The organism is Rhizobium sp. BK399 (genome assembly GCF_014194695.1).
In the GTDB taxonomy this organism is placed as follows: domain Bacteria; phylum Pseudomonadota; class Alphaproteobacteria; order Rhizobiales; family Rhizobiaceae; genus Rhizobium.
The window spans coordinates 397924-453483 of record NZ_JACIAH010000002.1 but is presented as its reverse complement, the minus strand read 5'-3'; the positions used below and the strand labels follow the sequence as shown (position 1 = coordinate 453483).

The 55560-nt window shown below is 60.7% G+C and carries 57 protein-coding genes (2 of these 57 cut by a window edge); 31 read left to right on the top strand and 26 right to left on the bottom strand.

The features are described from left to right. Together araD1 and FHT97_RS08680 are read left to right on the top strand one after the other, a co-directional pair. A protein-coding gene (araD1, locus tag FHT97_RS08685) for an AraD1 family protein (protein ID WP_183861436.1) crosses the window boundary here: on the top strand, positions 1-520 show its 3' portion. 476 nt of this gene lie to the left of the window's left edge; 520 of the gene's 996 nt are visible here — the last part of the coding sequence; its start codon lies beyond the left edge, outside the window; its stop codon occupies positions 518-520. 74 nt (positions 521-594) lie between these two features. Further along, the gene (locus FHT97_RS08680) at positions 595-2028 is read left to right on the top strand and encodes an aldehyde dehydrogenase family protein (RefSeq protein ID WP_183753991.1); all 1434 of its coding nucleotides are present in this window, start codon (positions 595-597) and stop codon (positions 2026-2028) included. Positions 2029-2094: 66 nt separating this feature from the next. Here the strand turns inward: FHT97_RS08680 and FHT97_RS08675 are convergent, their stop codons facing one another. From FHT97_RS08675 to FHT97_RS08665, 3 genes are read right to left on the bottom strand one after another with little or no spacing between them, the layout of a single operon-like run. Then, positions 2095-2919 carry a transglutaminase family protein gene (locus tag FHT97_RS08675; RefSeq protein ID WP_183861346.1) on the bottom strand — a complete coding sequence of 275 codons (825 nt, stop codon included), beginning with the start codon at positions 2917-2919 and terminating at the stop codon, positions 2095-2097. Positions 2920-2930: 11 nt separating this feature from the next. Next, positions 2931-3872, bottom strand: coding sequence for an alpha-E domain-containing protein (locus tag FHT97_RS08670; protein ID WP_183753997.1), 942 nt, complete (start codon positions 3870-3872; stop codon positions 2931-2933). After that, positions 3872-5281, bottom strand: coding sequence for a circularly permuted type 2 ATP-grasp protein (locus tag FHT97_RS08665; protein WP_183754000.1), 1410 nt, complete (start codon positions 5279-5281; stop codon positions 3872-3874). Before FHT97_RS08665 ends, FHT97_RS08670 begins: the two co-directional genes overlap by 1 nt. Before the next feature lie 355 nt (positions 5282-5636). Between FHT97_RS08665 and FHT97_RS08660 the strand changes: the two genes are divergently transcribed. Further along, the gene (locus FHT97_RS08660) at positions 5637-6548 is read left to right on the top strand and encodes a DMT family transporter (protein ID WP_183861344.1); all 912 of its coding nucleotides are present in this window, start codon (positions 5637-5639) and stop codon (positions 6546-6548) included. Here the strand turns inward: FHT97_RS08660 and FHT97_RS08655 are convergent. The 3 genes from FHT97_RS08655 to FHT97_RS08645 form a co-directional block, all read right to left on the bottom strand. After that, a complete protein-coding gene (locus FHT97_RS08655; RefSeq protein ID WP_183861342.1) occupies positions 6545-7186 on the bottom strand; it encodes a VOC family protein in 642 nt (213 codons plus the stop codon). The two genes, FHT97_RS08660 and FHT97_RS08655, sit on opposite strands and share 4 nt — an antisense overlap. Before the next feature lie 193 nt (positions 7187-7379). Further along, positions 7380-9062 (bottom strand): DEAD/DEAH box helicase, encoded by a 1683-nt coding sequence (locus FHT97_RS08650; protein ID WP_183861340.1) that lies wholly within the window; start codon positions 9060-9062, stop codon positions 7380-7382. Positions 9063-9394: 332 nt separating this feature from the next. Continuing rightward, complete coding sequence (locus FHT97_RS08645) at positions 9395-9805, bottom strand: hypothetical protein (RefSeq protein WP_183861338.1); 411 nt, start codon at positions 9803-9805, stop codon at positions 9395-9397. A gap of 286 nt (positions 9806-10091) precedes the next feature. Between FHT97_RS08645 and FHT97_RS08640 the strand changes: the two genes are divergently transcribed. After that, positions 10092-12947 (top strand): response regulator, encoded by a 2856-nt coding sequence (locus tag FHT97_RS08640; protein WP_183861336.1) that lies wholly within the window; start codon positions 10092-10094, stop codon positions 12945-12947. Here the strand turns inward: FHT97_RS08640 and mnmD are convergent. Then, positions 12937-13653 carry a tRNA (5-methylaminomethyl-2-thiouridine)(34)-methyltransferase MnmD gene (gene mnmD, locus FHT97_RS08635; protein ID WP_183861334.1) on the bottom strand — a complete coding sequence of 239 codons (717 nt, stop codon included), beginning with the start codon at positions 13651-13653 and terminating at the stop codon, positions 12937-12939. The genes FHT97_RS08640 and mnmD overlap by 11 nt on opposite strands. Between mnmD and FHT97_RS08630 the strand changes: the two genes are divergently transcribed. The 8 genes from FHT97_RS08630 (at position 13652) to uraH (ending at position 18725) form a co-directional block, all read left to right on the top strand. Beyond that, positions 13652-14830, top strand: coding sequence for an FAD-binding oxidoreductase (locus FHT97_RS08630; protein WP_183861332.1), 1179 nt, complete (start codon positions 13652-13654; stop codon positions 14828-14830). The two genes, mnmD and FHT97_RS08630, sit on opposite strands and share 2 nt — an antisense overlap. A gap of 89 nt (positions 14831-14919) precedes the next feature. Further along, positions 14920-15642 (top strand): DUF1045 domain-containing protein, encoded by a 723-nt coding sequence (locus FHT97_RS08625; RefSeq protein ID WP_183861330.1) that lies wholly within the window; start codon positions 14920-14922, stop codon positions 15640-15642. Positions 15643-15741: 99 nt separating this feature from the next. Further along, positions 15742-16665, top strand: a complete 924-nt coding sequence (gene puuE, locus FHT97_RS08620) for an allantoinase PuuE (protein ID WP_183861328.1) — start codon at positions 15742-15744, stop codon at positions 16663-16665. Further along, positions 16665-17162 (top strand): 2-oxo-4-hydroxy-4-carboxy-5-ureidoimidazoline decarboxylase, encoded by a 498-nt coding sequence (gene uraD, locus FHT97_RS08615; protein WP_183861326.1) that lies wholly within the window; start codon positions 16665-16667, stop codon positions 17160-17162. Before puuE ends, uraD begins: the two co-directional genes overlap by 1 nt. A gap of 52 nt (positions 17163-17214) precedes the next feature. After that, entirely contained in the window at positions 17215-17508 is a 294-nt protein-coding gene (locus FHT97_RS08610; protein WP_183754020.1) for a nucleotidyltransferase family protein, read from the top strand. Further along, positions 17505-17867, top strand: a complete 363-nt coding sequence (locus tag FHT97_RS08605) for a HepT-like ribonuclease domain-containing protein (protein ID WP_183861324.1) — start codon at positions 17505-17507, stop codon at positions 17865-17867. The genes FHT97_RS08610 and FHT97_RS08605 overlap by 4 nt, the downstream gene beginning before the upstream one ends. A gap of 4 nt (positions 17868-17871) precedes the next feature. Beyond that, positions 17872-18372 (top strand): ureidoglycolate lyase, encoded by a 501-nt coding sequence (locus FHT97_RS08600; RefSeq protein WP_183861322.1) that lies wholly within the window; start codon positions 17872-17874, stop codon positions 18370-18372. Next, positions 18369-18725 carry a hydroxyisourate hydrolase gene (uraH, locus tag FHT97_RS08595; protein ID WP_183754028.1) on the top strand — a complete coding sequence of 119 codons (357 nt, stop codon included), beginning with the start codon at positions 18369-18371 and terminating at the stop codon, positions 18723-18725. Before FHT97_RS08600 ends, uraH begins: the two co-directional genes overlap by 4 nt. A gap of 117 nt (positions 18726-18842) precedes the next feature. Here the strand turns inward: uraH and FHT97_RS08590 are convergent, their stop codons facing one another. Then, on the bottom strand, positions 18843-19985 hold the full coding sequence (locus FHT97_RS08590; protein ID WP_183861320.1) for an alpha-hydroxy acid oxidase: 1143 nt from the start codon (positions 19983-19985) through the stop codon (positions 18843-18845). A 76-nt stretch (positions 19986-20061) separates the two neighbouring features. Continuing rightward, positions 20062-21030 carry a quinone oxidoreductase gene (locus FHT97_RS08585; protein WP_183861317.1) on the bottom strand — a complete coding sequence of 323 codons (969 nt, stop codon included), beginning with the start codon at positions 21028-21030 and terminating at the stop codon, positions 20062-20064. 94 nt (positions 21031-21124) lie between these two features. Here FHT97_RS08585 and FHT97_RS08580 point away from each other — a divergent pair, with 94 nt between their 5' ends. Continuing rightward, the gene (locus FHT97_RS08580) at positions 21125-21976 is read left to right on the top strand and encodes a LysR family transcriptional regulator (RefSeq protein ID WP_183861315.1); all 852 of its coding nucleotides are present in this window, start codon (positions 21125-21127) and stop codon (positions 21974-21976) included. Positions 21977-22045: 69 nt separating this feature from the next. Here FHT97_RS08580 and FHT97_RS08575 read toward each other — a convergent pair whose 3' ends face one another. Genes FHT97_RS08575 through FHT97_RS08565 form a run of 3 tightly spaced genes read right to left on the bottom strand, consistent with a single transcriptional unit; the run spans position 22046 to position 24213 of the window. Beyond that, positions 22046-22783 carry an SDR family oxidoreductase gene (locus tag FHT97_RS08575; RefSeq protein ID WP_183861312.1) on the bottom strand — a complete coding sequence of 246 codons (738 nt, stop codon included), beginning with the start codon at positions 22781-22783 and terminating at the stop codon, positions 22046-22048. 31 nt (positions 22784-22814) lie between these two features. Next, positions 22815-23804: an aldo/keto reductase gene (locus FHT97_RS08570; protein WP_183861310.1), complete on the bottom strand. Its 990-nt coding sequence runs from the start codon at positions 23802-23804 to the stop codon at positions 22815-22817. 19 nt (positions 23805-23823) lie between these two features. Next, entirely contained in the window at positions 23824-24213 is a 390-nt protein-coding gene (locus tag FHT97_RS08565; RefSeq protein ID WP_183861308.1) for a cupin domain-containing protein, read from the bottom strand. 123 nt (positions 24214-24336) lie between these two features. Here FHT97_RS08565 and FHT97_RS08560 point away from each other — a divergent pair, with 123 nt between their 5' ends. After that, positions 24337-25230 (top strand): LysR family transcriptional regulator, encoded by an 894-nt coding sequence (locus FHT97_RS08560; RefSeq protein ID WP_183861306.1) that lies wholly within the window; start codon positions 24337-24339, stop codon positions 25228-25230. Between the two features lie 57 nt (positions 25231-25287). Here the strand turns inward: FHT97_RS08560 and guaD are convergent, their stop codons facing one another. From guaD to puuD, 3 genes are read right to left on the bottom strand one after another with little or no spacing between them, the layout of a single operon-like run. Continuing rightward, entirely contained in the window at positions 25288-26595 is a 1308-nt protein-coding gene (gene guaD / locus FHT97_RS08555) for a guanine deaminase (RefSeq protein WP_183861304.1), read from the bottom strand. A gap of 22 nt (positions 26596-26617) precedes the next feature. Further along, positions 26618-27049: a hypothetical protein gene (locus FHT97_RS08550; protein WP_183861302.1), complete on the bottom strand. Its 432-nt coding sequence runs from the start codon at positions 27047-27049 to the stop codon at positions 26618-26620. After that, positions 27046-28284 (bottom strand): urate hydroxylase PuuD, encoded by a 1239-nt coding sequence (puuD, locus tag FHT97_RS08545; protein ID WP_183861300.1) that lies wholly within the window; start codon positions 28282-28284, stop codon positions 27046-27048. Before puuD ends, FHT97_RS08550 begins: the two co-directional genes overlap by 4 nt. Before the next feature lie 748 nt (positions 28285-29032). Between puuD and FHT97_RS08540 the strand changes: the two genes are divergently transcribed. Next, a complete protein-coding gene (locus tag FHT97_RS08540) occupies positions 29033-29365 on the top strand; it encodes a hypothetical protein (protein ID WP_016554797.1) in 333 nt (110 codons plus the stop codon). On the opposite strand, the gene FHT97_RS08535 is transcribed toward FHT97_RS08540, so the two are convergent. Beyond that, on the bottom strand, positions 29362-30267 hold the full coding sequence (locus FHT97_RS08535; protein WP_183861298.1) for a LysR substrate-binding domain-containing protein: 906 nt from the start codon (positions 30265-30267) through the stop codon (positions 29362-29364). The genes FHT97_RS08540 and FHT97_RS08535 overlap by 4 nt on opposite strands. A 101-nt stretch (positions 30268-30368) precedes the next feature. Between FHT97_RS08535 and FHT97_RS08530 the strand changes: the two genes are divergently transcribed. Continuing rightward, the gene (locus FHT97_RS08530) at positions 30369-30572 is read left to right on the top strand and encodes a hypothetical protein (RefSeq protein WP_183861296.1); all 204 of its coding nucleotides are present in this window, start codon (positions 30369-30371) and stop codon (positions 30570-30572) included. Between the two features lie 41 nt (positions 30573-30613). Here FHT97_RS08530 and xdhB read toward each other — a convergent pair whose 3' ends face one another. The 3 genes from xdhB to FHT97_RS08515 are packed head-to-tail and all read right to left on the bottom strand — an operon-like array spanning position 30614 to position 35230. Beyond that, the gene (gene xdhB, locus FHT97_RS08525; RefSeq protein WP_183861434.1) at positions 30614-32953 is read right to left on the bottom strand and encodes a xanthine dehydrogenase molybdopterin binding subunit; all 2340 of its coding nucleotides are present in this window, start codon (positions 32951-32953) and stop codon (positions 30614-30616) included. Then, positions 32953-34419, bottom strand: coding sequence for a xanthine dehydrogenase small subunit (gene xdhA / locus FHT97_RS08520; RefSeq protein ID WP_183861294.1), 1467 nt, complete (start codon positions 34417-34419; stop codon positions 32953-32955). Before xdhA ends, xdhB begins: the two co-directional genes overlap by 1 nt. Positions 34420-34453: 34 nt before the next feature. Next, positions 34454-35230, bottom strand: a complete 777-nt coding sequence (locus tag FHT97_RS08515; RefSeq protein ID WP_183861292.1) for a 3-hydroxybutyrate dehydrogenase — start codon at positions 35228-35230, stop codon at positions 34454-34456. Positions 35231-35408: 178 nt separating this feature from the next. Between FHT97_RS08515 and glpK the strand changes: the two genes are divergently transcribed. Next, the gene (gene glpK, locus FHT97_RS08510; protein WP_183861290.1) at positions 35409-36902 is read left to right on the top strand and encodes a glycerol kinase GlpK; all 1494 of its coding nucleotides are present in this window, start codon (positions 35409-35411) and stop codon (positions 36900-36902) included. Positions 36903-37063: 161 nt separating this feature from the next. Here glpK and FHT97_RS08505 read toward each other — a convergent pair whose 3' ends face one another. From FHT97_RS08505 to FHT97_RS08495, 3 genes are all read right to left on the bottom strand, one after another. Then, a complete protein-coding gene (locus FHT97_RS08505) occupies positions 37064-38020 on the bottom strand; it encodes a hypothetical protein (protein ID WP_246712580.1) in 957 nt (318 codons plus the stop codon). Between the two features lie 245 nt (positions 38021-38265). Beyond that, positions 38266-39288: an acyltransferase family protein gene (locus FHT97_RS08500; protein ID WP_183861288.1), complete on the bottom strand. Its 1023-nt coding sequence runs from the start codon at positions 39286-39288 to the stop codon at positions 38266-38268. 129 nt (positions 39289-39417) lie between these two features. Next, positions 39418-40332 carry a hypothetical protein gene (locus FHT97_RS08495; protein ID WP_183861286.1) on the bottom strand — a complete coding sequence of 305 codons (915 nt, stop codon included), beginning with the start codon at positions 40330-40332 and terminating at the stop codon, positions 39418-39420. A gap of 265 nt (positions 40333-40597) precedes the next feature. On the opposite strand from FHT97_RS08495, the gene FHT97_RS08490 reads away from it, so the two are divergent. From FHT97_RS08490 to map, 8 genes are all read left to right on the top strand, one after another. After that, entirely contained in the window at positions 40598-41368 is a 771-nt protein-coding gene (locus tag FHT97_RS08490) for a glucose 1-dehydrogenase (RefSeq protein WP_183861284.1), read from the top strand. 247 nt (positions 41369-41615) lie between these two features. After that, the gene (locus FHT97_RS08485; protein ID WP_183861282.1) at positions 41616-42545 is read left to right on the top strand and encodes an MYG1 family protein; all 930 of its coding nucleotides are present in this window, start codon (positions 41616-41618) and stop codon (positions 42543-42545) included. 199 nt (positions 42546-42744) lie between these two features. Further along, the gene (locus FHT97_RS08480) at positions 42745-43119 is read left to right on the top strand and encodes a YciI family protein (RefSeq protein ID WP_016554785.1); all 375 of its coding nucleotides are present in this window, start codon (positions 42745-42747) and stop codon (positions 43117-43119) included. Further along, complete coding sequence (locus FHT97_RS08475) at positions 43116-44375, top strand: RNA polymerase sigma factor (protein WP_183754064.1); 1260 nt, start codon at positions 43116-43118, stop codon at positions 44373-44375. The genes FHT97_RS08480 and FHT97_RS08475 overlap by 4 nt, the downstream gene beginning before the upstream one ends. 101 nt (positions 44376-44476) lie before the next feature. Beyond that, the gene (locus FHT97_RS08470) at positions 44477-44944 is read left to right on the top strand and encodes an SRPBCC family protein (protein ID WP_037132577.1); all 468 of its coding nucleotides are present in this window, start codon (positions 44477-44479) and stop codon (positions 44942-44944) included. A gap of 29 nt (positions 44945-44973) precedes the next feature. After that, a complete protein-coding gene (locus FHT97_RS08465) occupies positions 44974-45390 on the top strand; it encodes a DoxX family protein (protein ID WP_183861280.1) in 417 nt (138 codons plus the stop codon). Between the two features lie 151 nt (positions 45391-45541). After that, positions 45542-46603 (top strand): LLM class flavin-dependent oxidoreductase, encoded by a 1062-nt coding sequence (locus FHT97_RS08460; RefSeq protein WP_183861278.1) that lies wholly within the window; start codon positions 45542-45544, stop codon positions 46601-46603. A gap of 106 nt (positions 46604-46709) precedes the next feature. Continuing rightward, complete coding sequence (map, locus tag FHT97_RS08455) at positions 46710-47468, top strand: type I methionyl aminopeptidase (protein WP_183861276.1); 759 nt, start codon at positions 46710-46712, stop codon at positions 47466-47468. A 4-nt stretch (positions 47469-47472) separates the two neighbouring features. On the opposite strand, the gene FHT97_RS08450 is transcribed toward map, so the two are convergent. Beyond that, a complete protein-coding gene (locus tag FHT97_RS08450) occupies positions 47473-48042 on the bottom strand; it encodes a PadR family transcriptional regulator (protein WP_183861274.1) in 570 nt (189 codons plus the stop codon). 127 nt (positions 48043-48169) lie between these two features. On the opposite strand from FHT97_RS08450, the gene FHT97_RS08445 reads away from it, so the two are divergent. Together FHT97_RS08445 and sbmA are read left to right on the top strand one after the other, a co-directional pair. Further along, entirely contained in the window at positions 48170-49378 is a 1209-nt protein-coding gene (locus tag FHT97_RS08445) for a YbfB/YjiJ family MFS transporter (RefSeq protein WP_183861272.1), read from the top strand. A gap of 124 nt (positions 49379-49502) precedes the next feature. Continuing rightward, on the top strand, positions 49503-50768 hold the full coding sequence (sbmA, locus tag FHT97_RS08440) for a peptide antibiotic transporter SbmA (RefSeq protein ID WP_183754076.1): 1266 nt from the start codon (positions 49503-49505) through the stop codon (positions 50766-50768). A gap of 132 nt (positions 50769-50900) precedes the next feature. On the opposite strand, the gene FHT97_RS08435 is transcribed toward sbmA, so the two are convergent. Both FHT97_RS08435 and FHT97_RS08430 read right to left on the bottom strand, forming a co-directional pair. Continuing rightward, positions 50901-51167, bottom strand: coding sequence for a DUF2277 domain-containing protein (locus FHT97_RS08435; RefSeq protein WP_114713413.1), 267 nt, complete (start codon positions 51165-51167; stop codon positions 50901-50903). A gap of 230 nt (positions 51168-51397) precedes the next feature. Then, a complete protein-coding gene (locus tag FHT97_RS08430; protein WP_259129502.1) occupies positions 51398-52342 on the bottom strand; it encodes a polysaccharide deacetylase in 945 nt (314 codons plus the stop codon). Between FHT97_RS08430 and FHT97_RS31535 the strand changes: the two genes are divergently transcribed. From FHT97_RS31535 to der, 4 genes are all read left to right on the top strand, one after another. After that, the gene (locus FHT97_RS31535; RefSeq protein ID WP_259129503.1) at positions 52229-52486 is read left to right on the top strand and encodes a hypothetical protein; all 258 of its coding nucleotides are present in this window, start codon (positions 52229-52231) and stop codon (positions 52484-52486) included. The genes FHT97_RS08430 and FHT97_RS31535 overlap by 114 nt on opposite strands. Before the next feature lie 27 nt (positions 52487-52513). Beyond that, entirely contained in the window at positions 52514-53098 is a 585-nt protein-coding gene (locus tag FHT97_RS08425; RefSeq protein ID WP_183861268.1) for an NnrU family protein, read from the top strand. Positions 53099-53202: 104 nt separating this feature from the next. Continuing rightward, positions 53203-53886 carry a tetratricopeptide repeat protein gene (locus FHT97_RS08420; RefSeq protein ID WP_183861266.1) on the top strand — a complete coding sequence of 228 codons (684 nt, stop codon included), beginning with the start codon at positions 53203-53205 and terminating at the stop codon, positions 53884-53886. 15 nt (positions 53887-53901) lie between these two features. Then, complete coding sequence (gene der, locus FHT97_RS08415; protein WP_183861264.1) at positions 53902-55326, top strand: ribosome biogenesis GTPase Der; 1425 nt, start codon at positions 53902-53904, stop codon at positions 55324-55326. A 15-nt stretch (positions 55327-55341) separates the two neighbouring features. Here the strand turns inward: der and FHT97_RS08410 are convergent, their stop codons facing one another. Beyond that, a protein-coding gene (locus FHT97_RS08410; RefSeq protein WP_183754086.1) for a MarR family transcriptional regulator crosses the window boundary here: on the bottom strand, positions 55342-55560 show its final stretch. 219 nt of this gene lie beyond the right edge of the window; 219 of the gene's 438 nt are visible here — the last part of the coding sequence; its start codon lies off the right edge, out of view; the stop codon is at positions 55342-55344.

Here is a 55560-nt window from a genome sequence, read left to right as displayed (position 1 = left end):
CCCGTCCTTCGCGCTCGACGGTGGCGAAGAACCTGAGATGGCCGGCATTTATGTCATCGCTGAAGACGGCACGCCTTTCCGGATCGGTTTTGCGCTGTCGAACGAGTTCTCCGACCACGTCACCGAGCGGATCAACTATCTCTACCTCGCGCACTCCAAACTGCGCCCGGCAAGCTTCGGCCCGGAAATCCGCATCGGCGCCGCGCCGGACGACATCCGCGGCACCTCGCGCATCAAGCGCGGTGACAAGGTGATCTTCGAGAAGCCCTTCCTGTCGGGCGAGGCGAACATGTCGCACACCTTCGCGAACCTCGAATACCACCACTTCAAGTACGGCCTGTTCCGTGTGCCCGGCGACGTTCACGTCCACATGTTCGGCACCGCGACGCTGTCCTTCGCTGAAGGCATCAAGGCGGAAGAGGGCGATGTCTTCGAAATCGAAGTCGCCGAGTTCGGCCTGCCGCTGCGCAACCCTCTGAAGATTGCTGCCGAAGAAGAGATTGCTGTCAAGCAGCTCTGATTTCGCAAGGCCCGGCCGCCGCTTCGGCGGCCGGACCGTTTTTCAAAAAACGGTAAAGGAGGCCTCATCGGGCCATGACCATCTATCAAAATCTCATCGCCGGCGAATGGGTCGGCTCGGACGCGACCAAGAACATCAATCCGTCTGACACCAACGAGGTTGTTGGCCTCTATGCCGACGGCACGGCTGAAGACACCAGAAATGCCATCGCGGCCGCCAAGGCAGCCTTTCCTGCCTGGTCGCGTTCCGGCATCTGGGAACGCCACGTCATCCTGAAGAAGGCTGGCGACGAGATCATGGCTCGCAAGGACGAGCTTGGGGCGTTGCTTGCGCGCGAAGAGGGCAAGACGCTTCCGGAAGCGATCGGCGAGACCATCCGCGCCTCACAGATCTTTGAATTCTTTGCAGGCGAGGCGCTGCGGCTTGCAGGCGAGGTTATCCCGTCGGTTCGGCCAAACATCGGCGTCGAGATCACCCGTGATCCGCTCGGCGTCATCGGTATCATCACGCCCTGGAATTTCCCGATCGCGATCCCAGCCTGGAAGATCGCACCGGCGCTGTGCTACGGCAACACCATCGTCTTCAAGCCGGCCGAACTTGTTCCGGGCTGCTCCTGGGCGATCGTCGACATCCTGCATCGCGCCGGCCTGCCGAAGGGCGTCTTGAACCTCGTCATGGGCAAGGGCTCGGTGGTCGGCCAGGCGATGCTCGACAGCCCCGACGTCACCGGCATTACCTTTACAGGTTCCACCGGCACCGGCCGACGCGTCGCGAGCGCCTCGATCGAGCATAATCGCAAGTTCCAGCTGGAAATGGGCGGCAAGAACCCGATGGTGGTTCTCGATGACGCGGACCTCACCGTCGCCGTCGAAGCTGCCGCCAACTCGGGCTTCTTCTCCACCGGCCAGCGCTGCACGGCGTCCTCGCGCCTGATCGTCACCGAAGGCATCCACGACAAGTTCGTCGCGGCGCTGACGGAAAAGCTGAAGACGCTGGTCGTCGACAACGCAATGAAGACGGGCACGCATATCGGCCCTGTCGTCGATGAAAAGCAGCTGAAGACCGATACCGATTATATCGAGATCGGCAGGAAGGAAGGCGCCAAGCTTGCCTTCGGCGGCGAGCTCATCACCCGCGAGACGCCTGGCTTCTACCTGCAGCCGACGCTATTTACGGAAGCGACCAACCAGATGCGCATCAGCCGTGAGGAGATCTTCGGACCCGTCGTCTCGTTGATCCGCGTCAAGGACTACGAAGAGGCACTGGCAACGGCGAACGACACGCCGTTTGGCCTGTCAGCCGGTATCGCCACGACAAGCCTGAAGCATGCAACGCATTTCAAGCGCAATTCCGAAGCCGGCATGGTTATGGTCAACCTGCCGACGGCGGGTGTGGATTTCCACGTCCCGTTCGGCGGCCGCAAGGGATCGTCCTATGGCCCGCGCGAGCAGGGCAAGTACGCGGCCGAATTCTATACGTCGGTCAAGACCGCTTATACGCTGGCCTAGTGATTGCAAGGACGATGCGAGCCGCCATCGGCGGCTCGCATTCTTTACCCTGCCGATGTGAGCCGATCAGCTCTGGCTCTGGCTCTGCATCTGTCCCCGATCCTCTACCTTGACGACGACCGAGAGTTTCTCCCCCGGCGTGCCGATGCGCATGCCCGAAACGGGGGCGGCATCGCGGTAGCAGAGACCGGAGGCGACGCGCACATAGCGTGCATCGGGGCAGATGTTGTTGGCGGGATCGAAGCCTACCCAGCCGAGGCCGGCCACATGCGCCTCGCCCCATGCGTGGGTTGCAGCCTGCTCCACCTTCTCTTCCATCATCAGATAGCCGGAGACGTAGCGAGCCGGCACCCCAAGGCTCCGCGCGGCTGCGACGAAGATATGGGCGTGATCCTGGCAGACACCACTCTTTTTCTCCAGCGCTTGCTCCGCTGTCGTTTCGGTATCGCTGGTGCCGGGTCGGTATGCCACCATTTCGTGGATGCCGGACATCAGCGCGTGCATGCGTGCCAGCTCGTTGTCGCCGCTCACGCTCTTGGTCAGATCCTTGATGAGTTTCCCGGGCTTCGTCCTTGGCGTCTCGCGCAGGAAAAGCCACAGCGGGCAGAAGCCGCTGTGAGGGCCAAGGACACCGTTTCGATCTTCCGTTTCGACCTCGCCCTCGGCGACGATCCGTGTCGCCTGCTGCTCGCCTTCGAGCGAGACAAGGTTGATGTGGTTGCCGAACTGATCGTCATACTCGACCTCCGGCTTGGCACCCTCGACATGCAGCGACCAGTTGAGGATCGTTTGTCCTGTCACCGTCGGCGGTGTTAGCCGCAGCCGCTGCAGCGAGAAGACCGACGGTTCCTCATAATGGTATTCCGTGACGTGGCTGATCTTAAGCTTCATGTCGTGCCCGCCTATGCATAGAACCGGTAACCGTCGGAAATTTCCATGCCGAGCTGGTTGTTGCGTGTGACGAAATCTTCCAGAAACTCATGCAAGCCCTGATCCATGATCTCCTTGATGGCACGCGTCTGCAGCGTCGTGCGGATGGAATCGGCCGTGTCGTGCGCCGGCAGCCGTTCGCCGTAGTCCTTGGCGAGATAGCCGAGCTCGCTGACGATCTTTTCGTAGCAATAGGCGAGTGAGCGGGGCATCTGGCCGTTGAGGATCAGGAAGTCGGCAATGTTCATCGCGCGATATTCGCCGTCATAAGCCCAGCTGTAGGAGCGGTGGGCGGAGACCGAGCGCAGGATGGACTCCCACTGGATGTTGTCGATCGACGTGCCGACAGCGGAGACTGACGGCAGGAGTACGTAGTACTTCACGTCGAGAATGCGGCTGGTATTGTCGGCGCGCTCGATGAAGGTGCCGATACGGGCGAAATTGTAAAGCTCGTTTCTGAGCATGGAGCCATGGAAGGCGCCGCGGATTAACCCGGCGCGATGCTTGATGGCATCGATCGCTTCCGGCAGCTCCGCCGGCTTCAGCCGCTTCGAAAGGAGGGACTTGAGTTCGATCCAGAACTCGTTCGTCGCTTCCCAGGTTTCCCTGGTCAGTGCCGTGCGCACCATGCGGGCGTTGTTTCGCCCGTAGTCGACGCAGGACATGACGCTCGACGGATTGGTGCGGTCGCGCAGCAAGTAGTCGATGGCATCGGCGCTCGTCAGCTTGCTGTGGCCCTCGTCAAAGGTTTCCCGGACGCCAGCACTTTGCAGGACGCCGTCCCAGTCGTCGTCACCGGTTCCGCTTCTGGTCAGCGACATGCGCAGGCCGGCATCGATAAGGCGCGCGATGTTTTCGGCGCGCTCGATGTAACGGAACATCCAGTAGAGTCCGTTTGCAGTTCTTCCGAGCATCAGTCCTCCAATACCCAGGTATCTTTCGTGCCGCCGCCCTGGCTGGAATTGACAACCAGCGAACCCTCTTTCAGGGCCACGCGTGTCAATCCGCCGGGGATGATCTGCACTTTGTCGGAGACGAGAACATAGGGGCGCAGGTCCACGTGGCGCGGCGCAATTCCCTTGTTGACGAGAATGGGCACGGTCGAGAGCGAAAGCGTCGGCTGCGCGATATAGTTGGCGGGCTTGGCCTTCAGCTTCTCGGCAAAATCGGCGCGTTCCTTTTTGGTCGCCGTTGGGCCGACCAGCATGCCGTAGCCGCCGGAACCATGGACTTCCTTGACCACCAGTTCCTCGAGGTGCTCGAGCACGTACTTAAGGCTTTGCGGTTCGGAGCAGCGCCAGGTCGGGACGTTTTCGAGGATCGGCTTGCGTCCGGTATAGAACTCAACGATCTCCGGCATATAGGAGTAGATCGCCTTGTCGTCCGATATGCCGGTGCCCGGCGCATTGGCGATGGTGATGTTGCCGGAACGATAGACGTCCATGATGCCGGGAATGCCGAGCGCTGAATCCGGCCGGAAGGTGAGGGGGTCGAGGAAGTCGTCGTCGACCCGGCGGTAGAGCACGTCGATCGCCTCGTAGCCGCGCGTCGTGCGCATCTTGACCTTCCCGTCGATGACACGCAGATCCGAGCCTTCGACAAGCTCGACTCCCATTGTGTCAGCCAGGAACGAGTGCTCGTAATAGGCGGAGTTGTAGATGCCGGGCGTCAGGACAGCGACGCGCGGCTTGCCCTTGCAGCCAGGAGGCGCAAGCGATGCCAGGCTCTGGCGCAGCAGATAGGGATAGTCCTCGACCGGCCGGACCTTGTTGGCATGAAACAGGTCCGGAAACATCTGCATCATCGTTTCCCGGTTTTCCAGCATGTAGCTGACGCCGGACGGGGTGCGGGCATTGTCTTCCAGCACATAGAATTCATCCTCGCCGGTGCGCACGATATCGGTGCCGACGATGTGGGTGTAAACGCCGCCCGGCGGCCGGAAGCCGATCATCTCGGGCAGGAAGGCATCGTTCCTCTCGATCAGTCCGCGCGGAATACGGCCGGCGCGGATGATTTCCTGCTTGTGGTAGATGTCATCGAGGAAGGCGTTGAGGGCGATCACGCGCTGCTCGATGCCCTGGGCGAGTTTGCGCCATTCGCGACCGGAAATGATACGGGGGATGATGTCGAACGGAATGAGCTTTTCGGAGGAGTCTGCGTGTCCGTAGACAGCGAAGGTAATGCCGGTCTTTCGGAAGATGTTCTCCGCGTCCCGGCTCTTGGCGATCAGATGCGCCCGATCTTGGTTACTGTACCACTCAAAGTATTTTTCATATGGCTCTCGCGGACTTTCGCCCCCGGTGATCATTTCATCAAATGCCAAAGGTGTGGCTCCCCTTTTTTCTTCATTTGAATACAACGCAAATGGCAATGCAAGAACCATGCACAGTTTGAAGGTGAGATTCGTAAAATCCTCGGAAGCGATAAAAAGAGTCGAAAAACTGGGCATTTACGGAAGTCGCACCTAGGTCCCGCCGCCATTGGTGCCCGGCAGTCGCTCAAAATGTAAGCATCTGGCTATTTTCAGATCGGCGTTCGATTCATTTTCGGCCCGCGCCCGCTCAGCGGCTGACTGCCCGACGATCAACGAAACTTCAGGTAAGCATCAACGCTTCGCTTTTGACGAAGGGCCATCGGCCGGCTATCAGCGTCGCAATCCATTGCCCCAGGGTCACGTCATGTCGCTCGATCGCTTCGCTCCCGCCATCTTTGTCCTGCTCTGGTCGACCGGCTGGGTCGTGGCGAAATATGCTGCTATCCATTCGGAGCCCTTCACCTTTCTTGCCGTACGCTATGCGCTGTCGGGGCTGGCATTCCTGGGGCTTTGCCTTGTCATGCGTGCTGCATGGCCGGGCAGGGCGGTCGCCTTTAGGGCGGTCTACTCGGGCCTTTTCCTGCACGGCTTCTATCTGGCTGGCCTCTGGTGGGCGATTGCCAACGGCGTGCCGGCCGGCATATCGGGCATTATCGCGGCGCTGCAGCCGCTGTTGACGGCGATGGCTGCACCGCTGCTCGTCGGCGAGCGGTTGCAGGGAATCCAGAAGGCAGGGCTAGTGCTTGGTTTCCTCGGCATCGCGATTGCGATATCGCCGAAGCTCCTCGATCCGGCGACGGCCGATCTGGCGCATGCCGCCGTGCCGTTGGCAATCAACCTTATGGCCATGGGCTCCGTCACCTACGGGACGCTTTATCAGAAGAAGCATTTGCAGACCGGCAACCTCCTGCCGATCGCCACGCTGCAATATGTCGGTGCGCTGATCGTCACGTTGCCGCTGATGCTTACATTCGAGCGCATGCATTTCGACGGATCGGCACAGGCCATCGCGGCGCTCACCTGGTCGGTCTTCGGGCTGTCGATGGGCGGCGTTGGGCTGCTACTCTATCTCATCCGCCGCGGTCAGGTGTCGCGGGCGGCATCGCTCATCTATCTGATGCCGCCGACGGTGGCGCTCGAGGCCTTCATTGCCTTCGGTGAGCCGCTGACGCTTCCGCTGATCCTCGGCACCATCGTCGTCGTGACGGGCGTCTATTTGACTAACCGACCAGCGAAGGTCGCTCCACAAGATACGACCGAGCTGCAGCGGGCCTAGGTAGCCTCGCCTGAAAAGGCGATAAGGTTTCCATCGGGGTCCTGCACGATGAAGGTGCGGGCGCCCCATGGCTCGGCCCGCAGAGGCTGATGGAATGGGGCGCCGGCAGCCTGATATTCCAAGAACAACTGCTTCGGATCATCGACGGTCAACGTTGCAGAGAGGGCGTCGACTTCTCGCGCTCTGAAGCCGGTGTCGAAGACAGGCGCGCCGACCTTTCGCAGGTTCAGGCGTGCGCCGTCGCGAAACACCTGGGCATAAAATGGCGGCTCTCCGTATTGGAACGCCACTTCAAAACCCAGTTTCCGAACATAGAACTGGCATGAAACGTTGATATCAGAGACGAAGAGTTGCGGCTCCGCGGAGAGGACGAACGGACGTCTGTTGTCCGATGCTGTCGATTTCGTCACGGTTTCGATCCCTTTGATCAGTGCGGGCCAATCCGCAAAGCCATGCTTTCGGGCAACAAGCTCCTGTGCGTCGCTGAGCTTGAAGTCGGCGTCCAATATCTCTCGATCGCTTTGATCCCGATATCTCGGCAGGATCCACCTGATCTGGGCCGCAACGGGATAGTAGCGTTCGCGATGCCATCGCAGGTACGACTTGGCTTGTTTTCTGAGGTTTTCGATATTTGGCATGGGCGCGGCCTACGTTTGACTTTGTCGTACGTAGGCGGGCAATGCCCCTCCGGCCCGAAGCCGACGCGCCCTACAGCAGCACCAACATGCTAATGCAGCGGGCCGATTGCCACAAGGCAGGATTGTGAGATCGCTTTGGCGCCGTGAGACGCGTATTGCAAAGGGCGGGATTTCTCCCGCCCTTTCTTTAGAATTAGGCGCGTTCGCGACGCTGGCCGTTGCCACCGCGCGACGGACCGCCGCGACGGTTGCCGCCATTGCCTTCGCGACGCTCGCCGCCACCGTGAGCCTGCGCACCACGATCTTCGCCGTGCTTGCGGGCCGGGCGACCGTGCGCATTGCGGGCGCCACCGCCGGGGTGATGACGGTTCTCGCCGTTGGCATGGTTGCCATGCTGCGGGCGCTGCGGCTTGCGGGCCGGACGGAAGTCCGACGTTGCCGCCAGATCGTTGTCGGGGCCGGACGTCATCGGCGTAGCCTCGCCACGGCGCTGGCCGCGGAAGTCTTCGTTGCGCTGGGTCTGGCGCTCGGGACGGGGACGACGCTCGCGGCGCTCCTCATTGTTGGCGCGGACTTCGTCGCCAGCTTCAGGGCGCGGACGACGCTCCGGGCGGCCACCTGCACGATGGCCTTCGCCACGGCCTTCGCCGCCACGACGCTCACCGCCACGGTTTTCACCACCACGACCCTGGCCGCGGTTGCCACCGTTGCCGTTGCCGCGGCGGGGAGCCGCGTTCATGTTGGCAGGCGCGTCACCGCTTGCGACCGCGATGTTGATGTTCATCAGGCGTTCGATATCCCGCAGGAGGCGGGTTTCATCCGGTGCGCAGAAGGCGATCGCGATACCGTCGCGGCCGGCGCGGGCGGTACGGCCGATGCGGTGGACATAGGCGTCCGGAACCTCAGGCAGGTCGTAGTTGTAGACGTGGCTGACGGCCGGGATGTCGATGCCGCGGGCCGCGACGTCGGTCGCGATCAGCGTCTTGACGTCGCCGTCGCGGAAGGCCTTGAGGGCGCGCTCGCGCTGGCCCTGGCTCTTGTTGCCATGGATAGACGTCACGGAATAGCCGACGTGGTCGAGATGCTTCATCAGCTTCTCGGCGCCATGCTTGGTGCGCAGGAAGACGATGGCGCGTCCGTCAGGGTTCTCGGTGAGCGACTTCTTCAGGAGGTCCGTCTTGTCGTTCTTGCCGTTGACGAAGTGAACATACTGCTCGACCTTGTCGGCCGCCTTGCCCGGAGGCGTCACTTCGACGGTGACCGGGTCCGTCAGGTATTCGCCGGCGAGGTCGGCGATCGACTTCGGCATGGTTGCCGAAAACAGCATCGTCTGGCGCTTCTTCGGCACCATCTTGGCGATCTTGCGCAGGTCGTGCACGAAGCCGAGGTCGAGCATCTGGTCGGCCTCGTCGAGAACGAGGTAGCGTACGGCGGTGAGGCCGATGGCGCGGCGGGCGACGAGGTCAAGCAGGCGGCCGGGCGTGGCAACGAGGATGTCGGTGCCCTTTTCAAGCTGCAGCTGCTGCTTGTTGATCGATACGCCGCCGACAACGACGTTGATGCGCAGGTGCGATTTGCGCAGGAAGTTCTTCAGGTTCTGGGCGATCTGGTTCACCAGTTCGCGGGTCGGGGCGAGGATCAGCGTACGGGTTGTCCGGTTGTCCGGACGCCGCTCTTCAGGGATGATCTTTTCGATAATCGGCAGACCGAAGGCGGCCGTCTTGCCGGTGCCGGTCTGGGCAAGGCCGATAAGGTCGCGGCCTTCGAGTAGAAGCGGGATCGCCTTTTCCTGAATGGGGGTCGGCGTTTCGATGCCGAGCTGGAAAAGTGTGGCGACGATCGGCTTGGAGATGCCAAGCGATTCAAAATTGGTCAAGTCATAACCTTTTTAGGGCGCGCCAAAAAAATCGGCCGGGTCGCAAAATGCGGCCCGGTGTCATTCTGGCGTCAAGAACCCCGCGTGAAGTGGGAACTTGTCTTGTTGGAAAAAGCTTTCCAGCGCTTCTGCCGCGTCTTGGGGTGCGGTCTATTCGAAATGCGCTTTTGCCCTTCTTCCTGCATCCTATTTACTGGCAGGGGCACGCTCACGCGGCGGCCGGAAGGTGAAAGCTGGCCTGCATTTGGTCTAGTTCAGGGGAAAAGTCAAGGGGACCTACTGATGGATCATCGGCAAAAGGGGGCGGTGACGCCCCCAGCCCAGTGCGGATGTCAGTAGCAGACCCTTGTCCTGTAGGCTTCGCCCCAGCCGCTGCGACGCCATTCTATATGGCAGCGCGGCGCGTAGTAGGAGTTCGAGTAGTAGGGCCGGTAATAGCTTCTGTAGTAAGGCCTATAGTACGGGCGATAGTAAGGCCTGTATCCATAGTATGCCCCGTACGCGTAGTTAGGCCGATAGTAGGGTCTGTAGTAGCCGCCGCCATAGTAGGGGCCGGGGTGGCCGTAGCCGTAATACGGATAGGGCCTGGCGACCTGCGACAACAGGATGCCGCCGACGGCTCCAGCGGCGACGCCGCCCCAGAAGTCGCTGTTGGCGTTTGCAGGCGCTGCCGGGATGACGGGCGCACTCGCCAGGGTCAATGCCATGAAGCCCGCCGCCATGCTTTTATGAAGTACGGACATGATCGTCTCCTTTCGTAGACGAAGCCTATTCTCGAAGCCGTCAGGCGAAACCGTTCGGGTATACGGGCCAACTGAACGAGTTCCTCGTAGAAACGAGTGAAACTATACCACAGTTCCGAGATGTTTGCTTGCCCCGTCCGCATCGGCGGACGATGGCGATCGATGACCGGGTTTGGAAAACTTGCGACCTATTCTCCGCCGCCGGGGAATCATGGTTAATGCGTTGTTAAAGAGGGTGCGTCTATTGTCGTTCGATGAACAAGCCACTCTTGACCGGGGAACAGTGTTGACGGCGGACGGGGACCTTCTCGAACTGGCCTGCCGCCGAATCGCGGATCTGGATTGCCCGGCCTACGTCAAGAACAGCGAGCTGCGCTATGTGGCAGTCAACGAGGCTTATGCGTCCTTCTTCGGAAAGGCGATCTCCGATTTCATCGGTCGCCGCAGCCGCGAACTTATCGATATACCGGAAGAGGAGGCTCGCGAGGACAAGGAGAGGCGAGCTCTCGTCTTCGCAAGCGAGGAAAGCGCTGTTTGTTTCGACGCTGGCGGCGTCGAGCACCGGCGTGCGCGGATCGAGAGCTTCTCGCCGTCTGAAGGCCGCGTTTATGTCCTAGGCATCTTCGAAAGGAAGGTTCCACGCAACAATGGCGACCCGTCGATCGCCATTCCGACACCATTGGCATCCGAGGTAGCACGCAGCCAGGCTCTGACCGAGGACCTGCAAAGCATTCTCCGCGCTCTTCCTGTCGGCGTCATGATCCTCGACGACTCGCGCGACGTTCTCTACGCCAACGACGAGTTCTACGAGGTCTGGGATCTGCCGCGCGACGACCGATTCGACGGCTGGGCCTTCATCGACGTCATCCGTCGCAACCACCAGCTCGGACGGTACGGTGACAGGCTGACGCCGGAGCAGATTTTTGCCCGACGCGAGGCACATTTTGTCGCTGCGGAACAAGAGCAGCCGGTGGAGCTCGGCTGGGTCAATGGCAAGCGGGTTCTCTTCGAGGGGCGCCGACTTTCCAACGGCCGCGTGCTGCTGTCCTATGCCGATGTCACTGCTGTCCGTCAGCACGAGAAGGAAATCCATGAGACGCGGGCGGCTCTCGCGCGTCTCGGGGACTTGATGGATGATGCGACGAGGGCGATGTCGCAGGGGTTGTTGATTGTTCAGGACGGCAATATCCTGCTTGCCAGCAACCCGCTCAGCGACATCCTTGCCATTCCGTCGGAATACCTTGCCGTTGGCCGGGGATGGATCGATCTCTTCCAGTTCTGCGCCAAACGAGGAGATTTCCACGGTCAGGAGGACGAGATCCTGACCGGTTGGCGCGACAACATCGCCGCCAAGAAGCCGATCTCAACACCGTTCCATATCGCCGGAGAGCGGTGGGTCAACCTGGACGCTACCATCAGCGAGCGGCAGCATTGGATCGCACTGTTCACCGACGTCACCGAAGCGAAGCAGCGCGAGGCCGAACTCGAGCGTCTGCTGTCGCGTGCTGAAGCCGCCGATCGCGTCAAGTCGGAGTTCCTCGCCAACATGAGCCATGAAATCCGCACGCCGATGAACGGCGTTCTCGGCATGGCTGAATTGCTGGCGAAGACCGATCTCGATACCCGTCAGAAAACCTTTGTCGACATCATCGTCAAATCGGGCAATGCGCTGGTGACGATCATCAATGATATTCTCGACTTCTCGAAGATCGATGCGGGGCAGATGACCCTCCGGCGCACGACGTTCGATTTGGTCGAGGCGATCGAGGACGTCGCGACCCTCCTGTCGTCGCCGGCCGCGGAAAAAAGCATCGAGCTGTTGGTTCGCGCGGCCCCCGACTTGCCTTCCGCAGTGATTGGCGATGCGGGCCGGTTCCGCCAGATCATCACCAATCTCGTCGGCAACGCAGTGAAATTCACCGAGCGCGGCCACGTTCTGGTGGACGTAGGCTTCACACCGGGCGCTGAAGACGAAATCATGGCGTGTGTTCGGATCGAGGATACCGGCATCGGTATTCCGCGCGATAAGCTGGAGTCCATTTTCGACAAGTTCTCGCAGATCGATTCATCCTCGACACGACGCCACGAAGGAACCGGACTCGGACTTGCGATCACCGCGGGGCTGGTGGACCTGTTCGGCGGCTATCTCGAGGTGGACAGTCAGCCAGGGGAGGGGTCTGTCTTTACCGTGAACCTGCCTTTCGTCGTGGCTGCGGCGCAACTGGCTCCCAAACCCCTGCCTGTGAATGTCAGGGGCGCGCGAGTCCTCCTCGTCGACGACAACACTGTCAATCGCCAGATATTGACCGAGCAATTGGCTCTCTGGGGTTTCGATGGCGCCGCTGCCGAAGATGGTCCAGGAGCATTTGCCGTTCTCGATATGGCGGATGAGCTTGGCATCGAGATCGATGCGGTCGTGCTCGATTACCAGATCCCCGGTATGAACGGCGCTGAGATCGCACGAAAGCTACGTGCCGACAGCCGCTTCGAACGTCTGCCGATCATCTTTCTGACCTCGATGGACATTTCCGGTACCGAGAAAGAGTTCGCGGCCCTTAACGGCCAAGCTTATCTGATGAAGCCAGCGCGGGCCAATGTGATGCGGAACACGCTCGTCGACGTCGTGCGTGCGAGCCGGACGAAGAAGATCCCGGCGGCGGCTATTTTGGCTGACGGTCAGGAGATCGCTACGACGATGCGCCCTGTGGCGGAAGAGAGAACGCCGGCGGAGTTTATCGACGTGCTGGTCGCGGAAGACAATGAAGTGAACCAGATTGTCTTCACGCAGATATTGCAGGAAACCGGCCTCAGCTTTCTCGTCGTCAATAACGGCCAGGAGGCCGTGGAGGTCTGGGGCCGCCTTTCGCCGCGAATCATCATGATGGACGTTTCGATGCCCGTGATGAACGGCCATGATGCGACGCGCGCGATACGCGAAAGAGAGCGCGGAAATGGCCATCGCGTGCCGATTATCGGGGTCACGGCGCATGCGCTGGACGCCGACCGCGAGCGTTGTATCGAGGCAGGCATGGATGACTACATGTCGAAGCCGATCAGCCCTGAGTTGCTCCAGGAGAAGTTGGAAATGTGGCTGGGCAGGAACGAGCAAGAGGTAGGCTCGGCGGGCTACTCTAGGATTTGACGCCGCAGAGCATCTCGCGCTTTCCGGCGAAGCCGCTGCGGCGTTCCACCGTGAAGCCCGCCGCGATCAGGTTGCGCCGGACAAAGCCGGCGGCGGCATAGGTCGCAAAGGTTCCGTTGGTCTTTGTCTTTTCACAGACGAGGCGCATCAATTCCGCAGACCACATGTCGGCATTGCGCGACGGGGCGAAGCCGTCAAGATACCAGGCATCGAAGCCTGCCTGGGCAGCTCCGACTCCTTCGAGGGCGTTGCCGCAGACGACGCTGAGTGATGTCTGGTCATCCAGCCGCAAGGAGACCGTTGCCTTTGGTGTTTCCGGCCAAGCCGCGGCCAAGGCCAGCCGTTCGGCATCGATTTCGGCCCAATGCGAAAGCGCTCGGTCGATTTCTGCTCGCTGCATGGGATAGAGCTCGAACGACATGAAGTGGAGCTGCTGCCCAGCGAGCCGGTGGAGTTTCCATTGCCGCCATGTCTCGGCAAAGTTCAGACCCGTGCCAAAACCGAGTTCGCCGATCAGGAAATGGCTTTGGTCCTGCCAACGTTGCGGCAGGCCGTTCCCGGCGAGGAAGACGTGTCCACACTCCAGCCGGCCGTCTGTCTGGCAATAAAAGTGGTCGCCAAAGGCCGGTGAATAGGGCATATCGCCGTCGCGCCACTCAAGCGGTTGATGGGCGCCAGCACTTAGTTCGGGATCCGTATCTGTCATGCCACAAGCCGATAGTCCGGCGTCGTCTTCCGGTCAATCATCGACTGCGCTGCTGATCGTCGGCGGCGGGATTATGGGGCTATGGGCTGCGATTCATGCGGAACGCTTGGGCATTGATGCCATGCTCGTCGAAGCTGGTCGGCTTGGCCAAGGCGCCAGTGGCGGCCTGCTCGGGGCGCTGATGCCGCATATGCCGGACAAATGGAATGCCAAGAAGCAGTTTCAGTTCGATTCCCTGGTTTCATTGGAAGCAGAGATCGCGGCGCTGGAGCTGCAGACCGGCCTTTCCGCCGGCTACAGGCGCTCGGGGCGCCTCATTCCGCTGCCGAAGCCGCATCTGCGCGAAATCGCGCTTGGCCATTCCCGGGACGCGGAAGCGCGCTGGATAGCGGGGGAGCGGCATTTCCACTGGCATGTGCTCGACAGGCCTCCCCAGGAGTCTTGGGTCGATGCAGCGGCTGGGGAAAGCGGCTTTGTCTATGACACGCTGGCCGCCAGAGTTGCGCCGCGCTCATTCATCGCGGTACTCACCGCCGCGCTACGCGACGCACGGCATGTGCGGATCGTCGAACAGCTTGCGCTTGATGATCTCGATCTTGACCGCAACGTTGCGATGACTACCAGAGGTGAGATTGCTTTCGGCCATTGCATTGTCGCAGCCGGCCATCACTCCTTTCCGGTGCTGGAGCGCCATTCCCACGGTCTTACGAAGCCACTTGGCCAGCCAGTCAAAGGGCAGGCGGCGTTGCTCAAAGTCGATGTTGATCCGTCCAAGCCGACGATTTTTCGCGATGGATTGTATGTCGTTGCGCACGAGGGCGGTCGCGTCGCGGTCGGCAGCACGAGTGAGAATCGCTTCGACGAGCCGTTCTCGACCGATGGACAGCTTGATGGGTTGCTTGAAGCAGCTGGACAACTGGTGCCGGCATTGCAAGGAGCGCCTGTGCTTGAACGGTGGGCCGGCTTGCGGCCGAAGGCGATCGATCGCGATCCGATGATCGGCGTACACCCCGACCACGGTAGTCTGATCGCACTGACTGGCGGCTTCAAGGTCAGCTTCGGCCTGGCGCACCGTCTTGCGGCGGCTGCCGTCCATTTCGCGGCCGGCATGCAGCCGCCCTTTGCGCTGCCTGAAAGCTTCCTGCTTGCCCATCACATTCATGTGGCTTCACGCTAGACGTGAATTAGCATTTCCTGCCTTTCGTTAATCTGTCACGCAAATCACCTATCAGCTAGCGCAATCGCGGCGCCGACGGAGGAGATTTTATGCGCTACGCCATTTGCTTTACGCCCGCTGCGAGCGATCCGCTCTCACATGTGGCCGCAAATTGGTTGGGTCGGAACGTGTTTTCCGGCGAGATGGTTGAGCCAACCGCGATTCGCGGCCTGAGTATTCACGAAATCGCCTTCCACACGGCGATGCCTCGCCGCTACGGCTTTCAGGGCGTCCTGAAGGCCCCCTTCCGCCTGGCCGCCGATTTGACGGAGGCGCAACTTCTGCGTGATCTTATGCGCTTCTGCGGCACGTTGACACCATTTCAGATCAATCGGCTGGAGGTGGCGCGGCTCGGTTCATTCTACAGTCTCGCTCCCTCGCTGCCCTGCGAGCACGTCCACTACCTTGCCTCTTCGGTCGTTCAGCAGTTTGACCGCTTCCGCGCGCCGCTGAGTGAAGCCGAGATCGAGCGGACGGATCCAGGCGGTCTGTCGGCGGCGCAGTTCACCAATCTGCACCGCTGGGGAAGCCCCTATGTGATGGACGAATTTCGGTTTCACATGCCGCTGACCGGCCCTGTCAGTCATTGCGATATCCCACGGGTCGAGCACGCGCTTCGCAACGTTTTCGAGCCAGTGCTTGTCGATCCCGTCAAGGTCGCCAACGTTGCCTTGATGATCGAAGAGGGGAATGGCGGACCGTTTCGGGTGCATTCGTTGCACCCGATGGGCAAAGTCAGCGCCCGGAGGGATCGTGTTCTGGCGCTTGCCTAAGGCTTTGTGCCGCAAAGGCAAAACTCTGTTGCGTACTTTCCGTCTCGACATTCCGTCTCCGGATGCTACCGTTTCGCCGACGTTCAGGAAGGTGATTTCATGGTATCCGAGACTTATCCGCGCAATCTCGTCGGCTATGGACGCAATACGCCCGATCCGAAGTGGCCGGGCGATGCGCGTGTGGCAGTCCAGTTTGTCATCAACTACGAGGAGGGCGGCGAAAGCTGCATTCTCGATGGCGATCCGGCCTCTGAAAATTTGTTGTCGGAAATCGTCGGCGCCGCCGCTTGGCCGAGCCAGCGCAACTTGAACATGGAATCGATCTATGAGTATGGCTCGCGCGCCGGTTTTTGGCGCCTGTGGCGGACGTTCACGGAACTCAAGATTCAGGCAACCGTCTATGGCGTAACACTTGCCATGGCCCGCAACCCGGAGGCGGTCGCGGCCATGAAGGAGGCTGGCTGGGAGATCGCCAGCCACGGGTACCGCTGGCTGGAATACAAGGATTTCCAGGAGGACGTCGAGCGCAAGCATATCCAGGAAGCCGTGCGCCTGCACACCGAGCTGACCGGCGAGCGGCCCTACGGCATGTATCAAGGCAAGCCCTCCGACAACACGCTGCGCCTCGTCATGGAGGAGGGTGGTTTCCTTTATTCCTCGGACTCTTATGCCGACGACCTGCCGTTCTGGGTGAAGGGTGTCGATGACAAGCCGTTCCTGATCATCCCCTATACGCTCGAGACCAATGACATGCGTTTCGCCACGCCCCAGGGCTTCAACTCGGGCGATCAGTTCTTCACCTACCTCAAGGATGCCTTCGATACGCTCTATGAAGAAGGCAAGGCCGGCAGCCCGAAGATGATGTCCGTCGGCCTGCATTGCCGCCTCGTTGGTCGTCCTGGCCGGGCTGCGGCGCTGAAGCGCTTCATGGAGTATGTGCTGAAGCACGATAAGGTGTGGATCCCCCGGCGTCTCGAGATCGCGCAACATTGGCATACGCACCACAAGCCGGAGACGATCTGATGCTTTCGCGTGACGAGTTCGTATCGCGTTACGGCGGTGTTTTTGAACATTCGCCATTCATTGCCGAGCGTGCCTATGATGATGGCTTCGTCGGTGACGAATTGACGGTTGATCGTGTCCACACGGCGCTCGTTGCCATCTTCCGGGCGGCCAACCCAGAGGAGCGGCTGGGAGTGCTGCGTGCCCATCCCGATCTTGCAGGACGCCTCGCAATCGCAGGTGAATTGACCGAGGACAGCAAGAAGGAGCAGGCGGGCGCCGGGCTCGACCGACTTAATGCGCAGGAGCACGACCGTTTCACCGAGCTCAATACGGCGTATGTCGAGAAGTTCGGCTTTCCGTTTATCATTGCGGTGAAGGGCTTGAGCAAGGACGATATTCTGGCGGCGTTCGAAAGGCGCATCGGCAATACGAGCGACGAGGAGTTTGAAACGGCCACCGCTCAAGTCGAGCGTATCGCGTTCCTGCGGCTGGAAACTATGCTAGCGGGACGCTGACGCACGATTCCTGGTGCTTTTCTCTTTTGCATCCGTGACTTATAGTCGCGTCATGAAACCTTCGGAAGTGCTGGAGAAGAACAGGCAGGCAATCCGCGAAGCCACGAAGCGCTTCAACGCGGCGAACCCGCGTGTTTTCGGTTCGGTTGCGCGCGGCGAAGATCGGGCTGATAGCGATCTGGATATTCTGGTGGACGCGCTACCCGGCAGTACATTGTTAACGTTAGGCGGCTTACAGGATGCCTTGGAACAGATGATGCTCGGCAAATCCATCCATCTGTTGACGCCCGGCGACTTTCCCGAAGCCGTGCGGATGCGTGTCCTTTCTGAAGCGAAGCCGATATGAGCGTGGAGCGAATTCCCTATCTGCTGGAGCGCATGCGGCAAGCCGCGACCGATGCCCAGTTCATGATCGATGGTGTCAACAAGGAAGAGTTCCTAGCGAATGTTATCCTTCAGCGGGCAGTTGGAATGAGCCTCCTGATGGCTTCGGAGATCGCTTCGCAACTGATAAAGATCCATCCCGAGTTTACGCTGGAACACCCGGAGTTTCCTTGGGGTGCGATGCGCGGGATGCGCAGTCGTATTGCACACGGCTATTTCGACATCGACCTCGACAAGGTTTGGGCTACGGCGAAAGACGACGTCCCAGATCTCCTCAATAGGCTTGACCTCGTGCGCAATTGGCGCGCCGAAGGCGAATAACGACATGCCTCAATTCCTCGACATCCTTCCCCTGACCAAATCCGCCTTTGCGCCGTTCGGTGATGTGATCGAAGCCGATCCGGCGACGATGCGTTATATCAACAACGGCACGACGGAACGTTTCCATGCGCTCGCGGCCGCCGAAGCAGTCGGCGAGGGCGCGCACGTCATCATCAATCTCTTTCGTGGTCAGCCGCGGGCGTTTCCGTATGAAATCGGCATGATGGAGCGGCATCCGTTCGGCAGTCAGAGCTTTTCGCCGATCTCGGGTCGGCCCTATCTCGTCGTCGCCTCTGAGGACGAGGGCGGAAGGCCCGGTCGTCCCCGCGTATTCCTCGCGCGTGGCGATCAGGGCGTGAACTATCGCCGCAACGTCTGGCACCATCCGTTGATGTCGCTTGGTGCTGCCAGCGATTTCCTCGTTGTCGACCGCGACGGCCCCGGCAATAATCTGGAAGAGTACGCTTTCGAAGCCCCTTACATCATCAGCGAGCCGAGCCTATGACCGGACTGACGACCCATGTTCTCGATACTGCGTCCGGCAAGCCAGCAGAGGGATTGCGGATCGATCTCTTCCAGATGGATGGCGATTTTCGCCACCACATCAAGACCGTGCGGACCAATTCCGACGGCCGCGTCGACGGCGGCCCGATCCTAGTTGGCGATGGCTTCAAGGTCGGAACCTACGAATTGCACTTCCACGCCGGCGACTATTTGCGCGGGATGGGCGTCGCGTTGCCGCACCCGGCGTTTCTGGATCTCGTGCCCATCCGCTTCGGTATCGCCGACCTCAGCGCGCATTATCACGTGCCACTGCTAATCTCGCCCTACGGCTATTCCACCTATCGCGGCAGCTGACCATGCGGTTTGCGGCGATCGCGGCCGCGGACGGCAACCACCTCACTCTGGAGGCGGACGCCCGCCCGGATTGGGCAGGCGCGCTCGCGACGGGCTGGTTGCCGTAGTAGCTCGTTCTTACTGGCGACCGAGCAGGATCGACGAGTTGACCTCGTTGATGTCGCGCTTGCCGCAAAGCGCCATGGTGATGTCCATTTCCTTGCGGAGGATGCCAAGCGCCAGGGTCACGCCTTCCTTGCCCATGGCGCCGAGGCCGTAGAGGAAGGGGCGGCCTATATAGGTACCCTTGGCGCCGAGGGCGATTGCCTTCAGCACGTCCTGGCCGGAGCGGATGCCGCCGTCCAGATGCACCTCGATCTTGTGGCCGACGGCATCGACGATCGGTTCCAGCATGCTGATCGACGAGGGGGCGCCGTCGAGCTGGCGACCACCATGGTTGGAGACGATGATGGCGTCGGCACCGGTCTCGGCTGCCGCCCTGGCGTCCTCGACGTCGCAGATCCCTTTGATGATCAGCGGGCCGCCCCATTGTTCCTTGATCCAAGCGACATCGGCCCAGGAGAGCTGCGGATCGAACTGCTCGGCGGTCCAGGAGGCGAGCGAGGAAAGATCGGAGACGTTCTTCGCGTGGCCGACGATGTTGCCGAAGGTGCGGCGCTTCGTCTGCAGCATGTCCAGGCACCAGAAGGGGCGTGTTGCCATCTGCCAGATATGCTTTGGCGTAAACTTCGGCGGCGCGGAGAGGCCGTTTCGCAGGTCCTTGTGGCGCTGGCCGAGGATCTGCAGGTCGGCGGTCAGCACGAGGGCCGAACACTTCGCCGCCTTGGCGCGGTTGATCAGGTTGAGCACGAAATCCTTGTCGCGCATCACGTAGAGCTGGAACCAGAAGGGTCTGGTCGTGACAGACGCGACATCCTCGATCGAGCAAATGCTCATCGTCGACAGGGTGAACGGAACGCCCGCGTCTTCCGCTGCACGAGCGGCCAACATCTCGCCGTCAGCATGTTGCATGCCCGTCAAACCTGTGGGCGCAAGGGCGACGGGCATCGACACCTTCTGGCCGATCATCGTCGTCTCCAGCGTGCGGTTCGTCATGTCGACGAGCACGCGCTGGCGCAGCTTGATCTTGGCAAAATCGCTCTCATTCGCCTGGTAGGTCGACTCCGTCCAGGCGCCGGAATCCGCGTAGTCGAAAAACATTTTCGGGACACGGCGCTGGGCGAGGGTTTTCAGGTCGGCGATCGTGAGAGGCGTGGCCATGGATAAGACTTTCACATCTGAATAACGCCATGGCCCTTAACATGATTTCCGAGGCTTTGTGTATCTCTTTCCTCGCCTATGGAACAAGAATCAGGCTTCCTGCGGCACGTCCCGCTTCGAGGAATTGCTGAGCTTCTGCAGCTTCCTCCAGCGCGTATTCGCGGGCGATCGTTGCGGTGATGCCAGCTGCCAGCATTTTGACCACGGTCTCGGCCGCCGTCAGGTAAGCCGAAGTGTCCGTGATGTAAGCCATGATACTTGGATGCGTCAGCGATTTTCCGGGGCGAAGTGCGTCGACGGCGACAGGCGGGATCGGCCCGCCCGCCTGTCCGATCGTCGCCACGACGCCGAACGGACGGACGGATGCTATGGATTTTGCAAGCGTGCCGGCGCCGATGCCGTCATAGGCGACATCGACGCCGCCATTGTCGGTGAGCGCCTCGACCGCGGCGACGAGATCGGCATCGCGACCGACGATCAGATGGTCCGTGCCGTAGTCGCGGGCGAGATCGGCCTTCTCCTCCGAGCTTACGGTTCCGATGACGGTGGCGCCGAGATGCTTTGCCCATCGCACGAGAAGACTTCCAAGCCCGCCGGCGGCGGCGTGGATGAGGATGGTGGTTCCCGGCCCGACGCGATAGGTCTTCGTCAGCAGCATGTAGGCCGTCAACCCCTTCAGCATGGACGCGGCCGCGACCTTTGAAGGCAGGTTATCGGGCAGGCGAATGGCGCGGACTGCCGGCAGAAGGCGTGTTGCGGCATAGGCGCCAACGGGGGCGCCGGCATAGGCGACGCGGTCGCCGGGCTTCAGGTCGGTGACCGCGCTCCCCACGGTTTCGACAGTGCCGGCGCCTTCGACGCCGAGTATGGCGGGATAGGCCGGCAAGGCGTAGAGCCCGCGCCGGTGATAGATGTCGAGGAAGTTCATGCCGATCGCGTCGTGGCGGATGCGGATCTCGTCTGCACCGGGCGACTGCAACGCCTGTTCCGAAACCTGTAATTGTTCGATGCCGCCTGGGGCGAGAAGCGTAATGACCTTGTCCATGAGTACTCTCCGATTGCTGTTGCAAGCATCATCGCGCATGGCATTCTGATCGAAAATTCCCTATTACCTCTCATTAAATAGGAAAAAATTAACAATGATCGATTGGGAAAGCCTCCGTTATTTCGCGGCGCTCGCGCGCGCCGGAACGCTGCTCGGGGCGGCTCGCGCCCTAGGCGTGGAACATGCCACCGTTGCCCGCCGGGTTGCCGGGCTTGAAGAGCAGATGGGCGTGAAGCTGGTTGACCGGCGCGGTCGCCGCATCGTGCTGACACCGGAGGGCGAGCGGGTCGCCGGGATGGCAGAGCGAATGGGGCTGGAGGCGCAGGCCGTCGAACGGCTGGGGCTTGCCGCGGGTGCGACGCTCGCTGGGGAGGTCCGGATCAGCGCGCCGCCGACACTTGCGGCTGCGATGCTGCCGGCAGGGCTGGTCGCCTTGCGGGTCCGGCATCCTGACATCGGCATCACCATCGTCGGAGAGACGCGCTACGCCTCGCTGGACAGGCGGGAGGCGGATATTGCGGTTCGCATGACGAAGCCGGAGCAAGGCAATTTCGTCATCAGCAAGCTCGGAGATATCGGCTTCGGCTTCTATGCCACCGCCGGTTATCTGGCCGCCACGCCGGAGGCGCAGAGAACCTTCATTGCCTATGACGAAACGATGGCGAGCGCACCGCAGTCGATCCGGCTTGCCGAGGCAACCGAGGGGAGGAAGGTGGCGCTAAGGGCCACGACGCTGGAATTTCAGCTGGCGGCGGCGCGCGCCGGCGGTGGCATCGCCATGCTGCCGAATTTCATGCTCGCTGGTGTCGATGGTCTCATCGAGGCGATCCCGCAGCCGCAGCCTCTGACGCGGGAGCTGTGGCTGGTCGTGCACGCGGATATCCGCAACGTGCCGGTCATCCGGGTTGTGATGGACGCCTTGAAATCGATCGCGTGGTCAAGTTAGCAGCTGCGCGCATGTCGCGGGTAAAGGTGGTCGGTGGTGAGAGGCGGCCAGATGCGGCCGCCTTCAATGTCAATATTCCTGCCTGGTCGGCCTGAACAGGATTTCATTGACGTCGACATCCTCCGGTTGGCTCATGGCGAAGGCCACCATGCTCGCAAAAGAATCGGCCGGGATCGCCATCTCGTAGACCTTGCGGACGCGCTCGGCGACGTCAGGTTCGGTGATGCTGTCGGGCAGTTCGGTGGCAACGGCGCCCGGCGAGATGATCGTCGTGCGGATGTTGTAGGGCTTCACCTCCTGCCGCAGCCCCTCCGAAATCACGCGAACGCCATGCTTGGTCGCGGCATAGACGGCCCCACCCGGATTGACCTTGTGGCCGGCGACGGACGAGACGTTGATGATTTGACCGCTCTTCTGCTCCCTCATATAGGGCAGCGCCGCGGCAATGCCGTAGAGCACGCCCTTGAGGTTGACGTCGATCATGCGGTCCCAATCCTCCACCTTGCCGCGCTCCAACGGAGAGTGCGGCATCAGGCCGGCATTGTTGATGATGACATCGATGCGGCCATGCAGCCGGACGGCATGGTCAACCAGGCGTTTGACCTGATCGACCTTAGTTACGTCGGTCTCGACGACGGCATCGCTGCCGAGGCCGAGTTCGCCAGCGATCGCATTCAGCCGGTCGAGACGCCGGGCGCAGAGAACGAGTTTGGCACCGTCCCTTGCCAGGCGTCGGGCCGCCGCTTCGCCAAGGCCGCTGCTTGCGCCGGTGATCACGACGACCTTATCCTTGATGCCGTCAGTCATGACAGATCCTTTCCCTACGCTTGGTCGCCGCTCAGCGGTCGACCCTTGCCTGGAGATGTGCCGGGTAGCGGTCGCCCTCGACCTTGATGCCGGCGAGCACGGTTTCGATGGCGGCAAGGTCTTCAGCCGTCAGCCGGACGGCGCCCGCGCCGATGTTTTCTTCCAGCCGATGCATCTTTGTCGTGCCGGGGATCGGAACGATCCAGGGCTTGCGGGCCAGCAGCCAGGCAAGCGCGATCTGCGCCGGCGTCGCGCCCTTGTCGCGGGCGATCTCGCCGAGGCGATCGACCAGCGCTTGATTGGCCTTGCGGGCTTCGGCGGAAAAGCGCGGAACGACGTTACGGAAATCCTTGCTGTCGAAGGTCGTCGTCTCGTTGATCGCGCCGGTCAGGAAGCCCTTGCCGAGCGGGCTGAAAGGAACGAAGCCGATGCCTAGCTCCTCGAACGTCGGGAGGATGTCCTGTTCCGGCTCGCGCCACCACAGCGAATATTCGCTCTGCAGGGCGGCGACGGGCTGCACCGCATGCGCGCGGCGGATCGTTCTGGCGCCTGCTTCGGAAAGACCGAAATGCTTGACCTTGCCTTCGCTGATCAGATCCTTGACCGTGCCGGCGACGTCCTCGATCGGCACGTTAGGATCGACGCGGTGCTGGTAGAAGAGGTCGATCACGTCGGTATTGAGGCGCTTCAGTGCCGCGTCGGCAACCTCCCTGATATGGGCGGGACGGCTGTTCATGCCGCTCTGGCCGCCATCGGGCCCGAAGTTGAAGCCGAACTTGGTGGCGATGACGACCTTGTCGCGGAACGGCGCAAGCGCCTCGCCGAGCAGGGTTTCGTTCTTGTAGGGGCCGTAGGCTTCCGCGGTGTCGAAGAAGGTGACACCGCGTTCGAAGGCGGCGCGGATCAATTTGATCGCGTCTGCGGTGTCGGTTGCGGGGCCGTAGCCGTAGCTCAAGCCCATGCATCCGAGGCCGAGGGCGGATACTTCGAGGCCGCTTTTTCCGAGTGTGCGCTTTTGCATGGAGTTTCCTTTCCTAGCCCTAGTATTGTTCGTCGCTGACCTTTTCCATCCAGTCGACCACCTTGCCGTCGAGGGCTTCGGCGATCGCGATGTGGGTCATGGCTGTTGTTGCGGATGCACCGTGCCAGTGCTTCTCGCCCGGTTCGAACCAGATGATGTCGCCGGCGCGGATGTCTTCCACAGGTCCGCCGTCACGCTGCGCGCGACCGCTGCCGGAGAGCACGATCAGCGTCTGGCCGAGCGGATGGGTGTGCCAGGCGGTGCGAGCGCCGGGCTCGAAGGTCACCGTTGCACCGCCGACGCGTGCCGGCGCCGCCCCACTGAACGGCGCGTCGATGCGGACCGTTCCGGTGAAATAGTCCGCCGGTCCCTTGGCGGATGGATCGGAGCCGTTTCGCTTGATTTTCATCTTTCGTCCTTTCGTGAGCTCAGGAGCGTGCCGCTCGGCTGACGTTCGAAAGAAGATTTAGTGCGGATGCTTTCCTACGATTAGATGGTATAAACAGCATGATCTTATGAGCAGGATTCATGAATGACGCGGCAATCGATCAACGACCTCATCGCCTTTCTGGCCGTGGCGCGGGAGAGAAGCTTTACGAAGGCCGCGGCCAAGCTCGGCGTGTCGCAATCGGCGCTCAGCCATACGATCCGCGGCCTCGAAGCGCGCCTCGGCCTGCGGCTACTGACGCGCACGACACGTAGCGTGTCGCCGACCGAGGCAGGTGAGCGGCTGCTGGGTTCGATCGGGCCGCGTTTCGACGAGATCGAGAGTGAACTGGCTGCACTCAGCGAATTTCGCGAGAAGCCGGCGGGTACGATCCGCATCACGGCGGGAGAGCATGCCGCCGACGCCATACTCTGGCCCGCCCTGGAGAAGCTGCTGCCTGATTATCCCGATATCAATGTCGAGATCATCGTCGATTATGGGCTGACCGACATTGTCGCCGAGCGTTACGACGCCGGCGTCCGCCTTGGCGAGCAGGTGGCGAAGGACATGATCGCCGTGCGTATCGGGCCTGATATGCGGATGGCGGTCGTCGGAGCGCCTGCATATTTCGACCGGCGGTCGAAGCCGCAGACGCCTTCTGATCTCACCGACCACAACTGCATCAATCTGCGCCTGCCGACCTATGGCGGGGTCTATGCCTGGGAGTTCGAGAAGGACGGACGTGAGGTGAAGGTGCGCGTGGAGGGGCAGCTGGTGTTCAACAACGCGCAGCTACGGTTGAACGCAGCACTTTCGGGGCTCGGTCTGGCGTACGTGCCGGAGGCGCTGGTGCGGCAGCCTCTGTCCAATGGACGGCTCGTTCGCGTGCTTGAGGATTGGTGTGCGCCTTTCCCCGGGTATCATCTTTACTATACGAGCCGTCGGCAAACCTCGCCGGCCTTCGCCTTGCTGGTCAATGCACTTCGCTACCGGGAGTGAGGCACACGAAATCCAGCCCGCTGGTTGCGGGCAGATGCCGACCCCAACGGGCAGATCTCAGATCGCGCTCTTGGCCGCGACGCCTGCCACGTAAGTCTCCACGATCGCGCGGTCGTCGCCCATGGTCTGCAGCAGGAAGAGCTCTTCCGGCAGCGCCTTCACGACCTCCATCTTCAGCGCCATTGCGGGCGTCGCGGCGGCATTGAGGACGACGATATCGGCGTCGGAGCCGACGTCGAGCGTGCCGATCCGGTCGGAGAGCGACAGCGAGCGGGCGTTGCCAAGGGTCATGTGGTAGTAGCTCTCCAGCGGGTTCAGGCGTTCGCCGAGCAGCTGCTGGATCTTGTAGGCCTCGTCCATGGTGCGCAGCATCGAATAGCTGGAGCCGCCGCCGATATCGGTGGCGACGCCGATGCGCACCGGCTTGTCGCGGCGTGCGAGCGCCTTCAGCGGGAAGAGACCGGAGCCGAGGAAGAGGTTCGAGGTCGGGCAATGCACCGCGACCGACCCTGCTTCGCTCATCGCATCGGCCTCGCGATCCGAGAGGTGGATGCAGTGGCCGAAGAGCGTCTTGTCGCCGAGCAAGCCGTAGCGGGCATAGATATCGGTGTAGTCTATGGCCTCGGGATAGAGCTCGCAGGTGAACTTGATCTCGTCGTGGTTCTCGGAGAGATGCGTCTGGATGTGCAGGTCAGGAAACTCGCGGGCGAGCGCCTGGGTGGCTTCCATCTGCGCCGGCGTCGACGTGATGGCGAAGCGCGGGGTGATGGCGACGTGGTTGCGGCCCTTGCCGTGCCATTCGGCGATGATCTGGCGGGTCTCGTCGTAGCCCATCTGTGGGGTGTCGAGCAGACCCTGCGGGGCATTGCGATCCATCATCACCTTGCCGCCGATCATGCGCATGTTGCGCTTCAGCGCCTCGGCGAAGAAGGCGTCGGCGGAGGTCTTGTGGACCGAGCAATAGGCAACCGCCGTCGTCGTGCCGTGGCGCACGAGCTCGTCGTAGAAATGCCCGGCGATCCGCTGAGCATGCGCGCTTTCGACGAAGCGGCACTCTTCGGGGAAGGTGTAGGTGTTCAGCCATTCCAGCAGGTTTGCCGCGTAGGAGGCGATCACCTGCATCTGCGGGAAATGCAGGTGCATGTCGATGAAGCCGGGCGTGATCAGGTGGGGGCGATGATCAATGGTCGCCACGTCGGCCGGGGCTTGCGCGCTGACCTGGTTATAGGTGCCGCAGGCAACGATCAGGCCATCCTTGATGAGCAGGGCGCCATCGCTTTCGTAGAGATAGCTACCGCTATCGCCAAGATCTTGAGGTGCGCGCAGGAAAGAAAGGAGGCGGCCGCGAAGAAGGGTGTGCGTCATGGCTTTCTACCTCTCGAATGCATCAGGGCGCCGGCTGGGCGGCGATGGCCGCCGGTGTGGCGGCGCAGCCGTACATGGTCTTGTCTCCGAATGCCAGAACTGCGTTGAGTGGGTAGTGACGGTCAGACATCCCGTCCGAGCAAGCCCCCTTGGTTAGTGTCAGCCTGAGGGGAGCAGGTCCGCCGGCGATTGTCCAGGTGGCGCTATCCTTCTCGATCGCCGGGCCGGAGTTGGCGCTCTTGATGTCCTCCACACCCGGGCGGCTGACGGTGATGCCGTCGGCGCGTATCTTGATCGGCCAGAAGGGCTCAGTGCCGAGGGCGTTGAGGTCGCCGTCAAAATCCCCTGTGGCTGCTGCCGGACTGCCCTTCGCCGTAGTCGCATCTGCGCCGCTCTGGCCGCAAGCGGTCAGGGTGGAGGCGAGGAGCATGACGCGAAGGGCGGCTGACATCATTCCTGCTTGCCTTCGACTGCGCTTTCAAACCAGGCGACCAACAGCTTGCGTTCGTCCGGGGTGATGTCGGTCACGTTGCCGGGCGGCATGGCATGGCTGCGGCCCGCCTGTATATAGATCTCGCGCGCGTGGGCGGCAATTTCCGCGTCGGTTTCAAGCACGACGTCCTTCGGCGGTCGCGCTAGCCCCTCATAGACGGGCTCGGCGGCATGGCACATGGAACAGCGCGTGCCGACGAGCTGTTTGACCGCGGGGAAATGCGCGTCGCCGGCGAATTGCTGGAACGCGGGAGCGACGGCCTGGGCGTCTTTCTCGCCTGTCAGCACCTTCGGCACCGTCGACAGCCACATGATCAGGATGAAAAGGATGACGGTCACGATCCAGGTCCAGGTCGGACGGCCCTTGCGGGCGTGGGTCGTGTTGAACCAGTGGCGGACGGTGACGCCCATCAGGAAAACGAGCGCTGCGATCACCCAGTTGTAGGCGGTGCCGAAGGCCAGCGGATAGTGGTTCGACAGCATGAAGAAGATGACCGGTAGCGTCAGGTAGTTGTTGTGGAGCGAGCGCTGCTTGGCGATTGCGCCATATTTCGCATCAGGTGTGCGCCCGGCGATCAGGTCGGCGACGACGATCTTCTGGTTCGGGATGATGATCATGAAGACGTTGGCCGACATGATCGTTGCCGTGAAAGCACCGAGATGCAGGAAGGCGGCGCGGCCGGTGAAAAGTTGCGTATAGCCCCAGCCCATGAAGACGATCACGGCGTAGAGCACCACCATCAGGCCCCAGGTGTTCTTGCCGAGCGGCGATTTGCACAAGAGGTCGTAGGCGATCCAGCCGACGGCGAGTGAGGCAAGCGATATCAGGATCGCCACAGGCGCGCTGATGTCGAGCACATGGCGGTCGATGAGGAAGAGGTCGGCACCGCCATAGTAGACGATGCAGAGCATCAGGAAGCCGGAGAGCCAGGTGAAATAGCTCTCGTACTTGAACCAGGTCAGGTGTTCCGGCATCTGCGCCGGGGCCACGAGATACTTCTGGATGTGGTAGAAGCCGCCACCGTGCACCTGCCACTCCTCGCCATAGGCTCCGGGCGGAAGGTGCGGCCGTTTTACCAACCCGAGGTCGAGCGCAATAAAATAAAAGGACGAGCCGATCCAGGCAATCGCGGTAATGACGTGGAACCAGCGGGCCGCAAAGGCCAGCCATTCCCACGCGATGGCATATTCATACATTGAGTTCCCCTGTACTTCCCTCGACTCTTCACATTGCAGAAAGTGGCGTCCCGAGGAAAGGGGATAAGCGTCGGTTGAGCATCAACAGTAAGCGGGCCAGCATCCCTCGCAGTAACGAACTTGTGAAAATGCCCCGTACGGACCGGGTACACACGCAAAGCTCGCAGCGTTCGAAGCTCCGACTGCCTGCTCGGCGTTCAGGGGGGCTCCCGCCATTCTCGCCGTGCTCGGTTGCGCCTAGAGACCCAAACAGCACTCGGCACGCGTCGCTTTCAGCGGCTTGAGGCAGGCATCGGGCCGCTGTCCTACTCCCGGATCGGGGCGAAGGGCCAAGCTTGATCGGCATTGTAATATGCAAACCATATCAAGGCCCTTGGATTGGCCGATGAGATGGCAAGCCGATAGGGCTCTTTCGCCCCAAAAGCCTTTTTCGGGAACAGGTGTTCCCGCGCTCCGAGCAGGAGCGCGTCAAAAAGAATATGTGGCAAGCCAAGATGTCGACGCTTTTGCATCGGATGCTCTCCTGATGGTCGTGATCGGGTCGATCACGAAGCGTGCTTGCGGGCCGCCGTTCGCAAGCACGCGGAATGGTAAAGCGCGGTTCAAAGTGCGTGTGTCGACGCCGCTTTGCAGCATGGAAAGTGGCTTGAAATGTCACGGTTCGATTACAATTTCAGTTTTGAGGCCGTCGGAATGAGGTGAGAATCACGCCATTCCGACGGCGCATTCATCGACGGAGATGATGCCAATGCGCAGCATTCTTGTGTGTGTGATGATTGCATTTGCATCATGTGCCTACGCGCACGATGCGCCGTCGGGTTGGAGCTATGAGCCCTTTTGTTGCAATGGCGACAGCGAGAACGGGGACTGCCAGATGATTCCTCCCAAGAGCGTCGCGATCACGCCGCACGGATATCGGGTCACGCTGCTACCGGGTGATCATAGGCTTGTTACACACGCACATGTCTTCCTTCTTCCCATGGGCAAGGCAATGCGTTCCGGTGATGGTGACTATCACCTTTGTCTGTTCCCGAACGAGGACACGCCACGCTGCTTCTACGCGCCTCAGATGGGTTATTAGCTGCCGCCGGTCCCGGCGACGTTCATTTCAGCAAGAACCCAGTTTCGGAATGCCTTGATCTTAGGGACGTTGCGGCGGTTCTCCGGATAAGCCAGCCAGTAGCCGCGGCCATCGGTGCATTGAAGCTCGAATGGGCGGATCAGCTTCCCGCTCGCAAGTTCCTCCGGATAGAAGTCAGGTGTCAGGATCGCAACGCCCTGGCCGGCCACCGCGGCCGCGGCCTCATAGGCTTGGGCGCCATAAAAGCTCGTGCTTCTCTTCTCGAAGCTGGGAATCGGTACGCCCGCAGCTTCGAGCCATTGGTGCCACCAAGGATCGGTGGGATCGAAAATCCGAAGCTTCAAGAGGTCGGCAGGCTCATGAATCCCGCCAATACTTTCCGCCAGTGCCGGGCTCAGCATAGGCGTGAAATAGACGTCCATCAGTTTGTCCGCCCGCAGCCCCGGCCATTCTCCCCTGCCTGAGCGGATGCCGACATCGACTGCTTCGCGGCCGAAATCGACCAGCGAATCCGTGGTGCTGAGCCGCACGGCGATATTCGGATTGGCGAGCTGAAAATTGCCAAGCTTGCGCGCAAGCCATTGGGACGCGAACGTCGCCAGGCAGGTGATCTGTAGGGTTACCTCTGTTTCCCCACGCGCCTCGGCCATGGCGAGTTGCAGCATTTCGAAAGCTTCGGTCACCTGCGGGGCCAGCCGTTCTCCGGTCTCGGTCAGGCTGATGTGGCGTGGACGACGCAGGAACAGCGGCTCGCCGACATTCTCCTCCAGTAGTTTTACCTGGTAGCTAACGGCGGTCTGCGTCATGCCGAGTTCTTCGCCCGCACGCGTAAAGCTGCCGAGCCGCGCCACGGCCTCGAAGACCCGCAGGGCGTTCAAAGGAAACTGCTTTGACAGCTTCATGGATAAGTTCTCTTTATGCGTTCCAACGATTGTTCGATTGGAATTGCAGCATTTATTGGCGCAATCTGCAACCCAACGGATCAGATTGTTGAGGTGATGTTATGGATTGCGTCGTTATCGAGCACAAGAGCCATGCGAGGGTTTCCGAGACTTCCAATTGGCTCTCAGGCCTTGGCCGCAGACTGCTGCGGCGGTTTTCGGAATGGGACCGGCTGGACCTCGAAGGCATGCCTGATCGCGTCAAGCGCGACCTCGGTTTCCTGGACGGGCGGGAGCCGCGTTTCGACAGGGAGTTCTGGCAGTAGGCATCAACGGAGAAAAGGCAGCACTTGAGTGCTGCTTTTTCTCAGGCCTGCTTCATACGCTCGACGGCCATCAGCACGCGCTCCGGTGTTGCCGGCGCGTCGAGCCGAGGGCAGACCTTGTAGTTCGCAACACTGGCGACAGCCATCGAGAGTGCTTCCAGCACCGAAATCGCCAGCATGAACGGTGGTTCGCCGACTGCCTTTGAGCGGCCGATGGTGGCTTCCGTATTTTCCGACCATTCCGCCAGCCGGACGTTGAAGCTCTTCGGGCGATCGGAGGCGAGAGGAATCTTGTAAGTCGAGGGCGCATGTGTGCGCAGCCTGCCTTTTTCGTCCCACCACAACTCTTCGGTCGTCAGCCAGCCCATGCCCTGCACGAAAGCACCTTCGACCTGGCCGATATCGATGGCCGGGTTCAGCGAGCGCCCGACATCGTGCAGGATATCGGTGCGTTCAATCATGTATTCGCCGGTCAGCGTATCGATCGACACTTCCGAGCAGGCGGCGCCGTAGGAGTAGTAGTAGAACGGAGTGCCTCGGCCGGCCGCGCGATCCCAATGGATCTTGGGCGTCTTGTAAAAGCCCGCAGCGGAAAGCTGAACGCGGGCAAAATATGCCTGCTTGATGAAGTCAGGAAAGGCGAATTCCTTGTCGCCGACTCGTACACGGTTCGGCAGGAAGACGACATCCTTTGGCGGCACCGCCCATTTCTCGGCGGCAAAGGCGACCAGCCGCTCCTTGATCTGGCGGGCGGCATCATAAGCCGCCATGCCGTTCAGATCCGATCCGGACGACGCGGCCGTTGCCGAGGTATTCGGCACCTTACCTGTGGTCGTGGCTGTGATCTTCACCCGCTCGATGTCGACCTGGAAGCTGTCGGCCAGCACCTGCGCCACCTTCGTGTAGAGACCTTGGCCCATCTCCGTGCCGCCATGGTTCAGGTGGATCGAGCCATCCTGATAGACATGAACAAGAGCGCCTGCCTGGTTGAAAGCCGTCAGCGTGAAGGAGATGCCGAACTTCACTGGCGTCAGCGCGATGCCCTTGCGGATGAAGCGGCTGTTGCGGTTGAACTCGATGATTGCGTTGCGGCGCGCCTGATAGTCGGCGCTTTCCTCCAACTCATTGACGATGCGGCCGATGATGTTGTCTTCGACCTCCTGGTGATAGGGGGTGAGCGTGCGACCCGAACCGGGTTGTCCGTAGAAGTTGAGTTTGCGGATTTCGAGCGGATCCTTGCCGACGACGTAGGCAATTTCTTCGATGAAGCGTTCCGCACCGAGCATGCCTTGCGGGCCACCGAAACCGCGGAAGGCGGTGTTCGAGACGGTGTGAGTTTTCAGCGGCTTGGATGCCAGGTGAACATGCGGGTAGAAGTAGCTGGAATCCGCATGAAACAGCGCGCGGTCGGTCACCGGCCCGGAGAGGTCGGAGGAGAAGCCACAGCGGGCGGCGTAGGTGGCATCGACGGCGTGGATCCGCCCATCGTCGTCGAAGCCCAGTTCATAATCGACGAGAAAATCGTGGCGCTTGCCGGTAGCAGCCATATCCTCGTCGCGGTCGGGCCGGAACTTGATGGCACGCTTCAGCTTCTTGGCGGCGATTGCAGCAAGGGCTGCAAACTGGTTGCCCTGCGTTTCCTTGCCGCCGAAGCCGCCACCCATGCGGCGAACGTTCACCGTCACCGCATTCGATGGGATATCGAGGACGTGGCCGACGATGTGCTGGATCTCACTCGGATGCTGGGTTGACGACCAGACCGTAACCTCGTCGTCCTCGCCGGGAATTGCCATGGCGACATGGCTTTCGAGATAGAAATGCTCCTGGCCGCCGATCCGCATTTGGCCCTTCAGGCGCCGCGCCGCGTTTTCCATTTCCGTTTTCGCATCGCCGCGCTGCAGGGTCATCGGGGTGATGACGAGCGGGCTGCCGTTGGCAAGCGCGCCGTCGATATCGCTCCAATGCGGCAGCTCGCGGTATTCGATCTTCGCCTTGCGGGCGGCTCGCCGGGCAATCTCGCGCGTCTCGGCAATGACGGCGAAAATCGGTTGGTTGTGGAATTCGACCTTTTGTTCCGCGAGCAACGGTTCATCGTGGCTACCGTTTGAACTGACGTCGTTGACGCCCGGGACGTCCTTGCCGGTGAACACCCAGATGACGCCTCGTGTGGCTTCGACCTCGGAGAGGTCCATGCTGACGATCTCGGCGTGGGCTCGGTCTGACAGGCCCAAGGCGCCGTGCAGCAGGTCGACAGGCTCAGGCAGGTCGTCGATATAGTCGGCAGAGCCGGTGACATGCTTGTGTGCGGAATCGTGGCGCTGTGCGTCGTGCATGGCGCCGTTGATGATGAATTTTGGATCGCCGAAGGTCGACTTGTCCATCATGCCACCTCTTCGAAGCGGTGGAGTTCAGCCGGCGTTCCTGATGTTTCCAGGAAAAAGCGCATCAGCAGGTTCTTCGCCGTCAGTTGGCGATATTCGGCCGTTGCGCGCCAGTCGGTCAGTGGCTGGAAGTCGGCATCGAACTCGGCCCGCACCGCCTCGATCGTCTGTTCGTTCCAAGGTTTGCCCATCAGCGCGTTCTCGACCTGGCGCGCGCGCTTCGGCGTTGCCGCCATGCCCCCAAAGGCAATCCGGATGTCGTTGACGTCGCCTTCGCCGTCCAGCGTCAGATAGAATGCGCCGAGAACCGCGGTGATGTCCTCATCGCGGCGCTTGGTGATCTTGTAGACGGCAAATCGCGTGTCCTCGGCGGGATAGGGTACGAAGATGCTCTCGACGAATTCGCCGGGACGCCGATCCTGCTTGCCGTAAGCGATGAAGAAGTCCTCGAGCCGTAGCATCCGCGGACCGGCAACAGAGCGCAGCGTCACCGTGGCGCCTAGGGCGATCAAGGGTGGCGGCGTATCGCCGATCGGCGAGCCGTTCGCGATATTGCCGCCGATCGTGCCCATGTTGCGGACCTGATCGCCACCGATACGGTCGATGAGACGGCCAAGTGTGGGCACCTTCTTGGCAATGATCTCGAAGGCGCGGCTGTAGGTGACGCCTGCGCCGATGGTAAAACCGCCATCGCCCGCGGTGATCGACTGCAGATCGGTCAGATGGTTGATGAAGACAATCGGATCCAAGGCACGCATCTGCTTGGTCACCCAGAGCCCGACATCGGTAGAGCCGGCAACAATGGTGGCGTTTGGTTCCTCGGCCAGAACGCGCGCCAGCGCGTCCAGCGAGGCCGGGACGACCAGCCGGCCCTCTGCCGTGGTGATCGAAATGGTCTGGCTGGTCCGCATCGCCCAGAGGCGCGAAATGATCTCGGAGCGGGTCTTCTCGAGCGGGTCGAAGAGCGCGCTCGGGCGGGTGTGGCTCACCTGCTCGGCGGCTTTCACGATCGGCTCGTAACCGGTGCAACGACAGAGATTGCCTTGCAGTGCCTTTTCGATGTCGGCCCGGCTCGGCTTGTCGTTGGAAAGCCAGAGACCATACATCGACATGATGAAGCCTGGCGTGCAGAACCCGCACTGCGAACCGTGGCAATCGACCATTGCCTGCTGTACCGGATGAAGCGTGCCATCCTTGGCGGCCAGATGCTCGACCGTGACGACATGGGTGGCGTTCAGCGATCCCATGAAGCGGATGCAGGCATTGACGGACTCGTAGTGCAGCTTGCCGTCGATCAGCCGACCGACGAGGACGGTGCAGGCGCCACAATCGCCTTCCGCGCATCCTTCTTTCGTGCCCATCAGCCGGCGCTTCAACCGAAGATAGTCAAGAAGAGTCTCGGTCGGTCGGACAGCGCTGAGCGAGACGTCCTCGCCATTCAGGATGAAGCGGATGCTGTCGTTCATGTCGTTCCCTGGTTTTTATCTTTATTTTGAATGGTTATGCCGCGGTCCAGCCACCGTCAATCGAGATGTGGGTGCCGGTTACCTGCCGGGCTTCGTCGCTTGCGAGATAGAGAGCCAGCGCGCCAATCTCTTCCGCCTTGACGAATTCATGCGTCGGCTGGGCCTTGAGGATCACGTCAGTCTTGACCTGCTCCTCGGTGATGCCGCGTGCCTTCGCCGTATCCGGTATCTGCTTCTCGACGAGAGGCGTCAGCACGTAGCCCGGGCAGATTGCGTTCACGGTCACGCCAAACTCGGCAAGCTCCAGCGCCGCCGTCTTCGTCAGGCCCAATATACCATGCTTTGCCGCGACATAGGCGGATTTGAATGGCGACGCGACCAGGCCATGCGCAGAGGCGATGTTGATGATGCGGCCCTGCTTTTTTGTCTTCATCAGCGGAATAGCGGCCCGCATTGTATGAAACGAACTCGATAGGTTGATCGCAATAATCTGGTCCCACTTTTCGATCGGGAAATCCTCGATCTTCTCGACATGCTGAATCCCGGCATTGTTAACCAGCACATCGACGCTGCCGAAGGTCTTGGCGCCTGTTTCGATCAGATCCGCGATTTCAACCGGCTTCGTCATGTCTGCCGGATGGTGGATAACCTTCGCCTCCGAGGTCGATTCAAGTTTCTCGATTATCGCCTTGATTTCCTCAGGCTTTCCGAAGCCGTTGATGACGATATTGTCGCCCTTGCCAGCGAAGGCTGTCGCGATCGCAAGGCCGATGCCGCTGGTGGATCCGGTGACGACGACTGTTCTGGCCATTCTCTTCTCCTCAAGCCATTTTGCGACGCAATAGAGATGAGGTTATGCGCAAAGCATCGTTGCTGGCAATTGCGCTGATGCCAAATCTCTTGTGTCGAAGAGAGGCGGGGTTCTTTCCTCGCCCGCCCTCCTGTCCTATTGATTTCTCCCGACAATCACGATCAGCGGGGGGACAAGCATGAGCGGATATGTTCTGGCAATCGATCAGGGGACGACATCGACCCGGGCGATCGTCTTCGACGGCGAGATGCAGATCGCCGGTGCGGGCCAGAAGGAGTTCCGCCAGATCTATCCTCAGTCCGGCTGGGTGGAGCACGATCCGGAGGAAATCTGGGATTCTGTCGTCTCGACGATCAAGATGGCGATCCGCGAAGCCAGGATCGAGGCAAAGGACATCGCGGCGCTCGGGATTACAAACCAGCGTGAGACTGTCGTCGTCTGGGAGCGTGAGAGCGGTAAGCCGATCCACAACGCGATCGTCTGGCAGGATCGCCGCACGGCTAGCTATTGCGACAAGCTGAAGAGGCAAGATCTCGAAAGGACCTTCACCAGGAAGACCGGCCTTCTCCTTGATCCATATTTCTCCGGCACCAAGCTTTCGTGGCTGCTCGCCAACGTCAAGGGTGCGCGGGCACGCGCCGCCAAGGGAGAATTGTGCTTCGGCACGGTCGATACCTTTCTGATCTGGCGGCTGACGGGCGGCAAGGTGTTCACGACCGATGCGACGAACGCCTCCCGCACACTGATGTACAACATTGCCGACAACAGCTGGGACAAGGATCTCCTTGATATCCTGCGGGTTCCGGCGGCGATGCTACCCGAGGTGAAGGACTGTGCAGACGACTTCGGTACAACCGAGAAGCGGATACTTGGAGCGGAGATCCCGATCCTTGGTGTCGCCGGCGACCAGCACGCCGCGACCATCGGGCAGGCATGCTTCGAACCCGGCATGATGAAGTCGACCTACGGAACCGGTTGCTTTGCGCTGCTCAACACTGGCAGCGACATTGTTCGCTCGAAGAACCGGTTGCTGACGACGATCGCCTACCGGCTGAACGGCGAGACGACCTACGCGCTCGAAGGGTCGATCTTTATTGCGGGCGCGGCCGTGCAGTGGCTTCGTGACGGGCTTGGCATCATCGATACGGCCTCGCGCACTGGCGAGCTCGCCGACGCCGCGGATCCGACGCAGGACGTCTATCTGGTTCCCGCGTTCACCGGTCTCGGTGCACCGCATTGGGATGCAAACGCCCGCGGCGCGATGTTCGGTCTAACGCGCAACAGCGGCCCGAAGGAGTTCGCACGTGCCGCGCTCGAAGCGGTTTGCTACCAGTCGCGCGACCTGCTCGATGCCATGCACAAGGATTGGAAGGGCGGTGTGGACAACACCGTTCTTCGCGTCGATGGCGGCATGGTCGCGTCCGACTGGACGATGCAACGGCTCGCCGACATTCTCGACGCGCCGGTCGACCGGCCCGTTATCCTCGAAACCACGGCGCTCGGCGCCGCCTGGCTTGCCGGCAGCAAGGCAGGCGTCTGGCCGGATCGCGGAGGCTTTGCCAAGAGTTGGCAACGCAACCGCCGCTTCGAGCCGGCTATGGACGAGAAGACGCGCGCAGCAAAGCTCAAGGGCTGGCGTAGTGCCGTCAAGCGCACGATCGCCGATGTGTGACGAGCGCGATCGTTTCCTGAGCAGGTCGGTGGGCGTCTATTCCCGTATTTCTCCGGTCGCCCGGCTGATGCGATGTTCCAGAAATGTCAGACGGTTTTCCCTGATGGCCTGCAGAGCCGACATGTCGCTGCCCGCTATTTTCAGGTGAGGCAAATGCTCTCTTAGACGAGCTCGAATATTGCGGCGCGCGTGTCCGGATCGACGGGGTTCGCCTCGTAGACAGGTAGGTCTGCGTGGATTGAAGGGTGGCCCGTGGCCCGGTCGATACGCGTGAAGTAGACCGGCTTGCTCTGAATCCGCGTGGTCGTTACCGCCATGTCGGCGCAGATTTCCAGAGCCTGCAGGACGGTGAACCTCTCCTGCCTTGCGGGCAGGACGAAGCGATGCACGATATCCATCGACCGGCCGCTGTCGCTCAAGTTGGCGATGATGGCGAGATCGCCCAGGCGAACCATGATTGTCTGCGTCTCGTGAACGGTTATCAGATCGAAGTCCTCGCGATAGCGGTCGTCGTCAATCGCCAGGATGACGACGGAGCCGAGGACCTCCGGCGAAAGGTGCGCGCCGGTGTAGGGAGAGCGGGCGAGGCAATGGATGTGATGGAGCGTCGTCCAGTCGGTATCCTTGTCCTGCATGACGGCCTTTACCCGCTGATCCGGGTTGATTGGGATGGCGCCGTCCTTGATCAAGAACTTCAGGAAGACCCAGGAAAGCCAGGTAAACAGCAGGCGCTGGCCGTTCTCGTCGAGAAGCCGCTGGAGCTTCGCATAGCCCCCTTGTGTCAGTTGCCGCACCGGCTGCTCGAGCTTCTTTCCAAGCAACGAATTGCAATCCTTGCAGCAGGGCATCGTATGGCCGCCGTACTGCCTGGCCTTGTAATCATGCGGGAGAGTGATTTCCTTGTCATAAAGGTCGTACTTCCGCAGGATCCATTTGGGCAGGACGTGTTCCCGATTGGCCACTTTGCCGTTGAGAGGTTCACAGCAGATTAGGCACCGTGTCCTTTCGCTGACGAGATCGATAAAGGTGTCGGTATCGATGTAGACCTTGGGGTCATTCAAATACGGTGAGGGCGCCATGTCCTTGTCTCCCGTCGGGTCGATGCGCACAATATGCACCGAGTTTCCCGCCACGTCGCCCTAAACTGCGGCGCGCTCTGGAGTTACGGAATGTCGAGGGCACGCTGGCGGCGCTAGGATGGGTCGGGTCGCATACCATTGTCGTCGATCGTCCTGAGGGGAAAGCCGGCGGGCAGGGACTCGGCTTCAACGGTGCGCAGCTTTTGGCAAAGGAGATCTCCCTGGTGACCAATTCCCTGCGCCGCGGCGTGGCGGTTTCGATCGAACGTGCTGCCTAGCTACGATCAAGCGGGAACCGCCTGCCGCTGCCGCCGCGTGGGTGGCGTATAGAGCCAGGCGGCGCCGCTGCGATCGGCGATTGCCCGGATCGCAAGCGAGAGACCAATCGCAAAGACGACCACCAGCGGCGCGGTGATGTAGCCACTTGTAGCATTGCTTCCAACGATGGTGGCGACCATCGCGACTACAAGCGAGACGATCATGACATGTGTCACGTAGACGGGAAGCGTGTTGCGCCCGAAGTAGGCGAAGGCGTGGCGCACTGGCTGCAGGCGCGACATCAGCACAGCCGTTCCGCACAGCCATGCCAGGCCGGCGATGGAGGAGGCCAACGCCCAACTGCCTTTCTCAATGGCCTGCAGGCGCCAGCGCAGCCCGTAGAGCGCGGTGAAGATGAGTAAACCCGCGCAGGCGGTCAGCAGTGGCCGCTCCGTGATCGCGTCGACCACGGATCTTCCGTACCAGCAGCCGAAGAGAAAGAAGACGAAATACTGCAGCACGTTGCGATGGGTGAAGAGATCGATCGGCAGGTGCTCGCCGAAGGTCAGGATCGATAGCGACGCCGCGAGAACCATTGCGGTCGGGCGGTGGGCAGAGGAGAGAAGCTTCGTCGCGATCATGAAGATAGCGAGCGCCCAGATGAACCATATGCCGGTGTTCGGTGCCCACCACATTTCAAGCAATTGATAGGGATCGCTTCCTTCCGTCGGCACCAGGACATTGGTCTGGATGTAACGGAAGAACAGCCAGCGGGCGGTACTCCAGATCGCGAAGAGATAGACGAGCAGCCAGATCTTCCGACGCAGGAAATCGCCCCATGGCGCGCGCATGGCGGAGGCTGCCAGAAAGCCGGAGACCGTAAAAAACAACGGCATCCGGATGGGCGTCATGATGCTGCTCAGGCGGGCATAAAGGTCGGGCGCGATGTTGTGGAAGTCGTGATAGAGGAGGGTATGGTAGATCACCACGAGAATGATGGACATACCCTTGGCGATATCCAGCCAATCGATGCGGGTTTTCTGCTGCAATGGCCGCTCTCCGATTTGTGCAATGCAGCGAGATAGATAGATCAAATGCGTCAAAAACGAGGGGTGGGGAAAAAATTGCACTGCGAGCGTGCATTGTACGGTTTTAAGTGCCGCCGCCTTTCGCCCGCATCAGCGACGCAGCCACGGCGTGGCGGTACTCCAGAAGATCACGTCGGCACCGAGATAATCGTCGGCGAAGGCGGTGAACTCCTCTTTGGTGAACGGCTTCTTCGTCTTCGGATTCTTGTAGGTCAAAGTCGGTTCCTGCACAGCGAGGCCGACGAAGGCTAGCTTGGCCTTGTATTTGTTGAAGAACGGATAAGAGTTCTTCATCTGGCCTTTGCGGTAAGGAACGATATCCGGACCGCCGAGACCGACGTCATTCCTTGCCGCGAACTCGAAAAGCCGTCCCATATAGTTGTGGTCGTTTTCCCATTCGCAGGGCCAGAAATTGACGTACTGGACGACTTTGCTCTTGTTGAAGGCCTTACGGGCGAAGGCGAGATTTTCCATCTCGGCCTGGAAGTAGGCGTCGCAGCTGTAGCCATCCGGCTCGTGTTTCGGATCGAGATCGATCGCCGTCTCCGGCAGATTGACGCCGTAGATCTCGCCGTCGAACCTTGCGGCAAGGGCGGCCAGCAGCGCCTGATAGCGTTCGCGCACAGCGGGGTTCCATTGCTGTGCCACCCAGCCGGATCCAACGGGCTTGCTTTCGCCGGGATTGTCGAACTGCGCGGTTATGCCGCCGCCATACGCCTTGTCGACCATCAGGTAGTCAGGGACGTTTCTCGCTTTCGGTTCGAAGAAGCGATCCTGGATTTGGATGAAGAGCTTCTTGTTCAGACGCTTGATGATGGCAAGATCGGCCTCGATGGCAGAAAAATCATATTGCCCCTTCGCCGTCTCGAGCTGGCGCCAGTTGTAGACGATCTGCACGCCGCCGATGTCCGGCCGGCTGATGAATATGCTCGCCCCTTCAAGATCGCCAGAGCTGGTGTAGATGAAATTTTCCGGCGCAGATGCCGCACTTGTCGTGCTGTGCATGCAAAACAGAAGGGCGCAGGCGGCAAGCAGGCTGAGGGGGTCTTCATTCTAGTCTCGACATTTCTCTGGGGGTCGCTGGATGGCCGTGAGAGGTTCAGCAATCCCGAGCAAAATGGGCGGCTTGATGGCGCAGGCGTGGCGATACTTGGCGGGAGGCTCATGTCCACAGCTGGATCGCTTATTGGCCCATGCCAGCATGAGCGGAACGTCTGGAATCCGCGCGCCGACACTGCCATAAATGAGGTTCATCGAGGGAGGTATCGCCATGCAGAAGAATGCGCCGGACTTCAGCCTTGCTGGTAAGGTGACTTTGGTGACGGGAGCAAGCCGCGGCATCGGTCGAGCTTGTGCCGCTGCATGTGCTGCAGCAGGCTCCGATATTGTTTTGGGGGTGCGGGATGTCGCAGCCTCGGCGGCCCTTGTTGCCGAACTGGAAAGTGTGGGACGAAAGGTTCTCCCCGTTAGACTGGAGATTCCCAACAAGGCCCATATCGCAGAAGCCGTCGACGCAGCACTTGCTACGTTCGGCCGGATCGACGTCCTCGTCAACAACGTCGGCGTGGCTCCGGGCAATCTCGCGGAACTCGTTGAAGAGAAAGACCTTGACGAGATACTTGACGTCAACATCAAGGGCACCTTTCTGATGACGCAGGCCGTTGGTCGTCACATGATCGAGCGCAATGGGGGGCGCATCATCAATATCAGCTCACAGGCGGGTACCGTGGCGCTGCGCGGCGAGGCTATCTATTGCATGAGCAAGGCGGCCATTAATCACCTGACGCGCTGCCTTGCAGCCGAATGGGCACGCTATAACGTCACCGTAAACACCGTGTCGCCGACGTTCATACACACGGATGGTACAGCACCGTTCTTGTCCGACACCGACAATCGCAAGGCGACGCTCGATCACATTCCGCTCGGCCGGATCGGTGAAACCGATGATGTGGTGGGCGCCGTCGTCTTCCTTGCATCACCGGCGGCAAGCCTGATCACCGGAGCGAACCTGCTGGTGGATGGTGGATGGTCCGTCGCCTGAGATCGAGGCGCTCCCGCTGACCATGCCCCAACAGCCGACGCAGGTCGCCATCCCAATAGCGAGTAGCCTTTGACAAGGACAGGAACCTGAACCTTGGGGCAATCCCCAGCAACTAAGGCACCTAGAGGCTGGCTGCTCGCCGGATCAAAGCAAGAACCGGACCGGTGACGGGTTGAGATAGCCATCAGCAAGAGGTATGTGCTGCCGACCGCAAGCGGCTTTCGCAAACAACAAGGTGCATCCTGGCATGACTCCAGATTTCCTCGTCACTCATTCCGGTGGCTTCCATGCCGATGAAGTGCTGTCGAGCGTCATCCTGACCCGGCTCTTCCCGCAGGCCCGTGTGATCCGGAGCAGAGCCCCGGAGTGGATCAAACCGGCCCCCGATCGGATCATCTATGACGTCGGCGGCGCGTATGATGCCTCGCAGGGCATCTTCGACCACCATCAGCGTGGCGCACCTTTGCGCGACGATGGGCAGCCCTATAGCTCGTTCGGCCTGATTTGGAAGCATTACGGTCGCGACTACCTTGTTGCCACGGACATTCCCGAAGCTCACGTCGAGGCATTGCATGCCTCGTTCGATCTCGCCTTCGTGCTGCCGATCGACCTGACGGACAACGGCGCCCTCAGCCCGTCGGGGCCGTTGGCCGGGCTGACGCTGCCGGCTTTGCTAGAAACTTTGAAGCCGGTGTTCGACGACACTGATCCGAATGCCGATGATCGGAGATTTCAGGACGCCGTCGCGATTGCCCGCAGTTTCGTCGAGGCAAGGATCGCCCAAAGCGCTGCCAAATTGCGGGCGGAGACACTTGTCCTTGAGGCCATCGAGCGCGCGGGGCGGGGGCGCGTTCTCGAGCTTCCGATGGGAATGCCTTTCCGCCCTGCGATCGTCAAGGCGGGCGCCGATCATCTTCTGCTTGTCGTTCACCCGCGAGAAAAGGACTGGTGCGTTACCGGGATTCGTCGTGGGGACGAGGGGTTCGAGCTTCGCGCGGATCTGCCGTCCGCCTGGGCCGGCCTGACCAATCACGACCTCGAAGCTGTCTGCGGCGTCGAGGGCGCAACCTTCTGTCACAACGGCCGCTTCGTGGCGGCTGCCCGGACTCGCGAGGCCGCATTGGCGATGGCCGAGTTGGCCGTGCAAGAGGCCGTTGCCGTCGGAGCCGCTAGCTGAGACAGGCCTGAAAAGGGCTCGCTCTGACAGATGTCTGCCACAACGGCCGCGCAGCGCGTGGCCGGTTGTTTCTCTTGTGCTGCGCTGGCCTCCTTCAGTCGCCGCACGTTTAGCCATCTCCTTCTCCAAGCTGTATTTTTTTGCTGCGTCCTGTCGGATGTCGCGCTACTCCTTCGTCATACGGGAAGAGGAGTAAGAGATGCTTTATGCAATCCTTTGTTATGCCAATGAAGAAACCGTGTTCTCCTGGACTAAGGAGGAAGAGGACGCCGTGATGGCGAAGCTCTACGCCGTCCAGGCACCCCTTGCCGAACGCGGCAAGCTTGGTCCGGTTGGTCGGCTGATGCCGACGACGGCGGCGACCACCGTGCGCAAGGGCAAAGAGGAACCGCTCGTTCTCGACGGTCCCTTCGCGGAAACGAAGGAAGCGCTCCTCGGCTTTTACGTGGTTGATTTCGACACTCTCGAGGAGGCCGTTGCCTTCTCCAAGGAGCTTTCCTCGGTCAATCCGGGTTCGACCTCTTACGAAATTCGGCCGTTCTACGTGTTCCGGCCGGGAGATTCTTCGACATGACAGACATTGCCTGGATCGACGTGACGCTTGCTTCGGCCCGGCCGAAGGCGCTTGGCGCGCTGCTCAGATACTTCCGCGACCTCGATATCGCGGAGGAGGCCTTTCAGGAGGCCTGCCTGCGCGCCATCCGCACCTGGCCGGACAAGGGGCCGCCGCGCGATCCGACGGCATGGCTGATCTTCGTCGGCCGCAACAGCGGTATCGACGCGGTGCGCAAACGCTCGAAGACGCAGGCGCTTCCGGATGAGGAACTGATTTCGGACACCAGTGACGCTGAAAGCGATATCGCCGAACGGCTTGATGATTCCAACTATCGTGACGATATCCTGCGACTGCTGTTCATCTGCTGCCATCCGGATCTGCCGGCCACGCAACAGATCGCACTGGCGCTCCGCATCGTCTCCGGACTTACCGTGCAGCAGATCGCCCGTGCCTTCCTCGTTGGCGAAAGCGCCATGGAGCAACGGATCACGCGGGCCAAGGCGCGCGTTGCCAAGGCCGGTGTGCCCTTCGAGACGCCGGATGCGCAAGAGCGCGCCGAGCGACTCTCGATCGTCAGCACGATGATCTACCTCATCTTCAACGAGGGCTATAGTCAAGCCGATCCGAAGCACGAGGCCTGCGCCTTCAGCGACGAGGCGATCCGGCTTGCACGGCTTCTGCTGCGCATTTTCCCCAGCGAGCCGGAGCTGATGGGTCTGTTGGCGCTGATGCTGCTGCAGATCTCACGGCGCCAGGCCCGCTTCAACGGTGAGAACGACATCGTGTTGCTCGAGGATCAGGATCGTTCGCTATGGAACCGCGAGCTCATTAACGAAGCGCTGGCGTTGCTCGACAAGGCGATCCGTCATCGCCAGCCCGGGCCTTACCAGCTGCAAGCGGCCATTGCCGCGCTGCATTCGCGCGCCAAGCGCGCCGAAGATACGGATTGGGAGGAAATCGAGCTGCTTTACCGGGCGCTTGAGCGTGTTCAGCCGTCGCCCGTGATTACGCTCAACCGCGCCGTTGCTGTCTCCAAGCTCAAAGGGCCAGAGGAGGCGTTGGCCCTTGTCGAAACGCTTGGTGAAAAGCTCGATGGCTATTTCTACTATCACGGTTTGCGTGGCGGCCTGCTGAAGCAACTCGGGCGCGCCCGTGAGGCGCACGAGGCATTTGATCGCGCCATCGCGCTGGCTCACTCGGCAGCCGAGGCCGCCCACATCCGCCAGCAGATAGACAGCCTCGTTCATTCCGCCGCTCAGCCGATCGCGAAATAATCTTCAAAAAGATCCTGTCTAGTTGTCGGAACTGGAAAACCTCCCACGTCCTTGTAACAACCTGATCGAAAACAGGTTTCGTTCAACAGGAGAATGCTGAAATGACCGAGGAAGCTCAACACGAACTGGTTCTCGTGCGTGAATTCGATGCCCCGCGCGAGAAAATTTTCAAAGCCTGGACCGATCCTGTTCTGATGAAGGAATGGTTTGTGCCACGTCCCTGGAGCATTGCTGACGTGCAGATCGATGCACGGCCGGGCGGCTCGAACCTCATCGTCATGCGCAGCCCCGAGGGCCAGGAGTTCCCCAACCGCGGCGTCTATCTCGAAATCGTCGAAAACGAGAAAATCGTCTTTACCGACGCCTTTACCAGTTCCTGGGTGCCGTCCGAAAAGCCGTTCTTCGTCGGCATCATCCTGCTGGAGGACCTGGGCAACGGGCGGACGAAATACACCGCCAAGGCGAGACACTGGACGGCGGCCGACAAGGAGCAGCACGAGCAGATGGGCTTCCATGAGGGCTGGGGCAAATGCGCCGATCAGCTTGCTGAGCTGCTCCCGAGAATCTGAAATCGGAATCGAAACAGGGGGATCGAGGTATGTCTGCAATTGTTGATTCAACGGCCCGGCTTCCGCGCTGGCAGACCGTCACCGGCACAGTCATGAGCGGCCTGATCGTTGCCTTCCTGGTTTTCGACGGCGCGATCAAGCTGGTGCCGATCGCGCCGGTCACGGAGACGATGACTGCGCTTGGCTATTCGGGAGATCCGATGCTTGCCCGCGGCCTCGGGATCGTGACGCTTCTATGCGCGCTGCTTTACGCCATTCCACGAACGTCGGTGCTAGGCGCGATCCTGCTCACCGGTTTGCTCGGCGGCGCAATCGCCACACATCTGCGTGTTGGGAGCCCGATCTTCTCGCACCTGCTGTTCGGCGTCTATCTCGGGCTGATTGCCTGGGGTGGCCTCTATCTCAGGTGCGAGGCCGTTCGAAAAATGATTCCGTTCAAGCTCTGAAGTCATTGATTTCAGGATAGAAGTTCGCCGCGATGCCAAGTTGCGGCGATGCTGCTTATCGATATTCTCGAACGATCGGTTCCAGAATTTGTATTTGCGCTGAGGCCGCTCCATCCTTATCTCCATCTGTAGATTCAACGGGATGCGAGCCATGGAACTAGGCCTCTACACCTTTGCCGACGTGAACCCGACTCCGAGCCGAAGCAAGGGTGAGGAAGGCGCAGAACGACTGAAGCATCTGCTCGAGGAAATCGAGCTCGCCGATCAGGTCGGGCTCGATGTCTTCGGCTTGGGCGAGCATCACCGGCCGGACTATGCGGCTTCGGCGCCCGCAGTCGCTTTGGCTGCCGCTGCCGTGAAAACCAAGCGCATTCGGCTGACCAGCGCCGTGACCGTGTTGAGCTCGGACGATCCGGTTCGCGTATTCCAGCAGTTCGCAACGCTCGATCTTCTGTCCAACGGCCGTGCCGAAATCATGGCGGGACGGGGTTCATTCATCGAGTCGTTCCCGCTCTTTGGCTACAATCTGGAGGATTACGATCAGCTGTTCGAGGAAAAGCTCGACTTGCTGATGGCGCTCCGCGATCAGGAAACCGTCACTTGGTCAGGCGAACTGCGTGCGCCGATCAATGGGCGTGGTGTCTATCCTCGCCCGCTGCAGGACCCGCTGCCTTTGTGGGTCGCGGTCGGCGGCACGCCGCAATCGGTTGCTCGCGCCGGCGCCATGGGCTTGCCGGTAGCGTTGGCGATCATCGGAGGCGAGCCACGCCGTTTCGCGCCGTTGTTCGATCTCTACCGCGAGGCCGCTCGACGGGCAGGGCAGGAGGCATCGAAGCTCAAGACCAGCATCAATGTTCACGGCTTCATCGCGGACACAACGGATGCCGCCGCCGATCAGTTCTATGGTCCGCAGGCCGAGGTCATGAACCGGATCGGCCGCGAGCGCGGGTGGGGGCCAACGAACCGGGCGCACTTCGACATGTCGCGCGGGCCGAACGGCGCGCTCTTCGTGGGCGAGCCGGGACTGGTGGCCGAGAAGATCATCGCGCATCATCGGCTGTTCAAGAACGACCGCTTTCTGCTGCAGATGGCGATCGGCCTGATGCCTCACGATCAGATCATGCGCGGCATCGAACTGTACGGCACGAAAGTCGCGCCGATCGTCAGAAAGGCATTGACTGAAAGCGACGAAGAGGCGAAAGCCACGGCCTGAAATTGGAGCATGATGCCGTAAAGGATGAGTTGGAATCCGAGCGTCGTCGTGCTCTCATCCTGATCGAGTGCCGGTCGACCGGCCGCAGAAGGCCGGATAGTCATTCATGATCATCGAAAGCGAAGACGAACTCCTCAAGCTGAAGGAAATCGGCCGGATCTGCGCCAATGCCTTGCAGGTGATGAGCACTTCGCTCGAACCGGGCATTACGACGCTGGAGCTTGATCAGATCGGCCGCAAGATGCTTGAGGACGCCGGCGCGCGTTCGGCGCCCGAACTTTGCTACCAGTTTCCCGGTGCAACCTGCATCAGCGTCAACGAGGAAATCGCCCACGGCATTCCGGGTCCGCGCGTTATTCGACCGGGAGACTTGGTCAACATCGACGTATCTGCCGAGAAGGACGGGTTCTTTTCCGACACCGGCGCGTCGTTCAGCCTGCTACCACACAAGTCGAAGATCGAAAAGCTCTGCCGTGACGGCAAGAGGGCGCTGTGGGTTGGCCTCAATCAGGTGAAACCGGGCGAACCGCTCGCCAAGATCGGCCAGGCGGTCGGCGCCTTTGCGCTGAAAAATCGCTATACGCTCGTCGCCAATCTGGCGAGCCACGGGATCGGCCGTTCGCTGCACGAAGAGCCGGCTGAGCTCTCGACCTGGCCGGATCCGTCCGAGAAGCGGATGATTACGGAAGGCCTTGTCTTCACGGTCGAGCCGTTCCTCTCGCTTGGCGCGACATGGGCGGAGGGAGGCGACGACGCCTGGACACTCTACGCTGACCCGGAGGCTCCGACCGTGCAATACGAGCACACGGTCGTCGCCACGCGAAATGGTCCACTGATCCTGACGCTGCCGGAGGGCGGCGCCTGAGGCTTCATTCGCCCGAACGTCCGCCGGCAAGAATTTCGCCGGCAGCGCGCTCCAGAATGCCGGCAATGCGTTTGGCCTCGTCCTTCGACCAGGGATAGCGCAGCCGGAGCGCCGATTTGAGCAGCATACGGGCTGCTGCGACCTCGCTCTTGTCTTCCGGGAAGGCGTCATCGTCCCGATCGCCATTGCGGCTTTCCGGGTCGAAGATCTTGCGCACATGCGCCATCTTCGCGCCGATCTTCTCGAGCTTTCCAAGCGTCATGTCGATCATCGACTGGTTTTCTTCGACAAGCCTGCGGCCGCTTTCCGTGATGCGGTAGAGCTTCTTGGTGCCTTCGCTCTCCACGTCGGCAAGGCCGGTTTCTTCCAGGTAGGTCAACGCAGGATAGATCACGCCAGGGCTTGGAACATAAAAGCCGCCCGAACGCTCTTCCAGGAGCTTGATCAGCTCGTAGCCGTGGCGGGGCTGTTCCACCAGCAGCGCCAGGATCACCAGTTGCAGATCGCCTGACGCAAACTTCCTTCCCATGCGAAAACCGCCGCCACCCATCATTCCGCCTCTAAAACCTCTCATAGGTCACTCCTTTGATGTATCGTTCACTATGTCGTAAAACATATATCTTACGATAATTGCTTTCAAGAACTCGGAGATGATTTCGTACGATTGATCGTTCGATCAGAAATTCTTGATTGTCGGCGCCATGCTGCAGCGCGATAAGCATGCCATGTTGGCACGCAATGAAAACCTTCCCGAAAGCCTCTTTCGAACCGGACTGGCAGGGGCGATCGCCATGGCTGCCGCCATGGGTTTCGGCCGTTTTTCCTACACCCCGATCCTGCCGAGCATGATCAGCGGCGTGCCGCTGTCCGCTGCCGATGCCGGCTTCATCGCTTCGGCGAATTTCGTCGGCTATCTCGTCGGCGCGGTTCTCGCCGCCTATGGCTGGGCGACAGGACGCGAGCGCAAGGTCGCGCTTCTTGCGCTTGCGGCAACAGCGTTGCTGCTTGCAGCCATGGCGATGACGACATCGGTCATGGGTTTTGCAGTCATTCGCTTCCTCGCCGGTGTTGCGAGTGCCTTTGCTCTTGTCTTCAGCTCGCAGATCGTGCTCAGCCACGGAGCAATGGCCGGAAACGACCATGTCCAGGCGGCGCATTTCGGCGGTCCGGGCGCCGGCATCGCGCTCTCGTCGGTGATGGTGTTGCTGGTCGGACTGCTGCTTAGCGGAAGCGCAGACGCCTGGCGGGCATCCTGGATCGGCGGCGCGATCTATTCGGCGGTCAGCCTGGTGGCAGTCTGGTGGCTATTGCCGACAGGCCCGGCGGCAGCCGCGCAGACCGGCAAGGAGCCGAAGATCGCCTGGAGCCTGCCGATGATACTCGTGACGGCGTCTTATGGGCTCTTTGGGTTCGGATATGTGATCACCGGCACGTTTCTGGTTACGATCGCCCGCATGGATGCTGCCGGACCGATCATTGAATTTCTTTGCTGGTTCATCGCCGGACTGACTGCTTCGGTCGCGCTTTTCGCCTGGAAGCCCTTCGTCCGCCCGCTCGGGTTGGGGTGGGTCTACGTGGCTGCGCTCCTCATCGAGGCAGTTGGTGTGCTCGCGACCGTTCTCTTGCCGCATTCGGTGGCGCCGCTGATCGGTGGTGCGCTGTTTGGTGCAACTTTCCTCGCGATCACTGCTTATGGCCTGCAGATCGGCCGCAAGTTATCCCCGGCGAGCCCGCGCAGGATCCTTGCGACGATGACAGCCGCATTTGGCGTCGGGCAGATTGTCGGCCCCATTGTGGCAGGCTGGATGGCGGAGCGGACCGGAAGTTTCACGACGCCGACATATGCCGCCGCGGGGGCTTTGCTGGTGTGCGCAATGCTGGTGATACCGGTCGTCAAGAAGCTGTCATAGCGCGTTACAAGTGCGTAACAATGGGGAGAGGCCATTGCCGCTCTTCGCGAACTGCCGTAGTTTTCGCCGCAATTGGTCTGTTTAGAGACTCCGAAGACTCCAGTTCAGGAAAGCAAGCTCTCCCGTGTTCGTATCGTATTTCCCCAAGCCCAGGCTCTTCTTTATCTCAGCTGTTGCTTGGGCGCTTCTTGCCGTTCTCTTTTGGTATTTCGTGGGATCCGGCCTCGGCGCCATCGTTGGCTTGCCGCCGCTGGCGGCGGGCGAGGAATCTCCGATCGGTGTCTCGGTCTTCTGGTCGGCGCCGTTCCTTTGGTTCTACATCTACTACACGGTGGCCGTCGCGCTCTTTGCCGCTTTCTGGTTTACCTACAGCCCGCATCGCTGGCAGATGTGGTCGGTGCTGGGTTCGGCGCTGATCATCTTCAACACGTATTTTTCGGTTCAGGTCAGCGTCGCGATCAACGCATGGTACGGGCCGTTCTATGACCTGATCCAGCAGGCGCTCGCGAAGACGGCACCTGTCACCGCGTCGCAGCTCTATCTCGGCATGCTTGGCTTTGCCGGCATTGCCTTCGTGGCGATCACCGTTGGCGTGCTCAATCTGTTCTTTGTCAGCCACTGGATCTTCCGCTGGCGCACGGCGATGAACGAATACTACATGGCGCATTGGCCGAAGCTCCGGCACATCGAAGGCGCTTCGCAGCGCGTTCAGGAAGACACGATGCGCTTCTCCTCAACGGTGGAAAGCCTTGGCGTCAGCCTGGTCAGCTCGGTCATGACGCTGATTGCCTTCCTGCCGGTGCTGTTCAAGATTGGCACCAACATCACGGAACTGCCGCTGATCGGCGAAGTGCCGCACGCGCTGGTCTGGGCCGCACTGTTCTGGTCGATCTTCGGGACGGTTTTCCTTGGTCTGGTCGGTATCAAGCTGCCTGGCCTGGAGTTCCGAAATCAGCGCGTGGAAGCGTCCTACCGCAAGGAGCTTGTCTACGGCGAAGACCATGCTGACCGCGCGACGCCGCCGACCGTGGCTGAGCTTTTCGCCAACGTGCGCCGCAACTATTTCCGGCTCTATTTCCACTACATGTATTTCAACGTCGCCCGCATTTTCTACCTGCAGGCCGACAATCTGTTCAGCCTGATCGTGCTGGTGCCATCGATCGTCGCCGGCAAGCTGACGCTCGGCCTGATGACGCAGATCAACAATGTCTTTGATCAGGTTCGCGGATCCTTCCAGTATCTGGTCAATTCGTGGACGACGATCGTCGAACTGTTGTCGATCTACAAGCGCTTGCGCACGTTCGAGTCGGCGATCGAAGGCGAGCCGTTGCCTGATATCGACCAGCGCTATCTGGAGCGCGAAGCGGGCATCATCCACGCCGACGGCTAGTGCCGCCGGCTGGAGAAGCCGACCCTTGGTCATCGCCATGTTCTGGCGATGACTTTCACGGCGACTTTGAGCGGCGGATAGTCACTTGCCCGACGGGTCGAAATGAGACCTTCTGCGTGCGATGGGTTTGGCCTACGCGAACCGCATCGCTGTTCTGGCCCGGGCTTTTGCGGCGACTTCCTCGCGATCACGAGGAGGTTGGGACGTTTCCAGTGAATTGAGCAGTTCTTGGGCGCATTTCGTGATCGAATTGACTGCGCGCTCGAACGCGGCCTCGTTGCGTTTCGATGGCTTGGTCGTTCCGCTCAATTTCCGCACAAACTGAAGCGCCGCATCATGGATCTCTTCATCTGTAGCAGGCGGATCGAAATTGAACAGGGGTTTGATGTTTCGGCACATGATCTGCTCCTGGTCTGCTTCTCGCTGCCACTGAGAAGAGTGGCGTCGCTAAAAAGTAGTCGCGCCGGCGCTAATTGCAAACGCACCAGAGACGAGCAACCGTGCACCGCAGGGCAGCAGGAGCAGGTCGCACTTCGATACTGGTGGATACGACCCAGCGAAAACACAGCGCGTTCAATTGGCGCGATGTTGCCCACCCTGGGCAAAGGCTAGCGAACGGCAACGCTCGCCTAAAGACCCGAGGTTTGCGTCTGCTCCTGCAGCTTGCCGCGCGCCTCGATGATCGGGATCGCCTCGGAATAGCTGACACAGGAGACGTCCGGACGGTGGCAGACATCGCTGACAAGTCGGTCGAGCGCGCGCCAGTAGGCGCCGCCGTTCATCTCGACGAAATGGAAACCGAGCTGCAGCGGAATGCGGTTGCCGGTGTATTGTTTGTCGAAGGCTTCCTTGAAGGCGGCGTAGGAGCGGTCTTCGAATGCCTTCGAGTCGGCCTTGTCCTCGGTGCCGTTGGAGTGGCGGACGAAGAGGTTGTAGTCCATGCCGATGATCGGCTTCTCGCGGGGGCCCTCAGGAATGAGAGGTAGGCCGAAGCGGACGATGCCGGCTTCCTCGACCGGCATGGCGGGACCCTTGGTCACGAGGCTTGCGTCGTAGGTGAAGCCGGCCTTCTTCTCCGCAGCGATCATGTCGGCGCCCGGCGTTGCCGAGAGGTAAGGGGCGCGGAAGCCGTGGATGCCATGATTGACCAGATCCTGCCAGCCTTTCGGCTCTTCGAGGTCAACGCTTTTCCAGGCGTTCCGCAGCGTGGCGTGGAAAGTTGCGAACTCCCTACGCCAGTCGACTTCACTCCACTGCCGCCCGTCGAAATGGCCACAGGCATGGCTCGAAATATCGTGGCCCTCGAGATGGGCATGCCAGATATTGCCCAGCCGTTCGCGGATCTCGTCATCGCTCTGGGCAAAGCCGACGTTGGATTTGCCCATTTTCTGATGCGGCGCCTGATAGGCTTTCTTAGCGGCCTGGTTCATCAGGAAGGTGCAGGAGAGGAAATAGGTGAAATGCGCACCGTTCTTTGCCGCCATTTCACGGCTCTTCTGCCAGAGCGCGTTATCGTGCGCACCGTCAAACGAGATGATCACCAGCTGCTTTGGCTGATCGCCGGCACTCGCCACGCTTGGGACAAACAAGGAAAGAGCGAGGGAGGCTTTGAAAAACGAACGAAACATGGGCACCGCGACAATTTGTTTGCGGCTTTCCTGTTACAGAAATGCGGCGAAGCTGCGGTGGCGCTGGCGTTTTTCTGTCAGCCCAGCTAAGTCTCGGAAAACGCACAGGAGATCGTCATGGCATTGCTCATCGTCGGCATCATTATTTTCCTCGGGCTTCATCTTATCCGTGTGATCGCCCCCGGCCTTCGTCAGTCCATGATCGACAGGCTCGGCGAGAACGGTTGGAAGGGCGTCTATTCAGTCCTCAGTATCCTATCGCTCATCCTGTTGATCTACGGCTTCGGTCAGGCCCGTCAGGTGACCGGCGTGCTCTACACCCCACCGGTCTGGATGGCGCATATCGCCGTTACGCTGATGCTGATCGCCCTTATCTGTCTAGTCGCCTCGCTGCTGCCGGCGGGGCGTATCGCGGTGAAGACGAAGCATCCGATGGTCCTGTCGGTGAAGATCTGGGCCTTCGCGCATCTCCTGGCCAACGGCGAGACCTCATCAGTGTTGCTGTTTGCGGCCTTTCTTGCATGGGGCGTCATCCTGCGCATTGCGCTGAAAAGGCGCGAACGTGCTGGCGAACTCACCCTTCGTCCCTTCGTCTCGGGTAAGTATGATCTATATGCCGTCGTCATCGGTGTGGTTGTCTGGGCGCTCATCACGTTCAAGCTGCACGAGCTGTTGATCGGTGTGGCCCCGATCGCTATGTGACGAATCTTTTCAATCCCCCTTACAACTGCTGAAAAATGGGGTAGAAGGCCCCACAATGTGCGTGCAACCCGCATGCCGAAGCATATCCGCGGCCGGAGACGAGAATGGCATTCAACGACGACAGCTTCATTCGTGAAGTCAATGAGGAACTGCGTTCCGACCAGGTGAAGGGCGCATGGCGCCGGTTTGGTCGTTACCTGATTGCGCTCGCCGTCCTGATCGTGCTCGGTACCATCGGCTACAAGGTCTACGAATACTGGGACGATAACCAGTCCTCCGGCACGGGTGACAAGTTCATCGCCGCGATGAAGCTTGCCGACGAGAACAAGAACGACGAGGCGCTGGCCGCGCTCGAGACGTTGGAAAAGGAAGGACATGGTGCCTATCCGATCCTTGCCCGCCTGCGTGCCGCAAGCGTTCTGGCCCAGAAGGGCGACACGGCTGGCGCCGTTGCTGCCTTCGATTTGATCGGCAAGGACAACGCTGCTCCGGCAGCCGTACGCGATGCCGCCAAGATGCGCGCCGGATGGCTGCTGATTGAAAGCGGCACCTACGACCAGGTTTCCGCCCATGTCGAGGAAATGGCTGTTCCCGGTAATGCCTTCCGTCACTCCTCCCGCGAAGCGCTCGGCCTTGCCGCCTACAAGGCTGGCAACATGGCGCAGGCTCGCCAATGGTACCAGGCAATTGCCGACGATGCGCAGAGCCCGCGCAATGTTGCCAATCGTGCCCAGATGATGCTTGATAACATCACCGCATCCGGCAAGGCGCCCGCCGCACAGGGCTGAATGTAAGGAATTTCAATGAGCTTCACGGTCGCCATTGTCGGTCGCCCGAATGTCGGCAAGTCGACGCTTTTCAACCGGTTGGTTGGAAAGAAGCTGGCGCTTGTCGATGACACGCCGGGCGTTACCCGCGACCGCCGCCCGGGCGAAGCACGGCTCGTCGACCTGCGTTTCACCATCGTTGATACGGCTGGTCTTGAGGAGGCCCATGAAGAGAGCCTGCAGGGCCGCATGCGCGCCCAGACAGAGGCGGCGATCGACGAGGCTGACCTTTCTTTGTTCGTAGTCGATGCCAAGACCGGGCTGACGCCCGTCGACACGGCGCTCGCCGAAATGTTGCGCCGCCGTGGCAAGCCCGTGGTTCTCGTGGCCAACAAGTCGGAAGCCCGTGGCTCGGACGCCGGGTTTTACGACGCCTATTCGCTCGGTCTTGGTGAACCGACTCCGATCTCGGCCGAACACGGGCAGGGCATGCTCGACCTTAGGGATGCGATCGTTGCCGCCCTTGGTGAAGACCGCGCATTTCCGCCTAAGGAAGATGTCGCCGTCACCGACGTCGATATCCCTCAGCCGATCGATGAGGAAGGCGAGGAAGAGGAAGAACCGGTATATGACGACACGAAGCCGCTGCGCGTGGCGATCGTCGGTCGCCCGAACGCCGGTAAGTCGACGCTGATCAATCGCTTCCTCGGTGAAGACCGACTGCTGACGGGGCCGGAAGCCGGCATCACGCGCGATTCCATCTCCGTTGAATGGGACTGGCGCGGCCGCACCATCAAGATGTTCGATACGGCAGGCATGCGCCGCAAGGCGAAGGTGATCGAGAAGCTCGAAAAGCTCTCGGTGGCCGATACGCTACGTGCCATCCGTTTTGCTGAGCTCGTCGTCATCGTCTTCGATGCGACGATCCCGTTCGAGAAGCAGGATCTGCACATCGTCGATCTCGTGCTCCGTGAGGGCCGTGCTGCCGTGCTCGCCTTCAACAAGTGGGACATGATCGAGGAGCCGCAGGCTGTTCTCGCGGACCTGCGCGAGAAGACCGACCGCTTGCTGCCGCAGGCGCGCGGGATTCGTGCCGTGCCGATCTCCGGCCAGACCGGCCGTGGTCTCGACAAGCTGATGCAGTCTATCATCGATACGGATAAGGTCTGGAACAAGCGCATCTCGACTGCCCGCCTCAATCGCTGGCTGGAGCAGCAGCAGGTTCAGCATCCGCCACCAGCAGTCTCCGGTCGCCGCATCAAGCTCAAGTATATGACGCAGGTGAAGGCCCGTCCGCCGGCGTTCATGATCTCCTGCACACGCTCCGACGCGCTGCCGGAATCGTACACCCGCTATTTGATCAACGGTCTGCGCAACGATTTCGACATGCCGAGCGTGCCGATCCGGATTCACTATCGTTCTCCGGACAATCCGTATGAGTCGAAGAAAAAGCGGTCCTGATAGGTCCGCTGCTCCTTATTTTGAGTGACGCGTCAGCGTGTCGCGCAATACGATCACGTCTGCCGCCAACCGTTTCAAGTCAGCAAATTCTCGGCCCGATGCATCGAGGATGCAGCCGGGAATGGATGCTGCGCGTCTTTTGAGTTCGCGACCCTCCTTCGTCAACCGGATGATGACTACACGCTCGTCGTCCTTGCCGCGCTCGCGTTTGACGTAGCCGGCCGTTTCCAAACG

Bases quoted from the DNA above. Each gene is read 5' to 3' on its own strand.
- FHT97_RS08605 (WP_183861324.1), top strand. From the start codon at position 17,505: ATGAGCGTGGAGCGAATTCCCTATCTGCTGGAGCGCATGCGGCAAGCC.
- puuE (WP_183861328.1), top strand. From the start codon at position 15,742: ATGGTATCCGAGACTTATCCGCGCAATCTCGTCGGCTATGGACGCAAT.
- FHT97_RS08610 (WP_183754020.1), top strand. From the start codon at position 17,215: ATGAAACCTTCGGAAGTGCTGGAGAAGAACAGGCAGGCAATCCGCGAA.
- xdhA (WP_183861294.1), bottom strand. From the start codon at position 34,419: ATGAACGACAGCATCCGCTTCATCCTGAATGGCGAGGACGTCTCGCTC.
- FHT97_RS08530 (WP_183861296.1), top strand. From the start codon at position 30,369: ATGGATTGCGTCGTTATCGAGCACAAGAGCCATGCGAGGGTTTCCGAG.
- FHT97_RS08675 (WP_183861346.1), bottom strand. From the start codon at position 2,919: ATGAAGCTTAAGATCAGCCACGTCACGGAATACCATTATGAGGAACCG.
- uraH (WP_183754028.1), top strand. From the start codon at position 18,369: ATGACCGGACTGACGACCCATGTTCTCGATACTGCGTCCGGCAAGCCA.
- FHT97_RS08475 (WP_183754064.1), top strand. From the start codon at position 43,116: ATGACAGACATTGCCTGGATCGACGTGACGCTTGCTTCGGCCCGGCCG.
- der (WP_183861264.1), top strand. From the start codon at position 53,902: ATGAGCTTCACGGTCGCCATTGTCGGTCGCCCGAATGTCGGCAAGTCG.
- FHT97_RS08535 (WP_183861298.1), bottom strand. From the start codon at position 30,267: ATGAAGCTGTCAAAGCAGTTTCCTTTGAACGCCCTGCGGGTCTTCGAG.
- FHT97_RS08515 (WP_183861292.1), bottom strand. From the start codon at position 35,230: ATGGCCAGAACAGTCGTCGTCACCGGATCCACCAGCGGCATCGGCCTT.
- FHT97_RS08420 (WP_183861266.1), top strand. From the start codon at position 53,203: ATGGCATTCAACGACGACAGCTTCATTCGTGAAGTCAATGAGGAACTG.
- FHT97_RS08570 (WP_183861310.1), bottom strand. From the start codon at position 23,804: ATGCAAAAGCGCACACTCGGAAAAAGCGGCCTCGAAGTATCCGCCCTC.
- uraD (WP_183861326.1), top strand. From the start codon at position 16,665: ATGCTTTCGCGTGACGAGTTCGTATCGCGTTACGGCGGTGTTTTTGAA.
- FHT97_RS08495 (WP_183861286.1), bottom strand. From the start codon at position 40,332: ATGCACAGCACGACAAGTGCGGCATCTGCGCCGGAAAATTTCATCTAC.
- FHT97_RS08590 (WP_183861320.1), bottom strand. From the start codon at position 19,985: ATGGCCACGCCTCTCACGATCGCCGACCTGAAAACCCTCGCCCAGCGC.
- FHT97_RS08660 (WP_183861344.1), top strand. From the start codon at position 5,637: ATGTCGCTCGATCGCTTCGCTCCCGCCATCTTTGTCCTGCTCTGGTCG.
- FHT97_RS08565 (WP_183861308.1), bottom strand. From the start codon at position 24,213: ATGAAAATCAAGCGAAACGGCTCCGATCCATCCGCCAAGGGACCGGCG.
- FHT97_RS08425 (WP_183861268.1), top strand. From the start codon at position 52,514: ATGGCATTGCTCATCGTCGGCATCATTATTTTCCTCGGGCTTCATCTT.
- FHT97_RS08450 (WP_183861274.1), bottom strand. From the start codon at position 48,042: ATGAGAGGTTTTAGAGGCGGAATGATGGGTGGCGGCGGTTTTCGCATG.
- FHT97_RS08670 (WP_183753997.1), bottom strand. From the start codon at position 3,872: ATGCTCGGAAGAACTGCAAACGGACTCTACTGGATGTTCCGTTACATC.
- FHT97_RS08480 (WP_016554785.1), top strand. From the start codon at position 42,745: ATGCTTTATGCAATCCTTTGTTATGCCAATGAAGAAACCGTGTTCTCC.
- FHT97_RS08630 (WP_183861332.1), top strand. From the start codon at position 13,652: ATGCCACAAGCCGATAGTCCGGCGTCGTCTTCCGGTCAATCATCGACT.
- mnmD (WP_183861334.1), bottom strand. From the start codon at position 13,653: ATGACAGATACGGATCCCGAACTAAGTGCTGGCGCCCATCAACCGCTT.
- FHT97_RS08550 (WP_183861302.1), bottom strand. From the start codon at position 27,049: ATGATGTCAGCCGCCCTTCGCGTCATGCTCCTCGCCTCCACCCTGACC.
- map (WP_183861276.1), top strand. From the start codon at position 46,710: ATGATCATCGAAAGCGAAGACGAACTCCTCAAGCTGAAGGAAATCGGC.
- glpK (WP_183861290.1), top strand. From the start codon at position 35,409: ATGAGCGGATATGTTCTGGCAATCGATCAGGGGACGACATCGACCCGG.
- FHT97_RS08655 (WP_183861342.1), bottom strand. From the start codon at position 7,186: ATGCCAAATATCGAAAACCTCAGAAAACAAGCCAAGTCGTACCTGCGA.
- FHT97_RS08465 (WP_183861280.1), top strand. From the start codon at position 44,974: ATGTCTGCAATTGTTGATTCAACGGCCCGGCTTCCGCGCTGGCAGACC.
- FHT97_RS08580 (WP_183861315.1), top strand. From the start codon at position 21,125: ATGATCGATTGGGAAAGCCTCCGTTATTTCGCGGCGCTCGCGCGCGCC.
- FHT97_RS08490 (WP_183861284.1), top strand. From the start codon at position 40,598: ATGCAGAAGAATGCGCCGGACTTCAGCCTTGCTGGTAAGGTGACTTTG.
- FHT97_RS08600 (WP_183861322.1), top strand. From the start codon at position 17,872: ATGCCTCAATTCCTCGACATCCTTCCCCTGACCAAATCCGCCTTTGCG.
- FHT97_RS08540 (WP_016554797.1), top strand. From the start codon at position 29,033: ATGCGCAGCATTCTTGTGTGTGTGATGATTGCATTTGCATCATGTGCC.
- guaD (WP_183861304.1), bottom strand. From the start codon at position 26,595: ATGACGCACACCCTTCTTCGCGGCCGCCTCCTTTCTTTCCTGCGCGCA.
- FHT97_RS08560 (WP_183861306.1), top strand. From the start codon at position 24,337: ATGACGCGGCAATCGATCAACGACCTCATCGCCTTTCTGGCCGTGGCG.
- FHT97_RS08445 (WP_183861272.1), top strand. From the start codon at position 48,170: ATGCTGCAGCGCGATAAGCATGCCATGTTGGCACGCAATGAAAACCTT.
- FHT97_RS08575 (WP_183861312.1), bottom strand. From the start codon at position 22,783: ATGACTGACGGCATCAAGGATAAGGTCGTCGTGATCACCGGCGCAAGC.
- FHT97_RS08625 (WP_183861330.1), top strand. From the start codon at position 14,920: ATGCGCTACGCCATTTGCTTTACGCCCGCTGCGAGCGATCCGCTCTCA.
- FHT97_RS08460 (WP_183861278.1), top strand. From the start codon at position 45,542: ATGGAACTAGGCCTCTACACCTTTGCCGACGTGAACCCGACTCCGAGC.
- FHT97_RS08435 (WP_114713413.1), bottom strand. From the start codon at position 51,167: ATGTGCCGAAACATCAAACCCCTGTTCAATTTCGATCCGCCTGCTACA.
- FHT97_RS08680 (WP_183753991.1), top strand. From the start codon at position 595: ATGACCATCTATCAAAATCTCATCGCCGGCGAATGGGTCGGCTCGGAC.
- xdhB (WP_183861434.1), bottom strand. From the start codon at position 32,953: ATGGACAAGTCGACCTTCGGCGATCCAAAATTCATCATCAACGGCGCC.
- FHT97_RS08485 (WP_183861282.1), top strand. From the start codon at position 41,616: ATGACTCCAGATTTCCTCGTCACTCATTCCGGTGGCTTCCATGCCGAT.
- puuD (WP_183861300.1), bottom strand. From the start codon at position 28,284: ATGTATGAATATGCCATCGCGTGGGAATGGCTGGCCTTTGCGGCCCGC.
- FHT97_RS08645 (WP_183861338.1), bottom strand. From the start codon at position 9,805: ATGTCCGTACTTCATAAAAGCATGGCGGCGGGCTTCATGGCATTGACC.
- FHT97_RS31535 (WP_259129503.1), top strand. From the start codon at position 52,229: ATGCGCACCGTTCTTTGCCGCCATTTCACGGCTCTTCTGCCAGAGCGC.
- FHT97_RS08470 (WP_037132577.1), top strand. From the start codon at position 44,477: ATGACCGAGGAAGCTCAACACGAACTGGTTCTCGTGCGTGAATTCGAT.
- FHT97_RS08585 (WP_183861317.1), bottom strand. From the start codon at position 21,030: ATGGACAAGGTCATTACGCTTCTCGCCCCAGGCGGCATCGAACAATTA.